Source organism: Mycobacterium sp. IDUB_5, assembly GCF_055419565.1.
The window spans coordinates 168911-225641 of sequence record NZ_JBVAXX010000004.1 but is presented as its reverse complement, the minus strand read 5'-3'; the positions used below and the strand labels follow the sequence as shown (position 1 = coordinate 225641).

Here is a 56731-nt window from a genome sequence, read left to right as displayed (position 1 = left end):
TCCTCGGTGACCGAACCGTTCGGGATGACACTGGACACCGGTCCGGCCGACGGGGAGATCCCGATCACCGGAATCCTCGGTGATCAGCAGGCGGCGATGGTCGGTCAGGTGTGCCTCTCCGAAGGCGAGGCCAAGAACACCTACGGCACAGGCAATTTCCTGCTGCTCAACACCGGCGAGAAGATCGTCCGCTCCGACAACGGCCTGCTGACCACGGTCTGCTACCAGTTCGGCGACGCGAAACCCGTGTACGCCCTGGAGGGTTCGATCGCGGTGACCGGCTCAGCGGTGCAGTGGCTGCGCGACCAGCTCGGCATCATCAGCGGCGCATCGCAGAGCGAGTCCCTGGCCCGTCAGGTCTCCGACAACGGCGGCGTCTACTTCGTGCCCGCGTTCTCGGGTCTCTTTGCACCGTATTGGCGTTCGGATGCGCGCGGCGCGATCGTTGGGCTCTCCCGCTACAACACCAACGCACACGTTGCCCGCGCGACGCTCGAGGCGATCTGCTATCAGAGCCGCGACGTCGTCGATGCGATGGAGGCCGACTCGGGCGTGCACCTCGAGGTGCTCAAGGTCGACGGCGGCATCACCGCCAACGACCTGTGCATGCAGATCCAGGCCGACGTGCTCGGCGTCGACGTGGTGAAGCCCGTGGTCGCCGAGACCACGGCGCTGGGCGCGGCCTACGCCGCGGGCCTCGGCGTCGGCTTCTGGGACGGCGCCGACGATCTGCGCGCGAATTGGCAAGAGGGCAAACGCTGGTCGCCGGACTGGTCCGACGAGCAGCGCGCCGATGGCTACGCGGGCTGGCAGAAAGCGGTGTCCCGCACGTTGGACTGGGTCGACGTGGATTAGGCCGTGACTGATCAGCCGTTGTTGTTGGTCAACACGACCTTACCGACGGTGCGGCCGGATTCCAGCAGTTCGTGACCATGCGCTGCGTCGCGCAGCGGCACCTCGGTGTCGACCACGACGCGGATGGCACCGGCCTCGAACAGCGGCCACACGTCTCGGCGTACACCGGCGACGATCGCCGCCTTCTGCTCGGCGGGCCGGCCGCGCAGCATGGTCGCGGTGACGCTGGCGCGCCGCACCATCAGCGCACCCAGGTCGAGCGGCGCCGGTTCCATTGCTCCGCCGATGACCACGAGGTGACCGTCCGGAGCGAGGCAGGTGATGTTGCGGTCCAGATAGTCAGCCCCGACGACGTCCAAGACTGCGTCGACACCCCGTCCGTCCGTGGCATCCAGGGTGACCGCAACGAAGTCTTCAGTGCGATAGTTGATGGCCGTCTGTGCGCCGAGGGCCTTTCCATGGCTGACCTTTTCGTCGCTACCGGCGGTGGTGATGACGTATGCGCCGATGGCGCGGGCCCACTGCACCGCGAATGTCCCGATGCCTCCGCCGGCGCCGTGGATGAGCACAGCGTCGCCCGCGCGAAGTCCGGCGACCATCGCCAGATTGGAGTAGACAGTGCACGCCACCTCGGGGACGGCGGCCGCTTCGACGAGGGACAGACCCGCCGGGATCGGAAGTAGCTGATCTGCGGCCACGACTACCTGCTCGGCGTATCCGCCACCGTCGAGCAGTGCACACGCCGGATCGCCGATCGACCACTCGCCGACGTCGGCCCCGACGGCGACGACAGTGCCCGCGCACTCGAGCCCGAGGACGTGAGAAGCACCGGCCGGCAGCGGATAACGGCCCCTGCGCTGGAGGAGGTCGGCGTTGTTGACGCCGGCCGCAGCAACGGCGATCACCACCTCGCGACCACCGGGGGCCGGCACGTCGACGGGGCGCCACTGCAGGCCGTCGGGCCCGCCGGGCGTGTCGAAAACGATGGCCGACGTCACGACGCTGCCTTGACCGTCGATCCGGAGCGCGACGCGGCCTGGCGGGCAATGCTTTCGGCATACAAGGGCGTCTCGACGGCGCAGTGGCGACCCGATGCCTCCTGGCGCGCCGCGGCCGCCTCCTCGAAGGTCTGACCGTGCTCGGCGATGAACGCGAGGAAATGTTCAGTGGGGTGGGATGTCACGGTGTTCGTGTACCGGCAGTGATTTTCGTCCAGGCGTTCCATTCGCAGCTCCCAGATGACCTGGGTGGTGGTCCAGCCCAGCGGAGTCAGCACATCGGACAGCGACACCATCTTGCAGTAGTGCGGTTCGGCGACGTCGAACCGGTACTGCTGCACGACAAGTCCGCTGCCGATCATCTCCACGTTGATCGACATCGGTGTGCCGTCGTCATCGACGGTGTAACCCGCGGCTTTGTGGTCCCCCGGCGCGCAGCGCTGGTACTCGTGGGTGGGTAGTGCTTGCAGCCACTGGGCGATATTCACATGGTCGAACTCGACCTCCACCTCGGCGGTCAGCTGCGCGTGGGACAGCACCAGATCCTGCCGGACATCAGTGTTCATCGCTCGTCTCCTCCAAGTGTTGACGAGACGATGCTCCCGCGCGACGGCGGTATCCGACCACGCCGCTACCCGCAGTCCTCAGGTAGTGCTGGCCCCCATGGACTAGTTGTCGCCGGCGGCGACCAGCGACCGCAGCATCACCGTCGGGTTCTCCCGCGCCACGTTCTCCAGCCGCCACTTCGTCGAGAAGACCGCCAGCAGCGCACCGTCACTGCGGGTCAACACCTCGACCGAGGCCAGCTTCTGCAGCACCTCGGCGCCGTCGGCGTCAGTGATACGAGCGACGGTGTAGGACAACGATTCCAGCGTGATCGGGGCGCCGAACTCTGCTGCCATCCGGTGGGTGGCCACCTCGAACTGCATGGGCCCGACCGCCGCCAGCACCGGCGCCTGCTCGCCGCGGCGATCAGAGCGCAGCACCTGCACCACGCCTTCCTGGTCCAGCTGCTCGATACCTTTGCGGAACTGCTTGTGCTTGCTCGGATCCTTGCCCCGCGCGACCGCGAAGTATTCGGGCGAGAAGCTCGGAATCGGCGGATAGACCACGGGCACTTCGGAATACAGCGTGTCACCCGGGCGCAGCGCCGCCGCGTTCGCCAGACCGATGACATCGCCGGGCCACGCGGTGTCCAACGTGGAGCGCTGCTGACCGAACACCGTCTGCGCGTACTTGGTAACGAACGGCTTGCCCGTCGCCGCATGGGTCAGCACGTCACCACGTTCGAACGTGCCCGAACACACTCGCGCATAAGCGATCCGGTCGCGGTGCGCGGAGTCCATGCCGGCTTGGACCTTGAACACGAACGCGCTGAACGGCGACGTCGCCTCGCGGCGATTGCCGTCGGCATCGAGCGCACCCGACGGTGGTGGGGCGAGCTCGGCGAGCACGTCGAGCAGCTGGTTCACCCCGAAGTTCAGCGCCGCCGAGGTGAAGAGCACCGGGCTCGACGTGCAGTCGCGGAACGTCTCCGGATCGAAATCGGCGTCGTCGGCGCTGAGCAACTCCGACTCCTCGACCGCGGTATCCCAGTCCACACCCGCGGCGTCGTGCGCCTTGTCGGCGTCGATGTGCTCCTCCGGCGCGGCGGTGGCGCCGCCGGCGGTGCGGGTGAAGCGGATGTAGGTGCCGGTACGGCGGTCCAGCACGCCTTTGAAATCGCCGGCGATGCCGACCGGCCACGTCAGCGGAGTCGGTTTGAGCCCGATGCGCGTCTGGATCTCATCGATCAGTTCCAGCGCATACCGGCCCGGGCGGTCCCACTTGTTGATCACGGTGATGATCGGGATGCGGCGGTGCCGGCAGACCTGAAACAGCTTGAGCGTCTGCGGCTCCAGGCCCTTGGCCGCGTCGATGAGCATGACCGCCGAGTCGACAGCGGTCAACACGCGGTAGGTGTCCTCGGAGAAGTCGGCGTGACCCGGGGTGTCGAGCAGGTTGATCACGCAGGTGTTGCCGGTCTTCGTCACGTACGGGAACTGCAGCGCCGTCGACGTGATCGAGATGCCGCGCGCCTTCTCCATCTCCATCCAGTCCGACACCGTCGAGCGGCGGCCCGCCTTGCCGTGGATGGCGCCGGCCTCCGTGATGGCCTTGGCGTGCAGCACCAACGCCTCGGTCAGCGTCGACTTGCCGGCGTCGGGATGACTGATGACGGCAAAGGTCCGCCTGCGCTGCGCCTCGGCCGACAACTGATCGGGCCGGGACCCGGCGGTACTGGTCGTCATGATGACGTCAATGGTATTGCCGCCGGCGGTGAAACCAAGAATCGCAGGCGAGGCGCTCCTTATGCGGCGGCGTCCAGAGCCTTCTTCGTCTCCGCGTCGAGCTCGATGTCGGCGACCGCGGTGTTGTCCTCCAGGTGCGCCACCGACGACGTCCCCGGGATCAGCAGCACGTTCGGGGCGACCGACAGCGTCCAGGCCAGCGCGATCTGTGCCGGTGTGCGTCCGAGCTTCTCCGCTTCGGCGCGCACGGCCGGGTGGCCGAGGACCGGGTTGTCGGCCGCGAACGCCGATCCGAGCGGGAAGAACGGCACGAACGAGATGCCGTGTTCGTTGCACAGCTCCAGAACCGACTGGGACCTGCGGTCGACGAGGTTGTAGGCGTTCTGCACCGTGACGATCTCGGTCTTGTCCAACGCGATGCGCAGGTGCTCCTCCGATGCGCTGCTCAACCCGATGCCCTCGATCAACCCCTCGTCACGGGCTGCGATCATCGCGTCGAGTTGGCGGGGAAACAGGTCGGCGTCGACCGGCCCGACGCTGTTCGGATCACCGGAGTGGATGCGCAGGTTGACCGCGGCGATGCGGTCCGTGCCCAGCGTCTCGAGGTTCTGTTCGATGTCGGCGCGCAGCTCGTCGGGCTGCTGGGCGGGGTTCCAGTTGCCCTGCTCGTCGCGGCGAGCGCCGACCTTGCTGACCAGGGCCAGGTCCTCGGGATAGGGGTGAAGCGCCTCGCGGATCAGCTCATTGGCGACATTCGGCCCGTAGAACTGGGCCGTGTCGATGTGGTTGATGCCCAGCTCGAGTGCCCTTCGCAGAACTGCGATGGCCTGGTCGTGGTCGCGGGGCGGACCCATCACGCCAGGCCCGGGCAGCTGCATCGCGCCGAATCCGACGCGTCCGACGACATGATCCCCGAGCTTGAACGTCTGCATGGTCTCTAGTGACGCAGAACCGGCGCGGTTTCTTCCGCTTTTGGGAAAGAAACCGCGCCGGATCGACTGCTCAGTCCTCGCCGAGGACCTGATAGATCTCGCGTCGCGCGGTGTTGACGATCTCGACGATGCGTTGCTGCTGCTCACTGGTGGCGGCGTGCGCGGACTGCGCGATCGCTCCCATCAGCTGGCCCACGGCGGTGCGCAGGCCCATGGCGGTCGGATCGGCGCCCGAGGTGATCTCGTCCCACGGCGGGGTCTCGACCTTCTCCGCGGCAGCGCGACCCTCGTCGGTCAGCTCGAACAGCTTCTTGCTGCCCTCGGATTCGGTGGCCACCAGCAGACCCTCATCGACGAGCAGCTGCAGCGTGGGATACACCGAGCCGGGGCTCGGCTTCCACAGCTGCTGGCTGCGGGCGTCGATCTCCTGGATCATCTCGTAGCCGTGCATCGGCCGCTCTGCCAGCAGGGCGAGAATCGCCGCGCGCACGTCACCGCGTCGGCCGCGACCGCCGCCGCGCCGTCCGCCGCCGCGCCCGCCGGCACCGAAGCCGAACGGACCGGGGCCGAATCCGGGTCCGAACCCGGGCACGCCGGGTCCGCCCGGCGCGAAGGGGCCGAATCCGAAGCCGGCCTGACCGCGGTGTTCACGCAGGTGGTCGCGGAATTCACGGCGTGCGTGACGCCGCTGTTCGTGCAGAGCGCGCCGGTCCTGGGGGCCGCGCAGGTCATGCGGGCCGTGGGGTCCTTGCGGGCCGTGTTGGCCGGGGAAGCCGAAACCGAAGCCGCGCTCAGGTGGGGTGAATGGGGTGTTCATGGTGATGTCCTCACGGTGTAGGGGGAAGGAGCTACTGTGTGCGCTCCGATGCATTGACGATATATCGAGAAGTATCGAGATGCAACGTTCAGTTTCGGCGCGGGCTGTCAGGCTGGTGTGATGACCGACACCGACGCCGAGCCCGCGTCCCTATCCGTCGACACGTTCCGCACCGGCAACTACGCGCCCGTGGCCGACGAACTCACCGCTTTCGACCTGCCCGTCGAGGGTGCGATTCCCACCGACCTGTCGGGCTGGTACTTGCGCAACGGCCCCAACCCCCGCGCCGACGGCGGGCACTGGTTCACCGGGGACGGGATGGTCCACGGCGTGCGCATCGAGGGCGGGAGGGCGGCGTGGTACCGCAACCGGTGGGTGCGCACCGACAGCTTCGACGAGCCGTTCGGTGTGTACAACCCCGACGGCAGTCGCAACCTGCGCTCCAGCGTCGCGAACACGCACATCGTCAACCACGCCGGCAGAACCCTGGCGCTCGTGGAATCCTCACTGCCGTACGAGATCAGCACCGAGCTGGAGACCGTCGGCGCCTACGACTTCGGCGGCAAGCTCGTCGACGCGATGACCGCTCACCCCAAGATCTGCCCGACCACCGGCGAACTGCACTTCTTCGGATACGGAAACCTGCTCGGCCCCAACGTCACCTATCACCGCGCCGACGCCTCCGGTGAGCTGGTGATCAACCGACCCGTCGACGTACCCGCGATGACGATGATGCACGACTTCGCGCTGACTGCGAATCATGTTGTCTTCATGGACCTTCCCGTGGTGTTCAATCTCCAGGCCGCGATGGGCGGCAGCATGCCGTTCCGCTGGGACGACGACTACGGGGCGCGGCTGGGGGTGCTGCGCCGCGCGGACCCGTTCGGTGAGGTGCGATGGTTCGACATCGACCCGTGCTACGTGTTCCACGTCGTCAACGCCCACGACACCGCGGAGGGGTTGTGCCTGCAGGCGGTGCGCTACCCCGAATTATGGCGCGAAGGAGGCGATTTCGGGCCCAAAGCCGTGATGTGGACATGGACGATCGACATGCAGCGAGGGACTGTCACCGAGGCGCAGCTCGACGACAGGGAGGTGGAGTTCCCGAGGATCGACGATCGCCTGGTGACGCTGCCTGCCCGCTACTCGGTGTCGGTAGCCGGCTCGAGCCTCCTCCGCCACGACCTCGTCTCCGGCGCCACGCAGGAACACCGCTTCGGCACGGCGGCCTCACCTGGCGTCCCCGGTGAAGCGGTCTTCGTGCCCGCCGACGGTTCCGCCGACGAGAGCAGCGGCTGGTACCTGGCCTATGTCTACGACCCTGCGCGCGACGGCAGCGATCTCGTGATCATCGACGCAGCCGACTTCACCGGCACGCCCGTTGCCAGAATCGTTCTCCCGCAACGGGTTCCCTATGGATTCCACGGCAACTGGATTCCGGGCTAGTCACGCTGTCGCGCTCCGGTGCGCGTGGGGGCTGATGCCGTACGCCCGCTTGAACGCCGTACTGAGCGCGAACGGACTGCCGTACCCCACCTGCCGGGCCACCGCCGCCACCGTGGCGCCGGAGCGCAGCAGATCGGCCGCCAGCGCGAGCCTCCACCCCGTCAGGAAGGCGATCGGCGGCTCACCGACCAGATCGGTGAACCGGCGGGCGAACGCGGCCCGAGAACAACCGACCGCCGCGGCCAGCAGCTCGACCGTCCACGGATGAGAAGGGTTGCGGTACATCAATTTCAGCGCGGGCCCGATCATGCCGTCGTGCTCGGCGCGCCACCACGGCGGCGCGGCGCCCTCGGAATCGAACCAGGTGCGGACCGCGGTGATCAGCAGTAGATCCAGCAGTCGGTCCAGATACGACTCCTGGCCGGGGCCGTCGCGCCCCGCCTCGTCGGACAGCAACGCGACCAGCGACGCGTCGGCCGGCATCACGGCCACCGCGGGTAGCGCGTCGAGTAGACGGGCGCCCACCGTGCTGTACCCCTCGTAGGCCCCGATCACCGATCGGCTGGCGCCGGTGCTGCTGTTGCCCCAGGTGCGCACGCCCAGCGACATCTCGAAACGCAGGTCGTCCCCGGACACCGTCGTGCAGCGCTGGCCGGGGTGGATGACGATCATCGGCGGAGTGCCGGCGTCGTCGGCGAAGACATAGGGCTCGGTGCCGCGCGTGAGCGCCAGCTGGCCGGCCGTCAGCTCGATCGGCTGCCCGTCGACGGGGACGATGACGGCTGTGCCGTGCGTCTGGCAGATGATCGTCAGCGGCGCCTCGTCGCACACGCGCATCGACCACGGCGGGTCCAGCCGCATCCGAAGGACGAACGCGCCCCGGGCGCGGATGCCGTCCAGTAAGCCGGCCAGAGCATCCATGGATCGCAGCGTAGACGCTCGATGATGTGTATGCGGGTTTGAGCTATGGATCGTCTCGACTTCGGTGCGTTGACTGGGGGTCATGACCAGCAGCGCCCTGACCGTCGTCTCCTCCGTCTCCGCGGTGGCCAGTGCCGCCGCCGGCGGCATGATGCTCGTCTTCTCGACGTTCGTGATGGCCGGCCTCGATCGCGCCGGCCCGCAGAACGCCATCGCGGCGATGCGCGGAATCAACGCCACGGCGCAGACCAACGGCGTGTTCCTGCTCGCGTACTTCGGCGCCGCGCTGCTGGCCGTCGCGATGGGCGTGATGGCGGTGGTGGCCTCGCCGCCCGGGCGGGGGTGGCTGGTGGCCGGTGCCGTGCTCGGGGTGGCGGGCGCGGTCGTCACCGTGGTGGCCAACGTGCCTCTGAACGACGGGCTCGACGCGGCCGCCGCCACTCCCGACGTGTGGCAGGCCTATCTCGCGAGCTGGACGTCGTGGAACCACGTGCGGACGGTCACGAGCCTGGCGGCCGCCGTTGCGACGATGGTCGGCGTGGTTCGTCAGTAGGTGGGCGGCTGCAAACGCTGCAGGGCCCGGCGGTGACGCTCGGCGAGCACCGCGGCGAGCACCTGGCCGGCCGGAGTGCCCGGTGGAGGCGGCGGAGTGATCTGCGCGACCACCTCGCCGGTGATGCGGCCGGCCATCTCGTCGCGCACCCGAGGCGCGAGCTGGTGTACTCGGGTGAGGTATTGCCGTGCCAGTTCGACGGTTTCGGGCCTCAGCGCGGACAGCTCGAGCGCAGACGCCCAGGGGGCGAGCTGCGGTGGCATCATCGGCGGCGGTGCCATCCGCGGCCCGCGCTCGGTGATCACGACAGTGCCGGCGAAGATGTCGCCGATACTCTTGCCCTGCGGTGAGACGAGACTGCAGATCACGGCGGGGCCGCCGGTCAGCATCCAGATCTCCAGCACGCCGGACAGAGCGCGAAAAAGGGCCTGCCGGAAGCGTTCTGGACTGCCATCGTCGGACACCACGCGCAGACCCATCGCCATCTTGCCGAGCGACCTACCCCGGGTGGCGGTTTCGAAGATCAGCGGATACCCGACCAGGGCGAGCACCGTGAACACGATCAGGACCGCGTCGGAGAGCGCAGAATCCCACTGCGAGAGCGTCAGCGCCCACAGCAGCACACCCAGGACGTAGGCGATCACCACGACGACGACGTCGATCACCGTCGACACGACGCGCACCGGCAACTGGGCGATCTGGATGTCGAGAACGACCGCGTCACCGGTCACCACCGGTTGCTGCGGGCTGGCCATGACGCCACGCTACTAAAGTCGGCGGGGTGGATGTCGACGCGTTCGTGCTGGCGCACCGGCCGGCGTGGGATCGCCTCGACCATCTGGTGAAGCGACGCAGGCGGCTCACCGGCGCCGAAGCCGACGAACTGGTGGAGCTCTACCAGCGGGTCTCCACGCACCTGTCGATGGTGCGGTCGTCGTCGGCCGACGCCGTCCTCGTCGGCAAGCTCTCCAGCCTGGTGGCACGGGCCCGGTCGGTCGTCACGGGCGCGCACGCCCCACTATGGCGGGAGTTCGTGCGGTTCTGGACGGTGTCGTTCCCCGTCGTCGCGTACCGAACGTGGCGGTGGTGGGCGGGCACCGCGGTCGCGTTCTTCATCGTGTCCGTGGCGTTGGCGGTGTGGGTGGCCGGCACTCCCGAGGTGCAGGCCACCATCGGCACGCCGAGTGAAATCGAGCAGCTGGTCAACACGGAGTTCGCGGCCTACTACAGCGAGCACCCCGCGGCATCCTTCGCGTTCAGCGTCTGGACCAACAATGCCTGGATCGCTGCGCAGTGCGTGGTGGCCGCGATCCTGCTCGGAATCCCGATCCCGTACATCCTGTTTCAGAACGCGCTCAACTTCGGCGTGCTCGCCGGGGTGATGTTCGGTGCCGGCCGCGGCGACATCTTCCTCGGGCTGATCACCCCGCACGGGCTGATCGAATTGACCGCGGTCTTCTTGGCGGCGGCCGCGGGTATGCGGCTGGGCTGGTCGGTGGTCTCGCCGGGGGATCGGCCGCGCGCGCAGGTGCTCGCCGAGCAGGGCCGGTCGATGATCTCGGTGGCTCTGGGGCTGGTCGCGGTGCTCGCGATCGCGGGGCTGATCGAGGCGTTCGTCACGCCGTCGGGGCTGCCGACGTTTGTGCGCATCGCGATCGGCGTGGCTGCCGAAGCCTGTTTCATCGGCTACGTGGTGTATTTCGGCCGTCGCGCCGTGCGCCGCGGCGAGACCGGGGACATCGACGACGCCCCCGATTACGTACCGACGGGCTGAGTTCTCCCGGCGAGAAGACGTGAACTCGCGCGTTTTGGGCGTGTTTCACGCGAGTTTGCGTCTCCTCGCGGGGGTGTTGCGATCCAGATGTGTGGCGATCCGGTCGACGAGCCTCTCGGGATACACGCGCACGTCGGCAGCCACGATCGGAATGACCGTCCACCCGAGCTGTTGGATCGCAGCGAAGCGTGCCTTGTCACGGAGCATCTCGAGCCGGCCCGAATGCCAGTCGACGCTCTCGTATTCCGCGACGACCCCGTGGTCAGGCCAGGCGAAATCGACGCGCCATCCCTCGATCTCGTACTGCAGTTCCGGGCGTGGCAGCCGCCCGTCGATCATGACCAGGCGGGCCTCGCTCTCCATCGGCGACTCGGCGCGGCGGTCGGCAAGCGGTGCCAGAGCACGAACCGCGACGATGCCGCGCCGCCCCTTCTGCTCGGCGATCGCATCCGCGATCTCCTCGGGCGTACACAATCCCGAATGCAAGGCCGCATCGAGCGTCGCGAGCGCCCGCGGTCGCGGCAGCATGCGAGCGACTTCCACCGCGGTCCACGCCGGCGCCGTCGCCAGCCGTCCGTCCACTCGCTTCAGCGGTGCGCCCAGGCGCTGGTGCACCATCAGCCCGAGGTTCGGCCGCAAACGAATGCCGGGGTCCAGTACATGCGTGGTCGTCGTACCCTCGGTGTCGAAGCCGTACAGCGCGGCCGCTGTCCCGAGGCATGCGACGGTCGGTTGGCCCAGGTGGCGGTCCAGCGCTGCGAGCCGACCCGTTCGATCGGGGGTCTCTCGGCTGTACATGCCGTGGCGCACGCGAATCAGCTCGCCGCGCGTCACCATACGGTCGAGCCGTGAGCGGGTGACGACGGTGAGAAGTGTTGCGGTGTTGACGAACCCCGCGTGACGCGCGAACAGATCCTCGAGCCCTGGGTGCATGGCGCCATCGTGGGGCCGATGTGGCGGGGGTGTGGCGCACCAATCGCGTCAGCTGGGGATGGAAGCGGCTGTGGGGATAAGGTTCTCCCCCGCGAGCAGACGCGAACTCGCGTGGACACGCCGCAAAACGCAGGAGATTGCGTCTGCTCGCCGGAAAAAGGTGAGCCCTTACAGGCGGCCGGTGGCCTTCATCGCCAGGTAGTGATCGGCCAGCGCCGGCGCCAGGTCCTCGGGCGGGGCGTCGACCACGTCGACGCCGCGGCTCCGCAACCGCGACGCGATGTCGCGCCGCTCGCCCCGGGCCCGCTCGGCCGCCGCGGCGTCGTATACCTCGACCGCATCCGCCCGGCCCGCCGCCAGCGCATCCACCCGCGGATCGGACACCGCGGCCAGCAGCACCTGATGCTTGGCCGTCAACTGCCCGAGCACCCCCATCAGCCCCTCGTCGATCGCGGTGGCGTTCAGGTCCGTCAACAGCACCACCAGCGCGCGGCGTCGCACCCGCCGCAGCACCGCTGCCACCATCGCCCGCGCATCGGACTCCACCAGCGCCGGCTCCAGCGGCGCCATCGCCTCGACCAGCTGGGCCAGCAGATCGCTGCGCGACGCGTTGAACGCCGCAGCCCGCGTGACCCGATCGTGCGCCAGGAAGTCGACGTGATCGCCCGCGCGCGCCGCCAGCGCCGCCAGCAGCAGCGCGGCATCCATCGACCAGTCCAGCCGCGGCCAGCCGACCGGCTCGGCCGCCGTGGGATCGACACCGACCCGCCCCGCCGACGTCCGCCCTGTGTCCAGCACGATCACCACCCGCCGGTCCCGCTCGGGCCGCCACGTGCGCACCACCACGTCGGCGCGCCGGGCAGTGGCCCGCCAGTCGATCGAGCGGATGTCGTCGCCGACCACGTACTCCCGCAGCGAGTCGAACTCACTGCCCTGACCGCGGATCAACGCCGGTGTCGCGCCGTCGAGTTCGCGGAGCCTAGCCAGCCGCGACGGCAGGTGCTTGCGCGAGAGGAACGGCGGCAGGATCCGGACCTCGCCGGCGACCCGGTGTGACCCCTGCCGGCCCGCCAATCCCAGCGGACCGACGGACCGGGCCGTCACCGGCCCGGCCACCTGGTCGCCACGGCGAACCGGATTCAATGTCGTGATGATCGACAAAGACTGTCCGACAGCAAGATCCACTGCCTGGATGCGTGGCGCGGCGGCTGCGCTCGGCGCCCAGGCGTCCCGCACGACGCCCCGGAAGCGGGACCGGCCGCGGTTGACGACGTGCAGACTGGTCTCGACCGGCTGGCCCAACCTGGCCGATCCGGCCCCGCCGCGGGTGAATTCCAACGCGCGCGGGCTGCCGGCCAGCACGACATCGACGAGCACACCGACGGCCAGCGCCGCGAGCAGGACAACGAAAGTCATTGCGGGAGCTGGTGACAACCCGACCGGCACCGCGCACACCGCGGCGATCAGCCCCGTGCGCCCGGTCAGGATCACCAGCGGGGCACCGGCACGGCAGCGAGAATGCCGTCGAGCACGCCGTCGGTGCTCGCGCCCTCCAACTCGGCTTCCGGGCGCAGCGCCACCCGGTGCCGCAGCGTCGGCCGGGCCATCGCCTTGACGTCGTCGGGGGTGACGTAGTTGCGGCCCGACAGCCACGCCCACGACCGTGCCGTGGCCATCAGTGCCGTGGCGCCACGAGGGGACACCCCGAGCTTCAGCGACGGGGAATGCCTTGTGGCGCCGACGATGTCGACGATGTAGCCGAGCACCTCGTCGGCGACCAGCACACGCCGGACGGCCTCGCGGCCGGCCGCCAGTTCGGCGGGCCCCGCCACCGGACGCACCGCCGACAGGTCGCGCGGATCGAACCCGCGAGCGTGCCGGTCGAGGATCGCGATCTCCTGATCGCGTGGTGGCAGCGGAATGTCGAGCTTGAGCAGGAACCGATCCAGCTGAGCCTCCGGCAGTTGGTAGGTGCCCTCGTACTCGATCGGATTCTGGGTGGCGGCGACGATGAACGGATCGGGTAGCGCCCGGGGATCACCGTCGACGCTGACCTGACGCTCCTCCATCGCTTCCAGCAGAGCGGCCTGCGTCTTGGGCGGGGTGCGGTTGATCTCGTCGGCCAGAAGCAGATTCGTGAACACCGGCCCGGCGCGGAACGTGAACTCGGCGGTGCGGGCGTCGTAGACCAGCGAACCGGTGACATCGCCGGGCATCAGATCCGGGGTGAATTGCACCCGCTTGAACTCCAGCTGCAGCGCCGCTGCCAAGGTTCGCACCAGCAGCGTCTTCGCGACACCCGGAACGCCCTCGAGCAGGACGTGGCCGCGGCAGAGCAGCGCGACGACGAGACCGCTGACCACCGCGTCCTGGCCGACGACGACCTTGCCGATCTCGGCGCGCAGAGCCATCAGCGCGGTGCGGGCCCCCTGCTCGGAGTCATCTGCTGTGCTGGGCTGTGTCACGACTGCGCGACCTGCCTTTCGATGTCGTCGAGTGCGCGGGCCAGGGCCACCAGCTCGGTGTCGCTCTCCGGCGGCGGCCCGTACAGGATATGGGCGACCCCCTGTGGGTCCTGACCGCAGCGCTGCGCTGCGGCCGCGACGACGGTCGCCGGGGCGGCATCGGGCCTCAGGCCCAGCCGGGGCATGAGACGCTGCCGGGCCGACGAGCGCAGCGCATCGGCGGCCCGATCGCGGGCCCGTCTGGACCGGTACAACCTCCCGCGGCCCTCCACCGTCTCCGAGGCGCGCACGACCACCGGCAACGGCTCGGCGACCAGCGGCCCCACCCGTCGGCCCCGCCAGAGCGCCACGACCGCGACGGCAACCACGAGCTGGGCGACCACCCACATCACCTGGTCCGGAATGAGGTCCATGATGCTGGCGTCGCCCGACGCGCCGGCGCCCTCACCGCGTTGAGGCGCGTACCAGATCACCGTGGGGCGGGCGCCGGTCAGATTCATCGCCAGTGCGGCGTTGCCCTCGTCGAGCAGAGCGGAATTGGTCAGGAAGCTGGAGTCACCCACCACGGTGACGGTCCGGCCGTCGTCCTCGTATCGGGCCAGCACCCCGCCGTAGCAGCGGGTCACCGCCGCGGAGCCGGCCGGCTCGAACGTGTCGGCTGCGCCGAACTGCACCGACCCCGCCCGCTCCGCTTCACGCAGGTCGCATCCTGGCGCCAGGCCACCGAATTCGGTGGCGTCACCGCTGCGCACCGCAGGTGCGAGGGCCTCGCGCGCCTTGCCGATCGGTGCGAGGAGCAACCGGTCGCCGGGCACCGCGGCGAGCCGGCGCAGCTGGTCGTCGTCGTAGAGCCAGAAGGTCTGCCCGGCCACCAGCAGGGTGTCCGGTCGGGCGGCGCGCTCGACGTCCGCCACGGAGTCGGCGACCACGACGTCGATTCCGTTGTCGCGCAACAGGGTGACCAGAGCGCGTGTGCCGTCGGGGGACGTCGACGCGGGTTCCAGCGGTCCGCCGGGGCGGGGAGCGGTGAGCCAGGTGCTCAGCGTCGCGATCGCGATGACGGCGGCCAGGGCGAGCAGGACCCACCGCCAGGTCTTCCACTGCTGCCCGAGCGTGGGGCCGATCGCGGTCGTCATCGCACTGGAGCCCAGGGGGGTTGCGCCGAGGACGCTGCCGCGGCGGAACCCGCTCGTGCTCGCCCGCCCAGTGCGTCATCGAGGGCACTCACCATCCGGTACCGCTCTTCGGTGCCGGCCACCCCGCCGTAGCTGACATCGTTGAACGCTGCTGCGGCAGAGTCGAAGTGAGACGCCAACTCGGGCATGGCGCGGCCTGCATCGTGGGCCAGCTCGGTCGCTGTGCGACCGACTGCCGCGCTGAGCACCTCGTCTTCTTCGAGTTGACGGGCCACGGCGCGCAGTCGGTGCTGGATCGCCGGGGTCCAGTCCGCCTGCGCCGCATGGCGCTGCGCGGCCGCGCGGTGCTCGGCGGCACTGAGGATGTGGCCCGCGAACAGCTCGTCGGCCGCACCGGTTCTGCTGCTGCGCATGGCTCGTCGTGCGATGCGCACCACGATCAGGACAGCCGCGATGGCGAGCAGCACCAGCACCGTGACGGTGACCCAGCCGCCCGGCAGCGACGCCGCATCGGCGGTGATGCGGTAGAGGAGACGGTCGAGCCAGGCGAGGAACTGGTCGGTCAGCGACGGACGCGGATAGATGGCCTTGGACAGTTCGTTCTGTGCCGCGTCCCGGGCTGCGTCGCGGTCGATGTCGATCGGCGCCACGTCACCGCCGGCCGCTCAGCCACAGGTCGTCGGTGGAGTGCGCCGTCGGTGTCTGAACGGCGCCGGTCTGCAGCACCAAATCGAACGCCTCGGCCCGGATGCGGCGATCGGTGTATTGCAGCACCACGATTCCCGCGTTGAACGGGCCGGTGATGATCTGGCCGACCGCACCGCCGACGGCGATGATGACCAGTGCGACCATCGCGGCCGACACGCTGCCCCCCGTGGTCAGAAGGACCTGCCCGCCGAAGCTGAACGGGATGGCAACGGCGCCGGCGACCAGTTGGGCGACGAGCATCGCGAGCAGCCGGATGCCCAGCACGCGCCAGAAGTCACCGCGGATCAGCTCGAACGAGCGGCGGACCGCCGAGACGATGTCGCGGCGCTCCAGCACTATCGCGGCCGGGGTGAAAGCCAGCATCGTCGCCCCGTAGAGCAGCGCGGCGATGAGTCCCAGTCCCAGTGGTACGGCGATCATGAAGGCCGCCCACCCGTTGCCGAACGCCGCGACCACGGCGACGATCGCGACGACGATGCCGATCAGTACGATCGCGGCGATCGCTTCCAGGATGGTGAAGCCGAGCAAGGCCCACAGGCGCGGTTTCAGCCGCTGCCACGCTTCACCGATAGTGATGCCGGCACCGAAGATCGCGCGCCCGATGACGACGGTCAGCAGGCCGCTGAGCAGGATCGTCGACAGGGCGGTGGCGATTCCCGCGGTGAGGCTGGACACAAGCGACGCGATGCCCGCGCCGGTCTCGAACATGGTGGCGCCGGTCGCGGCGCTGTCGATCGCCCGGTCCACGTCGCCGCTCAGTGCCAGCGGCCACAGCGACAGGATGAGGGCCAGCACCTGCGCGGCGACCACGACGATCGTCGTCAGCCCGAGGGTGGCCTTGGGGTTGGCCCTCATGTAGGCGAATGCTCCGTTGAACATGTCCGACAGAGACAGAGGGCGCAGGGGCACGATGCCCGGTCGCAGAACCGGCGGGGGGCCGTAGCCCGGCGGCCCGAAACCCGGGGGAGGCCCGAACCCGGGGGGTGGTCCGTAGCCAGGTGGGGGCCCGTGGCCAGGCGGGGGCCCGTAGCCGGGAGGTGGGCCGTAGCCGGGAGGTGGGCCGTAACCCGGGGGAGGCCCGTAACCGGGGGGAGGCCCGTAACCGGGGGGAGGTCCGTAGCCCGGGGGCGCGCCGGTGGGAGGGCCCCAGCCGGGGGCCGGTCCGTATCCACCGGCGTCGTAGGTCATGATCACCATCTTGTCGAGCGTGCCGACTCTTGTCGACGCGGCCCCCACCGGGCGGTCCGTTTCGGCACGGGCGTCCCGGGTACTCCCGCCGCATGACCCGATTCGGCTACACCCTGATGACCGAGCAGAGTGGACCCAAAGACCTTGTCCGCTATGCAGTTTCGGCAGAGCAGGCTGGTTTCGACTTCGAAGTCTCCAGTGACCACTACTTCCCCTGGCTGGCCTCGCAGGGGCATGCGCCGTACGCGTGGACCGTGCTAGGCGCGGTCGCACACGCGACCGAACGTGTCGAGTTGATGACGTACGTGACGTGCCCGACGATCCGCTATCACCCCGCCGTCGTCGCGCAGAAGGCGGCGACGCTGCAGATCCTTGCCGACGGCCGCTTCACCCTCGGCGTCGGCACGGGCGAAAACCTCAACGAGCACGTCGTGGGGCAGCGGTGGCCGACGGTCGCGCGTCGTCAGGAGATGCTGCGCGAGGCGATCCAGATCATCCGCGAACTGCACACCGGCGATCTCGTCGACTGGAAAGGCGAGTACTTCGAGGTCGACTCGGCCCGGATCTGGGATGTACCGGAGGTGCCGGTGCCGATCGCGGCGGCCGTCTCCGGGGACCGCTCAGTGGAAGCCTTTGCTCCGCTGGCCGACCATCTGATCGCGGTCGAACCCAACAAGGACCTCGTCGACGCCTGGCACGATGCCCGCCGGGCCACCGGACTGCCCGGCGATGTCCGTGTGATCGGACAGATCCCGATCAGCTGGGACCCTGACCGCGACGCCGCCGTCGAACGGGCCCACGACCAGTTCCGGTGGTTCGCCGGCGGCTGGGCGGTCAACGCCGACCTCCCGACCACGATGGGCTTCGACGGAGCCACCCAGTTCGTCCGCCCCGAGGACACCGCGGACTCGATCCCGTGCGGACCCGACCTGGACGCGATCGTCGACGCGGTCTCGGAGTACTGGAAGGCAGGGTTCACCGACATCGCGCTGGTCCAGGTCGGCGGTAACACCCAGGACGCGTTCCTGAGCGAGGCGGCGGGCCCGCTGCTCGAAAAACTGCGCAACGCGGCGGCGTGAGGAGGGTTCGATGACACGAGGCAGCGGAATCTACGACGGCGAGGACGGGTCGAGCGCCGACAAGGCCGCCGGCACTGAGAAAGGCACCGAGAAGGACCCGGACCGCGACACCCCGGACGTGGACAAGGACAGCGGCGAGCCGACCGCCTAGCGCGTCGCGACCGGATCACCGCGGCGCTTGGTCTCCAGCCGGTACCACGTCCACCAGAACAGCAACGCCGACGCGATCGACCCCGCGGCGGCCAACCACTGCGAGCTGAGGAACAGCCGCCACGACGTCGGTTCGTCCTCGACATGGGCCGCCACCGCGTGCAGCATCTGGACCCCGCCGAGGCCCAGGCATGCCGCGCCGACGACGCCGACGGCGACGACGAACACCGTGCGCAGGACGTAGCGCTGCGGACTGGGGGACACCACGGCGCGAATCCGACCGGTGCGTGACAGCAGCAGCGCGGCCAGGCACGCCACGATCAGCGCCACCGCATCGGCGGCCAACGTGTCCGACAGCCGGTGTGCCTTGATGATCACCGTGTACGCACCGATGCCCACCGCCCACGTCAACGTCAGGAACATGGCGACACCGCGGAAGCGGTAGGGCATGACGATCATCGTCGCGAACAACAGGCACATGGCCGCCGTGGTGTGTCCGCTGGGCAGCGTGTTCTCCAGGAACGACTCGTCGGCCGCGATCAGGTCGGGCCGGGACAGCACGTGGTACTTCAGGATCTGCGTGACGGCCTGGCCGCCGAGGATCACGCCCACCCCCGCGACCGCCAACCACACCTGGCGCCGCAGCAGGCCGATCGCCGCGACGAGCACCGTGGCGGCGATCTGAGAGCTGACCGTGATCGTGTGGAACGCCCGCAACGCAACCCGGTGCAGCTCGGGATCGACCTGATCGGCGCCGCGCAGCGCGGCGTCCTCGACGCGCTGACCCAGCGTGGTCTGGACGGCCAGGAGATAGACCGCGACGAAGAACAGCAGGGCCACGATCAGCACGGCCGCCCACTGTCGGCGCGTGCGCCGTAGGCGGTCATCCCCGACGTCGGCGATGCGTCGTCGCGCCCTGGTCACCGGCCATCCCCCCGTCGGCGCTCGAGAAAACAGGAAACGCCCAAACCGGCAATCGGTTTGGGCGTCGTCGCTGTCGGGGTGGCGGGATTCGAACCCACGACCTCTTCGTCCCGAACGAAGCACGCTACCAAGCTGCGCCACACCCCGTGTGAAGCCACGACAGCGTATCGCACGGCCCCGGTGTGAAGCCAAACGCATGACACGCCGCGGGATGGAATGGGTATGTCAGTGGCGTTGTGCACACTGACGAACAGCAACGACCGAAACGAGGCAGGTCATGACCGGACTGGGTGCATCGCTCTACCTGGGCTTCTTCGCGCTGGCAGCGCTCTGGCTGTTTCTGACCTCCGACGGGCCCCTGTCGCCGCTGTCACGGCGATCACAGGATCACGGCCAGCAGCCCGACCGTTCGAACTCGGCGAGCACCTCGGCCGGTTCTGACGGATCGAGCCCGTGGCTGGTCAGCCACTCCTCGCGAAAGTAGGTGTCGGCGTAGCGTTCGCCGCCGTCGCACAGGAGCGTCACGATCGAGCCGGACCGGCCGGCCTCTGCCATCTCACACAGCAGCTTGAAAGCGCCCCAGACATTCGTCCCGGTCGACGGACCCACCCGTCGGCCCAACACCCGGCTCACGTGGTGCGCAGCCGCGACCGACGCCGCGTCGGGCACCACCACCATGCGGTCGACCACCCCCGGCAGGAACGACGGCTCCACCCGCGGCCGGCCGATGCCCTCGATGCGTGAGGACTTTCCGGTGACCACGTGCGGGTCGTCGCGCACATACGACGGGTAGAACGCCGAGTTCTCCGGGTCGACCACGCACAACCGTGTCGGATGCCGGCGATAGCGCAGGTAGCGGCCGATCGTCGCGCTCGTGCCGCCCGTGCCTGCGCCCACCACGATCCATTCCGGGATCGGATGGGTCTCGCGCACCATCTGGTCGAAGATCGACTCGGCGATGTTGTTGTTGCCGCGCCAGTCGGTGGCCCGCTCGGCGTTGGTGAACTGGTCGAGGTAATGCCCGCCCGTCTCCTCGGCCAGCCGCTGCGCCTCCGCATACACCTGTGCTGACTCGGTGACGAAATGGCAACGGCCACCCTGGGATTCGATCAACGCGACCTTGGTAGCACTCGTCGATGCCGGCATCACGGCGATGAACGGCAGCCCGATCATCGACGCGAAATATGCCTCCGACACCGCCGTCGAGCCCGACGAGGCCTCGATCACCGTCGTGCTCTCGCAGATCCACCCGTTGCACAGCGCATAGAGGAACAGCGAGCGCGCCAAGCGATGCTTCAGGCTGCCGGTGATGTGGGTGCTCTCGTCCTTGAGGTACAGGGCGAGATCGCAATCGTGCCCCCACCGTGACGGCAGCGGATAGCGCAGCAGATGCGTGTCAGCGCTGCGGCGTGCGTCCGCCTCGATGAGCCGGACAGCATTGTCGACCCACGAACGGGACCGGTCCTGCACGGCGGACGAGGCCGAGTGGCTCACCGTGCCGATACGGTCGGATGCGATTGCCCGGCAACACTTCTCGCATCAGAGCCGCCCGTCGGTGCGGCCACCAGCGTCAGCAGCGTCGCCTCCGGGCGGCAGCAGAACCGCAGCGGGGCGAATGGCGACGTGCCGATACCCGCCGACACGTGCAGCTGGGTCCGCGCGCCCCACCGCGACGGGCCTTTGACCCGTGAGCGATCCAGTTCGCAGTTCGTGACGATCGCGCCGTAGAACGGCAGGCACAGCTGCCCGCCGTGGGTGTGCCCGGCCATCACCAGCTGATAACCGTCGGCAGCGAAACGGTCCAGCACCCGCGGCTCGGGGGAGTGCGTCAACCCTAGCGTGAGGTTCGCCGTCGGATCGGCTGCTCCTTCGATGGTGGCGTAGCGGTCCCGCGACAGGTGCGGGTCGTCCACGCCGGCCGCGGCGATCCGCAACCCCGCGACGTCGAGGTCGCGCCGGGTGTGGGTCAGGTCCAGCCAGCCCCGCTCGGTGAACGCTGCGCGCAGGTCCTGCCAGGGCAGCGGTTCGCCGTGGATGCGGTGCGTCGGCTTGGTCAGATAGTTGGCGGGGTTCTTCAGCCGCGGCGCGAAATAGTCGTTGCTGCCGAACACGAACACCCCGGGCACCGACAACAGGTCGCCGAGGGCCTGCACCACCGCTGGTACGGCCTTCGGGTGGGCCAGGTTGTCTCCGGTGTTGACCACCAGATCCGGCTGAAGGCTCGCCAGGTCACGCAGCCAGGCCTGCTTGCGGCGCTGTCCGGGGCGCATGTGAATGTCGCTGATGTGCAACACCTTCAGCGGTGACGAACCCGGCGACAGGACCGGCATCGTCGCCTCCCGCACCACGAACGCGTTGCGTTCGATCACCGAGGCGTAGGCGATGCCGGCCACGAGCGTGCCGGCTGACACGAGGGTGGTGTTCTTCGCGACGGTCTTCACCTTCGAACCAGGAGAACCAGGCATCGTTCAAGCGTACTGCCACCGGCTGTGCCGCGAGCGGCGCGCACCGATCAGGGCGGTGGTGGCGGCGCGGGCGGCGGCGGGCCGAGCACCGGCACCGTGATCGGTGGCAGACCCGGGATGTTGATCACGGTCTCGCCGACCGGAGGCGGCGGAGCGCCCGGAGGTAGCGCACCCGGCGGAGGCGGCGGCGGGGCCGGCGCGATGCCGTTGGAGATCTGGATCGTGATGATCGACCCGGGCACCGTCTGCCCACTCGGCGACGTCCCGACGACGGTGCCGTAAGACGACGCGCTGTTCACCGGGGTGGCCTGATCGGCGACCTGGAAACCGGCCTCACGCAGCCGTGCCCGCGCGGTGTCCTGGCTCATCCCCGCCACGCTTGGCACTCGCGATCCGGGCGCCCCGTCGACGTATCGGGGATCGGTCGGCGGCAGCGTGACGTCGGTGAACGGCGTGGTCAGGGGCTCCATCGCGGTGAACCAGGTGCGGGCCGGCTCGTTGCCGCCGAACAGGTTTCCGTCACCGCACTGACGGAGCGGGAACGAGCACAGTTCGCCGGGGGAGTTGGAATCGTCGTAGATGTAGTTCGCGGCCGCGAAATGGTTGGTGAAGCCGAGGAATCCCGACGAGCGGTGCGCCTCGGTGGTGCCTGTCTTGCCGGACATCGGCAGGTTCCAGCCGACCGAGCCCGCCGCGCCGGCTGCGGTACCCCCACCCTGGTCGTCCTTGCTCATCGCATTGGCCAACGTGTTGGCCAGGCCCTCGGGCACCGCCTGCTCGCATGTCTCCGTCGTCACCGAGACCTCTTCGCCGCGGCGATCCAGGACCTGCGCGATCGGGTTGGGTGGGCACCACGTGCCGCCGGAGGCGAGCGTGGCGGCGACGTTGGACAGTTCCAGCGCGTTCACCTCGACCGGGCCCAGCGTGAACGATCCGATGTTCTGCCGTTTGATGAAGTCGGCGAGGCTTTCGTTGCTCTCGGGATCGTAGTCGCGTGCTGTCCCGGGCAGTGCGTAGGAGCGCAGCCCCAGCCGTACCGCCATGTCGACCGTGCGCTGCACGCCGACCTGCGCGATGAGCTTGGCGAACGCCGTGTTCGGCGACGTCGCCAGCGCATCGGTGACGCTCATCTGGCCGCGGTAGTTGCCGGCGTTCTGCACACACCACGTCGCCGGGGGGCAGCCCTTGGCGCCGCCGGAGCCCAGCCCCTTGGCCTCGAACCGCGACGGCGCATCGAGCGTGGCGTTGATGCCCATCCCCATGTCCAGGGCCGCGGCGGTGGTGAAGATCTTGAAGATCGATCCCGCGCCGTCACCCACCAGGGAGAAGGGCTGCGGCTGCATCGTCTCGCCGGCGTCGAGGTTCAGCCCGTAGGTCCTGTTGCTGGCCATCGCCAGCACGGGGTGGGACTCCTTACCCGGCTGGATCACGCTCATCACGCTCGCGACCCCGTCCAGGTCGGGCGCTGCGATGCTGGTGATCGACGACTTCACGGTGTTCTGCACGTCCGGGTCCAGCGTCGTCTTGATCAGGTAGCCGCCCTTGGCCACCTGGTCCTTGCTGATCCCGGCCCGAGCCAGGTAGTCAAGCGCGTAGTCACAGAAGAACGCCCGGTCACCGGCGGCGATACAGCCGCGCGGCAATTCCTTCGGCGTGGGCAGGATGCCGAGCGGCTCCTGCTTGGCGGCGCGCAACGCGTCGGCCTGGTCGGGGATGTTCGCGATCATCGTGTCGAGCACCAGATTGCGCCGCGCCAACGCCCCGTCGGGGTTGGTGTACGGGTTCAGCGTGCTCGTCGACTGCACCATGCCGGCCAGTAGCGCGGCCTGCTGCCAGTTCAGCTCCGAGGCGTTGATGCCGAAGTAGGTCTGCGCCGCGTCCTGGATACCGAAGGCTCCGTTGCCGAAGGACACCAGATTGAGGTAGCGGGTCAGGATCTCCGGTTTGGTGAACGTCTTGTCCAGCGTCAGCGCCATCCGGATCTCGCGCAGCTTTCGCGCCGGGGTGGTCTCGATGGCGGCGCGCTTCTCGGCGTCGGTCTGGGCGATCACCAGCAGCTGGTAGTTCTTCACGTACTGCTGCTCGAGCGTCGAGCCGCCGCGGGTGTCGAGGTTGCCCGACAGGTAACCCGAGAGACCCGTCAGGGTGCCCTGCCAGTCCACGCCGTTGTGCTCGGCAAACCTCTTGTCCTCGATCGAGACGATCGCCAGCTTCATCGTGTTGGCGATCTGATCGCTCGGGACCTCGAAGCGCCGCTGACTGTAGAGCCAGGCGATGACGTTGCCCTTGGCATCGACCATCGTCGACACCTGGGGCACCTCACCCTCGACGAGCTGGGCCGAGCCGTTGGCCACCACATCGGAGGCGCGGTTGGACATCAGACCCACCCCGCCGACCACGGGGAACATCAATCCGGCGGCGACGACGCTGGCGAGAAGGACGCACCAGGCGAGCTTGATGACCGTGACCGCCCGCGGCGGCCGGGCCCTCTCGTCCTGCGGCATGGGTACAGACTAGCGACGCCCGCTCAGCGCTCAGCCGCCGAGCGCCCGCTCCTGACTCCTGGCAGCACCTGACAAACGCCGAGGTCGCGCACTGTACCGCCGTGACGGCACGGTTGTCCCAAAAAAGTGGTCACGAACGTATTGCGCAAAACGCCGGTGACCACCTAAATTGAGCGAGCAGTGCGATACAGGTCACACAAGACCCTCGCAGTGTGGCGTAGATCGCACTCAGGTGATCGACGTCGGGGAATCAGCCGTCTGCGTTGTCGGGGCGCGGCCAGAACTAAGGGGATCGCTGGTGTCAGTTACCAAGCCCGCCGCACGCAAGACCACGGTGAATCCAGCTACCGAGTCCATTCTGCACGGCGCAGAGGCAGAAGCCCGTATTGCGTGGGTTTCGCAGGCCCGGTGTCGCCAGACTGATCCCGACGAGCTGTTCGTCCGCGGCGCAGCCCAGCGCAAGGCCGCAGTCATCTGCCGGCACTGCCCCGTGATTGCCGAGTGCGGCGCCGATGCCCTCGACAACCGGGTGGAGTTCGGTGTGTGGGGCGGTATGACCGAGCGTCAGCGTCGCGCCCTGCTCAAGCAGCACCCTGACGTGGTGTCCTGGTCGGACTTCTTCGCCGCCCAGCGCAAACACCGCAGCGCGGGCTAAACGCCCCGCCCCGACAGAGGCGTCAGAATTTGCTTGTCGGACGAATGTGGCCTGTGGATCAGGCCGCGGTCGTCTGCCCGGTGATCTGATCGGCGATCGCTCGCAGCGCCTCGAGATCCGACACGTCGAACGGCAGGGACGGCACGCCGACGATCGCCACATGGGGGTTGGCGCCGGTGAACCGCGACAGCAACCGCACTTCGCGCTTGGCCGTCGACGCCCGGTCAGCGTGCACTCGCAGCGCCGCGGCCGTCAGCGATCCCGGATCGGTGCCATCCAGCGCATCGGCCGCCTTGCTCGCCGCGTCGCTGGTCAGATCGCACAGCGTCGGGTGGGTGCGGTTGAGGATCAGGCCCGCCAACGGCATGCGCTCCGAGGACAACCGATCGACGAAGAACGACGCCTCCCGCAGCGCATCCGGCTCGGCGGCCGAGACGACGACGAACTGGGTGCCGCGGCGCTTGAGGAGTTCGTAGGTGCGGTCGGCCTTCTCGCGGAACCCACCGAACGTGGCGTCCAGTGACTGGACGAAACCCGCTGCGTCGGAAAGCATCTGAGACCCCAGGATGGTCGACATCCCCTTCATGGCCAGTCCGACCGCGCCGGTGACCAGCCGGCCGATGCCCCGTCCAGGCGCTAGCAACAGGCGCCAGAGCCGGCTGTCCATGAAGCTGCCCAACCGCTTCGGCGCGTCGAGGAAGTCCAACGCATTGCGCGACGGTGGCGTGTCCACCACGATCAGATCCCACTTGTCTTCTGCCAGAAGCTGACCCAGCTTCTCCATGGCCATGTACTCCTGCGTGCCCGCCAGCGAGGTGGCCACGGTTTGGTAGAACTGGTTGTCCAGGATGGCGTCGGCGCGATCGGGTCCCGAGTACTGGACGACCATCTCGTCGAACGTGCGACGCATGTCCAGCATCATCGCGTAGAGCTCACCGGACACCTCGGGCGCCAGCGGAACGCGCTGAGGGACATTGCCCAGATCCTCGATGCCGAGCGCCTGGGCCAGCCGCTTCGCCGGGTCGATGGTCAGGACGACGACGGTGCGGCCGTATTCGGCGGCGCGCAGCGCCATCGCCGCGGCGGTGGTGGTCTTGCCGACACCGCCTGCGCCGCAGCACACGACCACGCGATTGGCCTTGTCGCGCAGGATCGATCCCATGTCCAGGGTCACCGGAGCGGTGCTCATCATCTGCCTCTCGTCACCGCACGCCCTGCTGGGCGAGCGCTTCGGCCAATTCGTACAGACTTCCCAGATCGACGCCGTCTGCCAGCGCCGGTAGATCCAGGCGTGGGACCTCGAGTTCGGTCAACTGCTCGGCGCTTTCGGCGCGCGCCGCGATACGCGTCGCGTGTTCGATCGTTTCAGTGAGAAGTCCCGCGAAGTCGTTGTCGGACAACGTGATTCCTGCGCTGGACAGGCCCGCGCGGATCGCGTCGGCGTCGACATCACCCTCGGCGGCCTTCGCCAGATCATCAGGCGGGAGATAGGCCGGGATGTTGCGGTTGATGATCACCGAGCCGATCGGCAGCTCCATCTCGCGGAGTTCGGCGATGGCCTCCAGGGTCTCCTGCACCGGCAGCGCTTCCAGCAGCGTCACGAGGTGGATCACAGTGAGGTCGGAGTGCAACAGCCGCACCACACCGTCGGCCTGCGAATGCACCGGACCGCCCTTGGCCAGGTCGGACACGGCCTTGGTGACGTCGAGGAAGCGGGCGATCCGGCCGGTCGGCGGCGAGTCGACGACCACCGCGTCGTAGTAGCCGTACTTGCCCTTGGCTTCCTTCCTGGTGCGTGTGACGACCTCTTTGATCTTCCCGGTCAGCAGGACGTCACGCAGGCCAGGGGCGATCGTCGTCGCGAACTCGACGGCTCCGATGCGGCGCATGGCGCGCCCCGCCAGCCCCAGGTTGTAGAACATGTCCAGGTATTCCAGGAATGCGGCCTCGGTGTCGACGGCCAGGGCGTTGACCTGACCGCCACCCTCGGCGGTCGCGATCTTGACCTCTTCGTAGGGCAACGGGGGCACATCGAAGAGCTGCGCAATACCTTGCCGCCCTTCCACTTCCACGAGTAGCACCTTGCGTCCGCCGGCGGCCAGGGCCAGGGCCAGCGCTGCGGCGATCGTCGACTTGCCGGTGCCGCCTTTGCCGCTGACGAAATGCAGGCGCGCCTCGGCCAGCCGTGCCGGCCACGAACCGTGCGGTGAGCCCTCTGGTGTGGTTGCCACCACTGCATGCTAGCCATAGCGATCTGCGCGCCGGATAAGCTCAGCCGTATGAGCGAACAAACGAGGTGGGCGGCGTGAGCGCAGCGAACAAATGGGAATACGCGACTGTTCCGTTGCTGACGCACGCGACCAAACAGATCCTCGACCAGTGGGGAGAGGACGGCTGGGAGCTTGTCTCGGTGCTGCCGGGTCCGACGGGCGAGCAGCACGTCGCGTACCTGAAGCGGCCCAAGTGACCCGACAAATCTGGTCGGAACGGCTGAACGAGCTGGGCATCGCCCTGCCCGAGGTCGTGGCCCCACTCGCGGCGTACGTGCCCGCGGTCCGTACGGGCAATCTCGTCTACACCGCCGGGCAGCTGCCCATTTCTGGAGGTGAGCTCGTCGAGACGGGCAAGGTGGGCGCCGAGGTGTCCGTCGAGGACGCCAAGCACCTGGCCCGCCGGTGCGCGCTGAACGCGCTCGCAGCCGTCGACGCCCTCGTGGGTATCGACGCGGTGGTGCGGGTGGTGAAGGTCGTCGGCTTCGTCGCGTCCGCACCGGGGTTCGGCGGCCAGCCCGTCGTCATCAACGGTGCGTCGGAGCTGTTCGGGGCGATCTTCGGCGACGCGGGTGCACACGCCCGATCCGCCGTCGGGGTATCCGAGCTTCCGCGCAATTCGCCGGTGGAAGTCGAAATCATCGTCGAGGTCGCCGGTTAGGCAGAGGTCGACTGAGTGGAGCACCCCGCGTACGGATTGCTGAGGCCGGTCACCGAGACCGCGTCGGTGCTGCTGTGCGACAACCCTGGGCGTATGACACTGGACGGCACCAACACATGGGTGCTGCGCGGGCGCGGCAGTGACGAGATGGTGGTCGTCGACCCCGGGCCGGACGACCGCGACGAGCACATCGAACGGCTCGCGGCGCTGGGCCCGATCCCTCTTGTGCTGATCAGCCATCGGCACGAGGACCACACCGGGGGGATCGACCGGCTCGTCGACCTGACCGGCGCGGTCGTGCGCTCGGTGGGCAGCGGATTCCAGCGGGGCCTCGGCGGTCCGCTGACCGACGGTGAGGTCATCGACGCAGCGGGCCTGCGGATCACGGTGCTGGCCACGCCGGGCCACACCGCCGATTCGCTGTCGTTCCTGCTCGACGATGCCGTGCTGACCGCTGACACCGTGCTCGGCCGGGGCACGACGGTGATCGACAAGGAAGACGGCGACCTCGGCGACTATCTGGAGTCGCTGCACCGGCTGCGTGGTCTCGGCCATCGCACGGTGTTGCCCGGACACGGGCCCGATCTCGAGGACCTGGCCGCGGTCGCCGACACGTATCTGGCGCACCGGCAGGAACGGCTGGACCAGATCCGCGGGGCGCTGCGTGAGCTCGGTGACGACGCCACCGCCCGCGCCGTGGTCGAACACGTCTACACCGACGTGGACGAGAAACTATGGGACGTGGCCGAGTGGAGCGTGCAGGCGCAGCTGAACTACCTGCGCCGATGACGTTTAGCGGGCTCGTCTCGCGAGGCGCTCGCTGTCGCTGATCAGCACGCTCTTGCCCTCGAGGCGAATCCATCCGCGGTGAGCGAAGTCGGCCAGCGCCTTGTTCACGGTCTCGCGAGAGGCGCCGACGAGCTGGGCGATCTCCTCCTGTGTCAGATCGTGGGTGACGCGCAGCGCGCCGCCTTCCTGCGTTCCGAACCGCTGGGCCAGCTGCAGCAGCTGCTTGGCGACGCGACCGGGGACGTCGGTGAAGATCAGGTCAGCCAGGTTGTTGTTGGTGCGGCGCAACCGGCGCGCCAGCACCCGCAGCAGCTGCTCGGCGATCTCCGGGCGATCGGCGATCCAGGCGCGCAGCGCCTCACGGTCCATCGACACCGCCCGCACCTCGGTGATCGTGGTCGCGCTCGACGTACGCGGTCCCGGGTCGAAAATCGACAGCTCACCGAACATGTCCGACGGTCCCATGATCGTCAGCAGGTTCTCGCGGCCGTCCGGCGAACGCCGGCCGATCTTCACCTTGCCGGTGATGATGATGTAGAGCCGGTCGCCGGGCTCACCCTCGGCGAACACCGTGTGCCCGCGGGGGAAGTCGACGGGCTGGAGCTGCTTGGTCAGCGCGGAAACAGCGCTGGGTTCGACCCCTTGGAAGATTCCGGCCCTGGCCAGGATCTCGTCCACGTTGCCCCTCTTGTCGAAGATGTTGGTGGTCAGACATGTGCGCGCCGACGTCGGATACGAAGGCCGACTCAGTCTAGAGCCATGTCCTGTCGTGACCAGCTCACGCTACACAGGATCGGCATGTCGGGTCTGCCGAAACCGGTTATTGACGGGCTAGGGGTACGACGCGGTCGTCGGCAAACCTGACGTGACCTTCGCCCGCATCGGTATCGGCGCCGTCGCCTCACGCTCCACGCGCCGCCGGTTCTGGTCGGTGATCGCGGTGTCCAATCCGTCACGCACCAGCGCGTCGACATCGCCGGCCTCGGCCTGATTCAAGAAGTCGGCGACATCGGCCGCCGAGATGGTCTGCTGGCGCAGACCAGCCTCCACCTTCTCCAGCCCGAAGGTCGCCAGCATCAACAACCCCGGGATCAGCGCGACGAGCAACCACGACACATGCGGAAGTAAACACGGCCAAGGTCTCGGACCGATCACGAAAAGCCCACGTTAACGACCGATCTGAACACGAGTTGGGTCGAACGTGTCGGACGTGCTCAGTACGCTGGCGAGGTGACCGTGACCAAACGGACCGCCAAATGGGACGCCGCCAAATGGGACAAAGAGACCCACCTGGGTCTCGTGCGGCGCGCCCGACGCATGAATCGCACGCTGGCCGAGGCGTTTCCGCACGTGTACTGCGAGCTGGACTTCACCAATCCCCTCGAGCTCACCGTGGCCACCATTCTGTCCGCGCAGAGCACCGACAAACGCGTCAACCTGACCACGCCCGCGCTGTTCGCCACGTACCGCACGGCGCAGGACTACGCCCAGGCAGACCGGGCGCAGCTCGAAGAATTGATCCGCCCCACCGGGTTCTTCCGAAACAAGGCGTCATCGCTGATCAGGCTGGGCCAGGAGCTGGTCGAACGCTTCGACGGCGAGGTGCCCGCCACTCTGGACGAGCTGGTGACGCTGCCCGGCGTGGGGCGCAAGACGGCCAACGTCATCCTCGGCAACGCGTTCGACGTCCCCGGCATCACCGTCGACACCCACTTCGGCAGGCTGGCCCGACGATGGCGCTGGACCGCCGAGGAGGATCCGGTCAAGGTCGAACACGCGGTCGGTGAGCTGATCGAGCGCCGTGAGTGGACGCTGCTCAGCCATCGGGTGATCTTCCACGGCCGGCGGGTGTGTCATGCCCGCAAGCCGGCCTGCGGGGTGTGCGTGCTCGCCAAGGACTGCCCCTCCTACGGCATCGGGCCCACCGATCCACTGGTGGCGGCCCCGCTGGTCAAGGGCCCGGAGACCGAGCACCTGCTGGCACTGGCCGGCCTGTAAGCGTGCCGATGAGCACGTCGGCACGGTGGAGCGTCGTGGCGCTGGTGGTCCTCATCGCGCTCGGGGTCGCGCTGTTCAGTGAATTGGCGGACGATCCGACCGGTCCCGCCACACCCGCGACGCCCGGTGTGGTGTCCCCGCGCGACAAGCGCGACGCCGACACCCCGGCCGCGCTGGCCGGGCCGCGGGCGCAGGCCGCGCTGGCGCCCTGCCCCGCCCCCGGCGCCGGAGCTGGTCCAGAGTCGCTTCGCGGCATCGTCGTCGAATGCGCCGGCGACCGAACGCCGGTCGACGTGGCACGCGCTGTCGCAAACCGGCCGACGGTGCTCAACCTCTGGGCCTACTGGTGCGGTCCGTGCGCCGACGAGCTACCGGCGATGGCGGAGTACCAACGCCGAGTCGGGCCGTCGGTCCTCGTGCTCACCGTGCACCAGGACGAGAACGAAACCGCCGGGTTGCTCCGCCTCGCCGAACTCGGGGTGCACCTGCCGACGCTGCAGGACGGACGACGCCAGATCGCCGCTGCGCTGCAGGTTCCCAACGTGATGCCGGCGACGGTGGTGCTCCGCGCGGACGGTAGCGTGGCGCAGATCCTGCCCCGGTCGTTTGCCACCGCCGACGAGATCGCCGACGCAGTGGATCCGACGATAGGAGTGAGGTGAGCTGGGAGATCAGGGACGGCGAGCTGACTCCCGCCGCCGCACCGCCCTGGCTGGCCCCCCTCGTCACTGACCCGGCCGCGGTCAAGGACGCCTACCGCCAGCGGGTGCCCGCCGAGGTCCTCGCCGCGCTGACCGCAGCCAACGCCACCGCAGCGGTCACCGGCGCCCGCCGCGACGCCGCGGTGCTCGTCCTGTTCTCCGGCCCCGACGACGGTGTGCCGGGCGAACTCCCGGCCGACGCGGACCTGCTGGTCACCATGCGGGCCTCCACGCTGCGCCACCACGCCGGCCAGGCCGCGTTCCCCGGGGGCGCAGCCGACCCGGGCGACCGCAGCCCCGTGCACACCGCGCTGCGTGAGGCCACCGAGGAGACAGGTCTTCAGGCCTCCCGGCTGCGGGCCCTGGCCACCCTGGACACGATGTTCATCCCGCCGTCGGGATTCCAGGTCGTGCCGGTGCTCGCATACTCCGCCGACCCCGGGCCCGTCACGGTCGTGGACAGGTCCGAAACCGCCGTGGTGGCACGGGTTCCGGTGCGCGCCTTCGTCAACCCGGCCAACCGGCTCATGGTGTACCGCAAGGAGAACACCCGCCGCTCGGCCGGTCCGGCGTTCCTGCTCAACCAGATGCTGGTGTGGGGATTCACCGGGCACGTCATCGCCGCGATGCTCGATGTCGCGGGCTGGGCGCAACCGTGGGACACCGACTCCGTCCATGAACTCGGCGATGCAATGGCGCGCGTCGAGGGCGCGGGCAGCTACGGTGATCTCCAACGATGACATCGTCACAGTGGCTGGACATAGCCGTACTCGCCGTAGCGCTGATCGCCGCCATCTCGGGCTGGCGATCCGGCGCGCCCGGTTCTGTGCTCGCCCTTGTCGGTGTGGTGCTCGGCGCTGTCGCCGGCGTGCTGCTCGCCCCACACGTGGTCAACCACATCGACGGGCCGCGTACCAAGCTGTTCGCCACGCTGTTCCTGATCCTGGCGCTCGTGGTGGTCGGCGAGATCGCCGGCGTGGTCCTCGGCCGTGCGGTGCGCGGCGCGATCCGCAATCCGACACTGCGCGTGGTGGACTCGGTGATCGGCGTGGCGGTGCAGCTGGTCCTCGTACTGACCGCGGCCTGGCTGCTGGGGACCGCGCTGGTCTCCTCGCCGCAGCCCAATCTGGCCGCCGCGGTGCAGGGATCGAGGGTGATCGCCGAGGTCGACTCGATCGCGCCGAGCTGGTTGCGCTCCGTGCCCGGCCGGCTGTCCGGATTGTGGGACACCTCCGGGCTGCACGATGTCCTCAAGGACTTCGGCCCCACCCCGGTCGCCAACGTCGACGCGCCGGACGCCTCGCTGGCCAGTTCCGCGGTCGTGGGGACGACGCGGTCCAGCGTGGTCAAGGTGCGCGGTGTCGCGCCCAGCTGCCAGAAGGTGCTCGAGGGCAGCGGTTTCGTCGTCGCCCCCAACCGGGTGATGTCGAATGCGCACGTCGTCGCCGGGTCGGAGACCGTCACCGTCGAGGTCGACGGAAAGACCTACGACGCCAAGGTCGTCAGCTACGACCCCAACGCCGACATCTCGATCCTCGACGTCCCCGACCTTCCGTCGGCGCCGCTTCAGTTCGTCGACTCCGAGGCACCCGCAGGCACCGACGGCATCGTGATGGGTTATCCCGGCGGTGGCGACTTCACCGCGACGCCGGCGCGCGTGCGCGAGGTGATCGAACTCAACGGTCCCGACATCTACCGCAGTACCACCGTGACGCGCGAGGTCTACACGATCCGCGGCACCGTGAAGCAGGGCAATTCGGGCGGTCCGATGATCAACCGGTCGGGCAAGGTGCTGGGCGTGGTGTTCGGCGCGGCCGTCGACGACGTCGACACCGGATTCGTGCTGACCGCCCAGGAAGTCTCCCGTCAGATGGCCAAGGTCGGCAACGTCGCGCCGGTGCCGACGGGCGCCTGCATCAGCGGCTGATCAGCCGTACACCTGGCGAAGAAACCGTTCGAGCTGCGCGTTGACCGCCTCCGGCGCCTCTTCGTGAGCGAAATGTCCTGCGCCGTCAACAGATACGTAGCGGCCGTGCGGCGCGTAGTTCTGTGTGCGGATCACCGGGTCGGCGAGCACGTAGGGGTCGGTGTCGCCGCGCAGATGCAGGACGGGCACCGCGATCGGACGCTTCATCGACCGCATGAACCGCCGACCCTCGCTGCGCAGCTGGCTGCGCACCGCCCAGCGCTGGTACTCCAGCGCCGAATGTGCGGCCGACGGGATCTGGATCGCCCGCCTCAGCAGCGGCATGGTCTCGGCGAAGTCGTCGCTCGCCTGCCACGGCGCGCTGGACCGGGCGCGCACGATGCGCTCGAGTTCGGCCCCGTCGTGGCGGGTCAGGATGCGTTCCGGCCACATCGGCACCTGGTAGCGCAACATCGACGGCAGCAGCGCCCGCCCCTGATCGCGGCGGCGCATCGTCGAGGCGCGCAGCGCTGCCGGGTGCGGTGAGCTGACCACCGCGATCGCGTGCACCACACGCGGATGCAGGACCGCCGTGGCCCAGCAGACCAGTCCGCCGTCGGCATGACCCACCAGCGTGGCGGTGCTGTGTCCCAGCGCCCGCACCAGGCCCGCCGTGTCACCGGCCAGCGTCCAGCCGTCATACCCGCGCGGCGGCTTGTCGCTGGCGCCGTACCCGCGCAGATCGATCGCCACCACCCGCGCCCCCGACAGCCCCCGCAGCTGGTGACGCCAGGACCACCAGAAGGAGCCGAAACCGTGCAGCAGGATCACCAGCGGACGGTCGGTCAGTGGACGGGACTGGTCGTCGGCACCCGCCTCCCGCTCAGCCTCGACGACGTGAAAACGGATGCCGTTGGCATGCACGTCGAGATGACGCCACGGTCCGCCGACGCGAACGACCGACGGATCGGGTACGGCCATTACCAGCCGGACGGATCCGTCGCCGCCGGCTGCTTGCCGTTCGTCGTACCCCCTGCCGCTGGGCCTGTCATGACGGCCTTCTTGTCAGCACCCCCGCCGAACGCCTCGGGGAACTCCTTGACCGATTCGATGGTCTTGCGGGGACCGCGAATTCGCCGCACCTTCAGGAATCCGAGCAGCGCCAACGCCGCGGTGACCACGACCATGATCCCGAACACGATCAGGAACGCAGCCCATCGCCACAGCCACTGATCGAGCAGCTCGGCGAGGAAGAAGAAGAAAAAGAACGTGGAGTAGAACAACACGACCAGCGCCAGGATGAAGAAGACGCTGCCGGTCAGGCCCTTCTTGACGTCGCGGGTGATCTCGGCCTTGGCGAGTTCGACCTCCGCGCGCACCAGAGTCGAGACCTGGGCGGTCGCGTCCTTGACCAGGTCGCCGATCGACGGGTCCGGCTTCGGCGCGTGCGGGTCCACCAGCGGTATGGATGTCACCGTCGCCGGCGCGCCGTTACTGCGATCGCTCACAAGAGCTTCCTTCCCCGCATGAGATCTGGTCGCGGCTTATGTTGCCACGTGGCGTGAAACGAAACGATCCGGCAGTGACGTTAGACTGCCTTGATTCCTTGGTGATTCTTTCTGGCGGGTCGGGCCGAAGCCATTGAGGCGTCGATTGGAGTGAGGTGTGAAGTCGAACGGCCGGCCGGCTGTCTTCTCTGCGATCTGCGCGATTCTCGGGGCTCTCATGCTGGTGAGCGCTGGTGTCGCCCATGCTGCGGCCCCCGTCACTCTCGGCGGCGGGTCCGGTCTGGTCGTCAACGGCGACACCCTGTGCACGCTGACGGCGATCGGCACCGACCGCAGCGGCAACCTCATCGGCTTCACCTCCGCACACTGCGGCGGGCCGGGTGCCGTCGTCGCCAGTGAGGCCGAGCAGGATGCCGGCATCGTCGGCACCATGGTGGCCGGCAACGACGTCCTGGACTACGCGGTGATCAAGTTCGACCCGGCCAAGGTGCGCCCGGTCGACGAGGTCAACGGGTTCCGGATCGACGGCATCGGCCCCGACCCGGTGTTCGGTCAGGTGGCGTGCAAGCTGGGCCGCACCACCGGCTACTCGTGCGGCGTGACGTGGGGCCCCGGCGAGCAGCCCGGCACCATCGTCAATCAGGTCTGCGGGCAGCCGGGCGACTCCGGTGCCCCCGTCACCGTCGACAACAAGCTCGTCGGCATGATCCACGGCGCGTTCTCCGAAGACTTGCCGACATGCGTGGTCAAGTTCATCCCGCTGCACACGCCGGCGGTCACGATGTCGATCAACACTCAGCTGGCCGACATCGCGGCCAAGAACAGGCCAGGGACGGGCTTCGTCCCGGTGCCCTGACCTGACGCTCCTCAGCGGACGGCCCGGCGCAGCCGGATCGCGGCGCTGACGACCAGCGCGATGACCGCGCCGACGGGCGCTACTTGCTGGCCCGGATCGCCTCGAACACGCTCGGGTCCACGAGCGTCGACGTGTCACCCAGTTCGCGGCCCTCGGCGACATCGCGGAGCAGCCGGCGCATGATCTTGCCGCTGCGTGTCTTGGGCAGCTCGGGGACGACGTGGATCTCCCGCGGCTTGGCGATCGGGGAGATCTCCCGCGCGACCTCGGCTCGCAGCTCGTCGACCATGGAGCCCTCGCCGCCGTGGGCGCTGGACTTGAGGATGACGAACGCGCAGATCGCCTGGCCGGTGTGCTCGTCGGAGGCGCCGACGACGGCGGCCTCGGCCACCCCGGAGTGCCCGACGAGTGCGGACTCCACTTCGGCGGTGGAGATGCGGTGTCCGGAGATGTTCATGACGTCGTCGATGCGGCCCAACACCCAGATCTCGCCGTCCTTGCCGTAGCGGGCGCCGTCACCGGCGAAGTACCAGCCCTGCTCGGCGAAGCGGGACCAGTAGGTCTCCTTGAACCGCTCCGGGTCACCCCAGATGCCGCGCAGCATCGACGGCCACGGCTGATCGAGCACCAGGTAGCCGCTGGTCTGCTCGCCGTGGTCGGTGCCGGGCGCGAGCTCGTTGCCGTCGTCGTCGACGATCTTGGCCGAGATGCCGGGCAGTGCCCGCATCGCCGAACCGGGCTTGCAGTCGGTGACGCCCGGCAGCGGGGAGATCATGATCGCGCCGGTCTCGGTCTGCCACCAGGTGTCCACGATCGGGGTCGCGTCGTCGCCGAAGACCTTGCGGTACCAGCGCCACGCCTCCGGGTTGATGGGCTCGCCCACCGAGCCCAGCAGCCGCAGACTCGACAGATCGTGGTCGGCGGCGATCTGGCGTCCCCACTTCATGAAGGTACGGACCAGCGTCGGAGCGGTGTAATAGATGGTGACGCCGTACTTTTCGATGGTCTCGAAGTGGCGATGCTCGGTCGGGGAAGCAGGCGTGCCCTCGTAGACCACCTGCGTGACGCCGTTGGAGAGCGGCCCGTACACGATGTAGGTGTGCCCGGTCACCCAGCCGATGTCAGCGGTGCACCAGTAGACGTCGGTCTCGGGCTTGATGTCGAAGACGTTGAAGTGCGTGTACGACGCCTGGGTCAGGTAGCCGCCCGAGGTGTGCATGATGCCCTTGGGCTTGCCGGTGGTGCCGGAGGTGTAGAGCAGGAACAGCGGATGCTCGGAGTCGAACGCTTCCGGGGTGTGATCGGTCGAGGCCTTCGGTACGACCTCGTCCCACCACAGGTCGCGACCGTCGGTCCACGGCGTGTCGATCCCGGTGCGGCGCACCACGAGCACGTGCTCGACCGGGCTGTCGTCACCCAGGCCGGCGATCGCCTCGTCGACCCCCTCCTTGAGCGACACCGCCTGGCCACGCCGGTACTGACCGTCGGTGGTGATGACGAGCTTGGCCGCCGCGTCGTCGATGCGGGCCTTCAAAGCGCTGGCCGAGAAGCCGGCGAACACCACCGAGTGCATCGCGCCCAGACGCGCACACGCGAGCATCGCGATGATGGCCTCGGGCACCATCGGCATGTAGATCGCCACCCGGTCACCGGCGACGAGGCCGAGATCGGTCAGCGCGTTGGCTGCCTGGGAGACTTCGTCTTTGAGTTCGGCGTAGGTGATGGAGCGGGAGTGCCCGACGGGTTCGCCCTCCCAGTGGATCGCGACCCGGTCGCCGTTGCCTGCCTCGACATGGCGGTCGACGCAGTTGTAGGCGACGTTGAGCTTGCCGCCGACGAACCACTTCGCGAACGGGGCCTCCGACCAGTCCAGCACCTCGTCGAACGGCGTCTGCCAGGACAGCCGCTCGGCCTGCGTCGCCCAGAATCCCAGCCGGTCGGCAGCGGCCTCCTCATAGAGCGCCTCGGTCGCGTTGGCCTGGGCGCTGAACTCGGGGGCAGGCGGATACGAAGCCTGAACGTCAGCATGCGTCTCGGTCATGACTGTGAGGGTAGTCACCCAACGTTGCATCGACGTTGGCAACTCACAAGCGCCGCTGCGGGCGGTGTGCGGCGGGCGACGAACGTCGCAACCGGCGCGCCGATCGGTCCGTCGACCATGGATTAGTGTGCGGGCGTGACCGATCCGCTTGCCCCGCTGACCACTCTGCCCGGCGTCGCCGAGGCGGGGGAGGAGGCGCGCGAGGCTTTGGGCCGGGCTCACCGGCATCGAACGAATCTGCGCGGCTGGCCCGGCACCGCTGCCGAGGCAGCGCTGCGGGCGGCCCGCGCATCATCGGTGCTCGACGGAGGTCCGCTGCAGTTCGCGGGCGATTCGGCGGGCGGGTCGATGGGTGACAAGGACCCCGTGCTCGCGGGTGCGCTGCGGGTGGCCGAGGCACTCGAGGGCGGTCAGGGCCCGCTGATTGGCGTCTGGCGGCGTGCCCCGCTGCAGGCCATCGCACGGCTGCACTCGTTGGCCGCGGCGGATCTCGTCGACGCCGATGCGCTGGGCCGGCCGCGCAGCGAACCCGACATCGGGCGCCGCCTGGAGCTGCTCGCCGACCTCGCGACCGGCGGGACGCGGGTGCCCGCGACCGTTCTGGCCGCGGTCGCCCACGGGGAGCTGCTGACGCTGGCGCCGTTCGGCAGCGCGGACGGGGTGGTGGCGCGCGGGGTGTCACGGTTGATCACCATCGCCAGTGGCCTGGACCCGCACGGCCTCGGGGTGCCGGAGATGCACTGGATGCGCCGGTCCGGCGACTACACCGCCGCCGCACGGGGTTTCGCGTCGGGCACGCCGTCCGGATTGGCTGCGTGGCTGGTGCTGAGCAACGAGGCGCTGCATGCTGGCGCGCGCGAGGCACTGTCGATCGCCTCGTCAGCCTCGTCCTGATTTTCCCAGCAAAGCAAAAGCGGGCGACGTTCCGAAGTAATTCGAAAAGTACTTCGGCGCGCCGCCCGCCAGCACGAGCCTCCGGTTACCATGCGTGCGTTGTGGGTTGCGTGGGTGGCCTCGGCGCTGCGCGATCCGCCACGGCTGCGACCCCACCCAAAGGGTCGTCGGTGCCGTCCGATCTTCGCACTTACGCAGGCCCGCAACACTTTTGCCTGTTCCGCGGCATGTGCGCCGCGTGGGTTCCGGGACTCGTGCTGGGGAGCCGAGGTCGGGAGATCGAGCCTTCTCTTCCGGCTCGACCTTGGCCTCGCCCGGCTTCCGTGTTTCCTTTGTACTACGTGACCGCGGTCACATCAAGGGTCAAAAGCATCGGTTTCCCGATTCGTTACGCGGACTGTTCAGCTACGTCGTCGAATGGGCAAGGCCGGTAGAAGGTCAGAAGGCGAACCGGCGCAACAGGGTGTAGGTGAGGGCGCCCGCGGCGAGCGCGGTGACACCGACGGCCGCCGTGGTCGCGACCGCCGCACCCGACGGTGCGGGCAGTCGGTCCCGCAGGGAGACGGGCTTGGAGAACGACCGGACCGGCCAGTCGCGGGCGGAGGCCTCCTTGCGCAGCGCGCGATCCGGGTTGACGACGGTCGGATGTCCGACCGTCGTGAGCATCGGCACGTCGGTGATGGAGTCGGAGTAGGCGTAGCAGTGCTCGAGCGCGTATCCCTCGCGGGCGGCCAATGCTCGGATCGCCTCCGCCTTCCCCTCGCCGTAGCAGTAGAACGCGATGTCGCCGGTGTACTTGCCGTCTTCGACGACCATCCGCGTGGCCATCGCGTGGGTCGCGCCGAGGGCCCGCGCGATCGGCGCGACGATCTCTTCGCCCGACGCGGAGACGACGACCACGTCACGTCCGCACAGCTTGTGGTCGGAGATCAACTCCGCAGCTTCGGCGAAGACCAGGGGGTCGACGATGTCGTGCAGCGCTTCGCCGACCACCGATTTGACCTGCTCGACGTCCCAGCCCGCGCACATCGTCGTGATGTGCGCCCGCATCCGATCCATCTGATCGTGGTCGGCGCCCGACATCGTGAACAGGAATTGCGCATACGCGGATTTGAGAACCGTCCGCCGATTCATTAGCCCTTGGCTGAAGAACGGTTTGCTGAAAGCCAATGTGCTGGATTTCGCTATGACGGTTTTGTCGAGATCGAAGAACGCCGCGGTCCGCACGGGGCGCTCACCCGACGGCGTCCCGTCGGGTGCCTGGGCACCCGCCGCAGGGTCGGAGAGGGTCACCGCGTCAGCATAAGGCGCGGTCGCGTGACAGATTGCGGCAGATCGTACAAATTGGCAGTTCACGACACGTGGCTTCGTCTGCAACCTTTTCAAGATCTGCGCCGACTTCTCTGCGGTGCGGTCTTGCGCCAGCCCGCTCGGGCGTGTGTATAGTGGGCATCACTCGGCTTATGCCGGGTGTGCATCAGCCCGACCCCCCGGGGCTGATACACGACGACCTCCGCCTCCTCCCCCCCTGGCGGGGGTCGTCCCTTTTCTGGGCCATTTCGCAATGCGGACAGGTCACTCTCTTCCCAGAAGTTGCGGAACGCCATTTTCGGGGGAGTGCAAGCCCTTGATCGGTCGGCCTGTGGACAGGCTCGCGATCATCCACAGATCTTCGTGACGCCCTGGCTGCGTGGCGTCGACGCCACGCAGGCTGGGACACATGACCGGTGCCGCCGTCCTGATCGTCGTATCCAACCCCGTCCTGCGTGGCCTCGTCGACCGTGTGGTCGCCGCCGCTGCCGTGCACGCCGTCCGCAGGGCCGACGCCTCGGATCGGCGGGTGTGGGCCGGTGCCGCGGCCATCCTGCTCGACGAAGCGGCGGCGCGTTCGTGCGCGGACCGCGCGCTACCGCGGCGCGCGGGGGTGGTGTTGATCAGCGGTTCTGCCCCGGACCCTGCGCAGTGGGAGGCCGCCGTTGCGGTGGGCGCCCAGCACGTTCTGGCGTTACCCGCCCAGGAAGCCGACGTGATGGCAGTGCTGACCGAGGCCGCCGACGAGGCCCGCAACGGTGGTCCGCGAGGCGCTGTGGTGGCGGTGATGGCGGGACGCGGCGGGGGTGGCGCGTCGGTGTTCTCGGTGGCGCTGGCCCGGGCCGCGGGTGAGGCATTGCTGATCGACGCCGACCCGTGGGGCGGCGGTCTCGACCTGGTGCTGGGCAGCGAAACCGAGCCGGGTTTGCGGTGGCCGGACCTCACGCTGGCCGGTGGGCGGCTCACCTATCCGGCACTGCGCGCTGCCCTACCCAGCAGCCAGGGTGTCGCGATCCTGGCGGGCAGTCGGGTGCTGGCCGGCGAACAACCCGCCGGGGAGATCGATGCCAGGGCGCTGGGCGCCGTGGTCGACGCCGGTAGCCGAGCGGCCGTGACCGTCGTGATCGATGTCGCCCGCCGCCCCATCGCGGCCATCGAGACGTCTTTGGCGGCAGCAGATCTGGTGGTGTTGGTCACACCTGCCGACGTACGGTCGTGTGCCGCCTCGGCGGCGACGGCCCAGTGGGCGTCTGCCTGTAACCCCAACACCGGTCTGCTCGTGCGCGGGCCGTCTCCGGGCGGCCTACGGCCGATCGACGTGGCGCGCATCGTCGGGCTGCCCGTGTTGGCGACGATGCGTCCTCAGCCGGGGTTGGATCAGCACCTCGAACGCGGTGGGGTTCGGCTGCGAGGAAAATCGCCACTGGCATCGGCCGCCCGCACGGTGTTGGCCGTGCTGCAGACGAAGCCGCACGCCGGCTCACTCGATGCCGTCGCCGCATGAACGCGCCGCTGCTCGACCGTGTCCGCGAGCGTCTCGCCGCAGACGGTGGACCGCTGCGGCCCAGCGTCGTCGCCGCCGCCATCCGCGCTGAGTCCGGAGGCGTGCTCGGGGACACCGAGGTGCTGTCCAGCCTGCGCGAACTGCAGACCGAACTCGTCGGTGCGGGCATCCTCGAGCCGCTGCTGACAGCACCCGGCACCACCGATGTGCTCGTCACGGCCCCCGACGCGGTATGGGTGGACGACGGCACGGGTTTGCGACGTACCGACGTGCGATTCGCTGACGACGCCGCCGTCCGCCGCCTCGCGCAGCGGCTCGCGCTGAGCGCGGGCAGGCGCCTCGACGATGCCCAACCGTGGGTCGACGGCCATCTCGCTGACCTGGGAAGTGTGGCGGGAAAGCCGTTGAGTGTGCGGCTGCATGCCTTGCTCCCACCGGTCGCCGCGGGCGGCACCTGTCTGTCGCTTCGCGTGCTGCGTCCTGCCACCCAGGATCTCGACGCGTTGGTTGCTTCCGGCGCCATCGCCCCCGAAGCAACCGCGTTGGTGCGCGACATCATCGCCGCACGGCTCGCGTTCGTGGTGAGCGGGGGCACCGGCAGTGGAAAGACGACGTTGTTGGCGGCGCTGCTCGGGGCCGTGCCCGCTGACGAGCGAATCCTGTGCGTCGAAGACGCCGCGGAGCTGGCACCGCGCCATCCGCACCTGGTGTCGCTCGTGGCCCGCGCTGCCAACGTCGAGGGCATCGGTGAAGTCACCGTTCGTGACCTGGTCCGACAGGCGTTGCGGATGCGGCCGGACCGCATCGTCGTCGGCGAGGTGCGCGGCGCCGAGGTGGTCGACCTGCTCACCGCCCTGAACACCGGTCACGACGGCGGTGCAGGCACGGTGCACGCCAACAACCCCGGCGAGATTGCCGCCCGATTCGAGGCACTCGCCGCGCTGGGCGGGCTCGACCGCGCAGCCCTGCACAGCCAGTTGGGTGCGGCGATCCAGGTGGTCCTGCACGTGTCACGTTCTCGGGCGGGTCGGCGCCGACTCTCCGAGATCGGGGTGCTCCAACGCGACGGCGACGGCCGGGTCTGCGTGGTGCCGAGCTGGGATGCCGACACGGGATTCCGGGAGGGCGCCGACGCGCTGCGGGGGCTCATCGATCGCGGGTGCCGGACATGACCGTGGCGGCGGTCGCGTTGGCGTTGGCTCTGCTCGCGCTGCCGCCCGTGACGCGGGCACCCCTGCGGCCGGTGTCGGCGCGACGACGCCGCAAGCCTCCGGCGATCGTCATAGCGCTGCTGGCCTGTGCCGTACTCAGCTGCGTCCTCCCGATCTCCGTGGTGCTGGCGAGCACGACGATGCTGACAGTGCTGGTCGTACGGCACCGGTGGCGTAGGCAGCGCCTCGTCGGCGCCGACGAGGCGAGCGCGCTGCACGGGGCCCTGGACGTCCTGGTGTCCGAACTGCGCGTCGGCGCGCACCCGGTCGCTGCGATGGACTCCGTCGCCCGCGAGATCGACGGGCGGGTGGGCGAGTCGTTCGCTGCGGTCGCGGCCCGTGCGCTCCTGGGCGCCGACGTCGTGGCGGGGCTGCGGGCGGAGTCGCGTCGCTCCCTGGTGCCGGGCCACTGGGAACGGCTCGCGCTGTGCTGGCAGCTCGCCGCGCGGCACGGTCTGGCGATCGCCTCGCTGATGCAGGCCGCGCAGCGTGATCTCGCCGAACGTGAACGGTTCCGGTCCCGGGTCGATGCCGGGATGGCGGGGGCGCGCACCACGGGCAATCTGCTGGCGGGGCTGCCGGCAGTGGGCGTGCTGCTCGGGTGCGCCATCGGTGCGGATCCGGTGGGTTTTCTCACCTCCGGCGGCACCGGTGGCTGGCTGCTGTGTGTCGGCGCCGCGCTCGTCGGGGCGGGTCTGCTCTGGTCGGACCGGATCACGGCGTCGGTGCTGACATGACGTGGGCCGCGGTGTCCCTGGCGCTGGCGGTGCTCGTGCTTCCGCGGGCCTGCGCCGCGCGCAGGACGACGGCGTGCCAGGGGCCGCCGTCGGCGAGGTCGGCACCGACACCTGACGGACCGTTGGCGGTGGCGGCCGCACTGGACGCGTTCGGGGCGTGCCTGCGAGCGGGCATGGCGGTGTCGAGCGCCGCCGCGGCGGTCGCCGATGCCGCGCCGCCCGCGTTGGCGGCAGTGCTGCGGCGCGGCGCAGACCTGCTGGCGTTGGGCGCCGATGCCGGCCGGGCCTGGGCGGAGCCGGAAGGCACCGCGGACGTCCATGTACGCGCCTACCTGCGTATGGCGCGACGTTCGGCGGCGTCGGGAGCAGCGCTGGCCCACGGGGTCGAAGACCTCGCCACCTCTCTGCGCGCCGAAGCGGCGGACGCCGCCGGGGCGAGAGCCGAGCGCGCCGCCGTGCTCATCGCAGGCCCGTTGGGGCTGTGCTATCTGCCGGCGTTCATCTGCCTGGGCATCGTGCCGGTCATCGCGGGGCTGGCCGGAGATGTTCTGCGATCAGGAGTGTTGTGACAACCACCGAGGAGGATCTGCATGCTCAACCACCGATTTGCCGCTCTGCGCGCACGGCTGCTCGTGCTGGCGACGGCCGACGACGGAATGTCGACCGTCGAATACGCGATCGGCACCATCGCCGCCGCGGCGTTCGGGGCGATCCTGTACACCGTGGTGACGGGGGACTCGATCGTCAGCGCGCTGACGAACATCATCACTCGTGCGCTGAACACCAACATCTAGATGCCGGTTTCGCCACCGTCGAGGCGGCATTCGCCCTTCTCACGCTCGTGGCGGTGGTGGTGGTCTGCCTGGCTGGGCTCACCGCGATCACGATGCAGGTGCGGTGCGTGGACGCCGCGAGGGAGGCCGCCCGGTTGGCGGCGCGCGGCGACGACGCCGTCGCCACCGCGACTGCCCGCACCATCGCGCCCACGGGTGCCGGAATCGAGGTGCGGCGCGATGGCGGGTTCGTGGTCGCGACGGTCACGTCGCGTGCGGCATTTCTGCCGGGCGTCGCGATCACCGGACGCGCCGTCTCGGCGCTGGAGCCTGGTACGTGACGACAGGGGTGCGGCGACGATCCTCGCGGCGTTCCTGATCGCGGCGGTATCGGCGGTCATGACAGGCGGTGCGCTGCTCGGCTCCGTCGTGGTGGCCCGTCATCGAGCGGCTGCGGTGGCGGACCTCGCGGCGCTGGGAGCAGCCGCGGCGCTGCCCGGAGGCCGCGAGGTGGCCTGCGCGACGGCTGACTCCCTCGCGCGGGCGATGGCCTCTACGCTGACCGGGTGCGACGTCGACGGTCTGGATGTACTGGTGACCGCCGAGGTGGCGCCCGGGTTCGGCGCTGCACTAGTGGGCCCGGCGACAGCTGCCGCGCGGGCGGGCCCGCTCGACGAGCCGGGGTTTACGGCGCCGTAAGGCGGGATACGCACCCCTCATGACCGGCCGCGAAATGCTCGCCGGCCGCTACGAGGTGCGCGGCCTGCTCGGCCGTGGCGGCATGGCCGAGGTCCGCGACGGTTGGGACACCAGGCTGTGCCGACCGGTTGCCATCAAAGTGCTGCATCCGCACATGGCCCACGACCCTGACCTGCGCCGCCGCTTCGAGGTCGAGGCCAGGGCAGCAGCAGCGCTCGGGGACCCCAACGTTGTCGCCGTGCACGACTTCGGTGAGCAGGACGGGTCGCCGTTCATCGTGATGGAGCGGCTACCCGGCCGCACGCTCCACGACATGATGGATGCGGGTCCCATGGCCCCGCACCAGGTCCGCTCCGTTCTCGACGACGTCCTCGCGGGCCTGAGTGCGGCCCACGCCGCCGGAGTGCTGCACCGCGACGTCAAACCGGGAAACATCCTCGTCTCCTCGTCCGGGGACCGGCTGAAGGTCGCCGACTTCGGCATCGCCAAGACCGGCGGCAGCGCCGACACCAAGACCGGTCAGATCATCGGGACCATGTGCTACATGAGCCCGGAGCGGGTCACGGGCGCCCCGGCCTCGGTTGCCGACGACCTCTACGCCGTCGCTGTGATCGGCTACGAGGCGCTGGTCGGTCATCGCGCCTTCCCCCACGACAACCCCGTCGCTCTGGCCCGCGCGATCCTGGACGCGCCGCCGCCCCCGCTGGGCAGCGTCCGCCCCGACGTCGACCCTGCGCTGGTTACCGTCATCACCCGCGGGATGGCGCGCGATCCCGCGCACCGCTTCGCCAATGCCGAACACATGCGAGCTGCGCTGGCCGGCGACCCCGCCGCGCTGGCGTCCCCACTCCCCATGGCAACTGCGCCGCGGTCCGCCACCCGGGTGATGGCCAACCCGCTGCCACCGACTGCGGGGTATCCGCCGCCCCCGCCGGTGCGCATGCCGCAACGGCGTCGGAACCCGCGCCGCTATCTGCTCGCCGGAGCCGCCATCGCCGCGGCATTCGTCATCTCGGCGCTCGCGCTGGCGCTGGATCCGTTCGGCTCGTCGCCGTCCCCGGCGTCGGTGAGCACGAGCACCAGCTTGACCCCGCCTCCCACGACGCCGAGCAGCGTGACTCCGGTGACGTCGGCACCCCCACCGGTGGTGGCACCCCCACCTGCTCCTGAGCCGCCTCGCGGTGGCCCGGGACCCGGTCGTGGACACGGCAACGGCAACGGCAAGAAAGACAAGCCCTAGCCGCCCGAGAGGGTCAGCGCTCTTCGAGGTGCGCCTCGGCCAGTTCCTCGTCGGTCGGAAGGCGCAACTCCGCGAGCCCCGCAATCACCCCGTCGTGCAGTTCGATGCGGTGCACCGTCACGTGTACCGGCGTCCACCCACCGTCGCGAGCGATCACCCGCAGCACGCCCGACACGGACCCTCCGCCGAAACCCGCGGCCATCTCGGCGACCGTGGGCCGGTCGTGCGGATGTACGGTCTGCTGGCTCGACATCCCGGCCCGCCAGTCGAAGAACGGCGCCGGATCGTCGAGCCACTTGACGAGCATCCAGTGCGCGGGATCGACGAGCGCGCGGTGTACACCTGGCCGGGCCAGGCTGGCCAGGATGCGTTCGGCCAATGACGCTTCGCTGTCGCCTTTGCCCTCGTGCACGCTGCGCCAGTTCATCGCCCGGCACACCAGCAGCGGCTTGTCGTCGTCGTCGACCTCCTCGACCGAACGCGCGACGAACCCGACGGTGATCTGCTCGCCGCGGTGGTCGGTGACGTCCCACGTGGTGCAGATCGTCACCCCGGCCCGCGGCTTGATCAGCATGCTGATCACCTCCGCTTCGTGCGGGTTGAGATCCCGGCGCGGCAAGTCGTCGGCGAAGGCTCGGCTGTGCGTCCGCTGCGTCGTCGGATCCCAACCGCCGATCTTCAAGGACTCAGGCGTGTCGGTGGCGGTCCCGTTGGTGAGGTCCCACAGCATGCAACCCACCTCGGGGCGGGGCGGCGGATCTTCGTCGGCCGCGCCGATCCACATCTGCACCCCGTGAATGCGGCCGTCGGACATCGCGACCACCTCGGTGCGAATCACGCAGTCGTTCTTCGGTGTGATGCTGCTCAGCCCGGCGTTACCCCGTACGGTCTCGCTGATGGCGGTCTGGATCGCCATCAGGTGAGGGTTGCGCCGCAGCAGAGACGAGATCGGGATCAGATTCTTGGTGTGGGCCCCCTGAGCGACCACGGTCGGTTCGCTCCCCAGCGTCTCCACGAGCATCCAGTCGTGGCTCATGACGCGATCCTACCGAGACCGCGGCTGCGGAAACCGTATCTTGACCCCCCTTTGCTATGTCGATATGGCCCGTGACGAGCGCTTTCGCCTTGCCTCGGTGCACCTCGCCGGGTAGGTTTTCCACCATTGAGGCGGGTACGGATTCCGTCGCCGGAGTCCGCGGCGATCGTCGAGGGGTCGGTCGCTACCGCCGGTCAGCTAGGCAGCGCTGCCGACCGCGTCGAGCACGAGGCGCAGCACCCTGACCGCGCCGTCCTTGTCGAGCGGGTCGTTGCCGTTGCCGCATTTCGGTGATTGCACGCACGACGGACAACCCGCCGGGCATTCGCACGCCTCGATGGCCGATGCCGTCGCGGCCCACCAGCGCGTGATCGCGCCGAATCCCCGGGCCGCGAATCCGGCACCTCCCGGATAGCCGTCGTAGACGAAGATCGTCGGCAGCCCGTCCACGGGGCCGACCGCGGTCGACACGCCGCCGATGTCGCCACGGTCGCAGCTGGCGATCAGCGGCAGCAGCCCGATGGCGGCATGTTCGGCGGCGTGCAGGGAACCCGGGGTGCGCAACGGATCGATTCCGCTGTCGGACAACGCTTCCGGGGTGATGGTGCACATCACCGCCATGGTCTCCAGTGTGCGCGTGGGCATGTCGAGTTCGCAGAAGTCGATCACCTCGCCGTCGAGGCGGCGCCGCAGATATCCCGTGACGGTGTTGCTCACGCACACCGGAACCAGCCCGATGGTGACCTCACCGTGCGTCGAACGCTCGCCGGGCCCGCTGACGGTGATGTCGGTGAGTTCCCTTGCGAAGGTGGTGTATCCGGGATCTTCGGCGTGGACGAACGCGATGCCGTCCTCGAAGTCCAGCGAGTCCACCAGGTAGGTCTCGCCCTGGTGCAGGTAGACGGCACCGGGGTGCACCGAGGCGGCGGCCTGCCCGGCGCCGGCGCTGCCCAGCATGCGACCGGTGCCCGCCTCGAGGATCGCGACCTGACCGCCGATCGATCCCCGGATGTCCACGGCCGGATGGGGATCGAGGCCGGGGGTGGGGAAGTACCCGCTGGGTCGGCGGCGCAGCAGCCCGTTGTCGACGAGGGCGCCCGCCACCGCCTCGGCATCCCACGTGCGCACCTCGGCGTCGGTCAACGGCAGCTCGGTCGCCGCGCAGAGCAGCTGCGGTCCGAGGACATAGGGATTGGCCGGATCGATCACGACGCGCTCGATCGGCTTGTCCAGCAACGCGGCCGGATGGTGCACCAGGTAGGTGTCGAGCGGGTCGTCACGTGCGATGAGCACCACCAGTGCGCCCTGGCCGCGCCGGCCTGCGCGGCCGGCCTGCTGCCAGAACGACGCGACGGTGCCCGGAAAGCCCGCCAGCACAACGGCATCCAAGCCGGCGATGTCGACGCCGAGCTCGAGCGCGTTCGTCGTCGCCATGCCGCGCAGCGCTCCATCGGCCAGCGCCCGCTCCAGAGTTCGGCGATCCTCGGCGAGATATCCCGCCCGGTAGGACGCCACCTGCTCGGCCAGCTGCGGCGCCGTCTCGGCCAGTCGCGTCCTGGCGCCCAGGGCCGTCAGCTCCGCGCCGCGGCGGGAGCGCACGAACGTCAAAGTCCGTGCCCCCTCGGTGATCAGGTCCGCCATCACCCGGGACGCCTCTGCCCCCGCCGAGCGACGCACCGGGGCCCCGTTCTCTCCGACGAGGTCGGCGAGCAGCGCCGGCTCCCACAGCGCGATCGTGCGCGCGCCCTGTGGTGAGCCGTCTTCGGTGACCTCGATCACCGTCTGACCGATCAGCTCGGCGGCGGTGATCGCGGGTTCGGCGGTCGTGGCGCTGGCGAAGATCACCGTCGGCATCTGCCCGTCGGGGGAGTAGCGCGCGCACAGTCGGAGCAGCCGCCGCAACACCATGGCCACGTTCGACCCGAAAATGCCTCGGTAGTAATGACATTCGTCGACCACCACGAACTTCAGGTGGCGCAGGAAGATGGCCCAGCGGGCGTGGTTGCGCAACATCGACAGGTGGATCATGTCGGGGTTGGAGAATATCCACCGGGAGCGCTCGCGCGCGAACCGGCGGACATCGGCGGAGGTGTCTCCGTCGTAGGCCGTCGGGGCGACGTCATCGAGCCCGGCGGCTGCGGTCAGCGATGCGACGGCACGCAACTGGTCGTGTCCGAGGGCCTTGGTGGGCGACAGATACAGGGCGCGGGATCGCGGATTGTCCGACAGCGCCGTCAATATGGGGAGTTGATAGGCCAACGACTTGCCCGACGCGGTGCCCGTGCTGAGCACGACGTGACGGCCCGCCCGGGCATGTTCGGCGGCGATGAGCTGATGCGACCACGGGGCGGTCACGCCGCGATCGACGAACGCCCGCACCACATCTGAGGGTGCCCACGACGGCCAGGACCGGGTGTGTGCGGGTCGTGACGGCAGGTCGGCGACGTGACGCAGCGGATGTTCCTCCGGCGCGGTGCCGTCGACCGCGCAAGCGAGCAGCGCGCGGCCGAATCCAAGCGCTGGATCGGGCACCTCGGAGCCTCCCACCCGTCCCCTACGTCGTGTCGTACGTGAATTGTGGACTACATGATGCTGTGAAGCGCTCGTCGGACTGTCGCAGCAGCGCTGTTCATGATTGACTAACGGCGGTCGCAGCTTCTGTGTTCGTGTATACGCACTCGCAGGAACAACGTTGCGGTCGCGGTTCCTGCGAGGGTTGTAGGTCGGGTCGAGTTCCGAGCACTCCACGAAGGTATGGCGGTCGGAACGGGCCCGGTCTGCCGAAAGACGGCGGGCCGCACCCGGTGAAACACAGAGAAGGAAATTACGAAAGATGCCACAGGGAACTGTGAAGTGGTTCAACGCGGAGAAGGGCTTCGGCTTCATCGCCCCCGAGGACGGCTCCGCTGACGTTTTTGTCCACTACACGGAGATCCAGGGTTCCGGCTTCCGCACCCTGGAAGAGAACCAGAAGGTCGAGTTCGAGGTCGGTCAGAGCCCCAAGGGGCCGCAGGCCACCGGCGTTCGCGCCGTCTGAGTCACCTTAAAGACCTGGCACCCCCGCGTCACCGCTCGTCGGCGGCGCGGGGGTGTTTCGTTTTTCCGGTGTTTCGTGCAGCCGCGGCGCCGCGTTCACGCCCGCATCCGCTGCGATGGTGCGGTGCTGGCCTACTGTCATCGGTGTGAGCCAGCTGTCCTTCTTCTCGGCTGAGTCGGTGCCGCCGGCCGTCGCCGATCTGACGGGGATGCTGGCCGGGCCGGGGCAGGCCGTCCTAGTCGCCCATGGGCAGGCGCAGGCTGCGCGCCTGTCGGTGGTCGTGGACCGGCCGTGGCGCGCCGAGGCGCTGGCCGAGATGATCGCCGACGCCGGTCTCGCACCGGAGATCGCCCGTACCGACGAGAGCACGCCCCTGGTGCGCACTGCCGTGGACGCCCGGTTGACGCCGATCGCGCTGGAGTGGACGCGCGGCGCGGTCAAGACGGTGCCGCCGCAGTGGCTGCCCGGGCCGCGTGAACTGCGGGCGTGGACGTTGGCCGCGGGCAGTCCGGAGGCCGACGATCGCTATCTCCTCGGGCTCGATCCGCACGCGCCGGACACCCATTCCGTGCTCGCGTCGGCCATGATGCGGGTCGGAATTGCACCGACGCTGATCGGGACGAGGGGCGCGCGTCCGGCGCTGCGGATCAGTGGCCGACGGCGGCTGTCGCGCCTGGTAGAGAACGTGGGGGAACCTCCGGAGGACGCCGAAGCGTTGGCGTCATGGCCGCGTACCTAGCGGCTGGCGGACGGCCTTTCGGCGGGGAGCCGGTTTGCGTCGGCTCGCGCGGAGTGCGAAATTGATCGTTGCCGGGGCGGGGTGGCGCAAAGATGTGCGAGTCCGCCGACAGTGCAGAGAAGAAGTAGTAGTAGGAGTCGAGACAGTGAATCGGATAGGTGGCTGACGGAGACCGCGATCGCGGTGCCAACAGCAGGGTGCGGCGGCTCGTCATAGTCGAGTCGCCTACCAAGGCGCGCAAAATCGCCGGCTATCTCGGGTCCAATTACATCGTCGAATCATCGCGCGGTCACATCCGTGACCTGCCGCGTAACGCCGCGGACGTCCCTGCCAAGTACAAGTCGGAGCCGTGGGCCCGTCTCGGCGTCAACGTCGACGAGAACTTCGAGCCGCTCTACATCATCAGCCCGGAGAAGAAGAGCACGGTCGCCGAGCTGAAGGACCTCCTCAAAGGCGTCGACGAGCTCTATCTGGCCACAGACGGCGACCGCGAGGGCGAGGCGATCGCCTGGCACCTGCTCGAGACCCTCAAACCGCGCATCCCCGTCAAGCGCATGGTGTTCCACGAGATCACCGAGCCCGCGATCCGTGCCGCCGCCGACGACCCGCGCGATCTGGACACCTCGCTGGTCGACGCGCAGGAGACCCGCCGCATCCTCGACCGCCTCTACGGCTACGAGGTCAGCCCCGTGCTGTGGAAGAAGGTCGCCCCCAAACTGTCGGCGGGCCGGGTGCAGTCGGTCGCGACCCGCATCATCGTCCAGCGTGAACGTGAGCGGATGGCGTTCCGCAGCGCCGGCTACTGGGACGTCACGGCCGAGCTGGACGCCAGCGTCTCCGACGCGCAGGCCACGCCGCCGACCTTCACCGCCAAGCTCAACACGGTCGACGGACGCCGCGTGGCGGCCGGTCGCGACTTCGACTCCCTCGGTGGGTTGAAGAAGCCCGACGAGGTGCTCGTCCTCGACGAATCGGCCGCGAATGCGCTGGCAGCAGGCTTGCAGGGTGCGCAACTGCAGGTTGCTTCGGTCGAGCAGAAGCCTTACACCCGGCGGCCCTATCCGCCGTTCATGACCTCGACGTTGCAGCAGGAGGCCGGCCGCAAGCTGCGGTTCTCGTCGGAACGCACGATGAGCATCGCCCAGCGGCTGTACGAGAACGGCTACATCACCTACATGCGTACCGACTCGACCACGCTGTCGCAGTCGGCCATCAACGCGGCCCGCACGCAGGCCCAGCAGCTCTACGGCGAGGAGTACGTGCACCCCTCGCCGCGCCAGTACACCCGCAAGGTCAAGAACGCCCAGGAGGCGCACGAGGCCATCCGGCCCGCCGGCGACGTCTTCCAGACCCCCGGGCAGTTGCACGCCGCGCTGGACACCGACGAGTTCCGGCTCTACGAGCTGATCTGGCAGCGCACCGTGGCCTCGCAGATGGCCGATGCGCGTGGCACCACGCTGAGTTTGCGCATCGGGGGGACCGCGCGGACCGGCGAGCAGGTGGTGTTCAACGCCAGCGGCCGCACGATCACGTTCGCCGGCTTCCTGAAGGCCTACGTCGAGAGCCTCGACGAGCAGGCCGGCGGTGAGGCCGACGACGCCGAGAGCCGGCTGCCGAACCTGACGCAGGGCCAGCGCGTCGATGCCAAGGATCTGACCGCCGACGGGCACACCACCAGCCCGCCCGCCCGCTACACCGAGGCGTCGCTGATCAAGGCTCTCGAAGACCTGGGCATCGGTCGGCCGTCGACCTACAGCTCGATCATCAAGACCATCCAGGACCGCGGTTACGTCCACAAGAAGGGCAGCGCGCTGGTCCCGTCGTGGGTGGCGTTCGCCGTCATCGGGCTGCTGGAGCAGCACTTCGCGCGGCTGGTCGACTACGACTTCACCGCGGCGATGGAGGACGAGCTCGACGAGATCGCGGCGGGTAACGAGCGACGGACCAACTGGCTCAGCAACTTCTACTTCGGTGGCGAGCACGGGGTGGACGGTTCGATCGCGCGTGCCGGCGGCCTGAAGAAGCTGGTGGGCGGCAATCTCGAGGAGATCGATGCTCGAGAAGTCAACTCCATCAAGCTGTTCGACGATGCGGAGGGTCGTGCGGTCAATGTCCGCGTCGGCCGCAACGGCCCGTATCTGGAGCGCATGGTCGCCGATCCGGACAATCCCGGTGAGCTCAAGCCGCAGCGCGCCAACCTCAACGACGAGCTGACGCCGGATGAGCTGACTCTGGAGCTGGCCGAAAAGCTCTTCGCCACACCGCAAGAGGGGCGTTCGCTGGGTATCGACCCGGTGTCGGGCCACGAGATCGTGGCCAAGGACGGGCGCTACGGGCCGTACGTCACCGAGGTACTGCCCGAACCTGGTTCGGGTGATCCCGACGATGGCACAGCCGGTAGCGGCGCCAAGAAGGGCAAGAAGCCGACGGGTCCCAAGCCGCGCACCGGCTCGCTGTTGCGGTCGATGGATCTGGAGACGGTGACGCTCGAGGACGCGTTGAAGCTGCTGTCGCTGCCGCGTGTGGTGGGCGTCGATCCGGCCACCGGCGAGGAGATCACGGCGCAGAACGGTCGCTACGGTCCATACCTGAAGCGCGGCACCGACTCTCGATCGCTGGCCACCGAAGAGCAGATGTTCGACATCACGCTCGAGGAGGCGTTGAAGATCTACGCCGAGCCCAAGCGGCGAGGACGTCAGGGTGCGGCGACCCCGCCGCTGCGTGAGCTCGGGGCTGACGCTGCGACCGGTAAGCCGATGGTGATCAAGGACGGCCGGTTCGGTCCCTACGTGACCGACGGTGAGACCAACGCCAGCCTGCGCAAGGGTGACGACGTCGCGTCGATCACCGACGAGCGGGCGTCCGAACTGCTGGCAGACCGCCGTGCCCGGGGACCGGTGAAGAAGAAGGCACCGGCGAAGAAGGCCGCCAAGAAGTCAGCCCAAACGACGGCGAAGAAGACGGCGGCCAAGAAGGCCGCCGCAAAGAAAGCCTGAGCTAGCGCGAGGTCTTCGACACGTCTCCGGGGACCTCGACCGAGGGCGGGCTGACCAGTCCCACCGGCCGGGCCAGCTGCGTGGGGGCGGTGCGGCCACGCAGATTCACCGTCTCGCCGACGTCCCAGCGCAGGGCTTCGGCGTCGAGGGCCTCGCTGACCGCGATCGCCGAGGCCAGCACGTGACCTTTTTCCAGCTTCGCCAGCTCGGTGAGCCGTGCCGCCTCGTTGACGGGGTCGCCGATCACGGTGTATTCGAAGCGGGCCTGCGCGCCGATGTGGCCGGCGATGGCCCGTCCGGCGGACACTCCGATGCCGAACTCCGTTTCGCCCAGCACGTCGATCAGCTCGTCGTGCAGTTCGCGGGAGGCGGCCAGCGCGGCGCCGGACGCATCGGGGTGTTCGATGGGGACGCCGAAGATGGCGAGGGCGGCGTCACCCTGGAACTTGTTGACGAACCCGCCATGCCGGTTGACGGTGTCGACGACGACGCGGAAGAAGTCGTTGAGGAGGCTGACGACATCGGCGGCTGGGATGGTGGCCGCCAGGTTCGTCGAGCCGACCAGGTCGACGAACAGCACCGCGACGTCGCGTTCCTGACCGCCCAGCTCGGTGCCGCGCTCGAGCGCTCGGCGGGCCACGTCCTCACCGACGTAGCGGCCGAACAGATCCCGTAGCCGCTGCCGTTCGGCCAGGTCGCGCACCATGTCGTTGAACCCGGCCTGGAGCAGGCCCAGCTCACTGGCGTCGTAGATCTGCATGTGGGCGTTGTAGTTGCCGCGCTGCACCTCGCCGAGTGCCCAGCGCAGCTGCCGCAGTGGGTCGGCGATGGACATGGCCACGAGCACCGTGCTGGACAGTCCGATGACCAGCGCGACGATCGCGAGCAGCAGGATCGTCGTGATCACCCGGTCGGCAGGTGCGGTGAGGATCTCGAATTTGCTCGCCACCAGGGCGAGCAGGATGGCCACCAGGGGCACCCCGGTGGACAGCACCCATGTCAGCACTTGGCGCAGGATGACGCCGGGTGCGTGGAAGCCCTCGGGTACTCCGCCGCGCAGCGCGGCCACTGCGACGGGCCGCAGCACCCGCTCGGACTGCAGGTAGCCGATGATCGCGGTGGCGGTGGCGCCCAGTCCGGTCGCGACGGCGACGACGGGGGCGGACTTACTGGCGACCGGCCAGCTGGCGATGATGAACACCACCGATCCGAGTAGCCAGTTCGTCGCGCTGATCACCGACCGGTAGAAGGGCATCCGCAGCGCCCGCATGCGGGCGACCTCGGTGTCGGCGGGGTCCCGGTCGCCGAGCAGCATGTCGCGGCGCTGCCAGCGCATCACCGGGATGAGCATGCGCAGCGTCAGGTACGACGCCACGGTGAACGAGACGAACAGGTAGCCCAGGAAGATCGACAGGTTGTACGTGGGGAGATCCTGTAGCTGGATGCGGTCCTCGGGGGGGAGCCCGAACCGCAGGAAGCCGAGCACCAGCAGGGCGCCGATGATGTCGGCTTGCAACATGCCGAGGGTGAACACCGGCCACGGGGTGCGCGCGACCCAGCGGACGAATGCACGGATTCGCCCCACCTCGATCGCTTCTGCAGCCACGGGTTCACCGTATCGGGCGGAGCTGACGGGCACGGGGCCTCTGGGACGGACGTGTCGGTTCGCAGCATTACTGTTATCGGCGATGGCGGGTGTTTTTTCGCGTCTGGTGGGCCAAGACGCTGTCGAGGCGGAGCTGACCGCCGCAGCCCGGGCTGCGCGCGGTGATTCCGCTCACATCTCCTCTTCTACAAGGGGTGCCGGCAATGTGGGCACGATGACCCATGCGTGGTTGATCACCGGTCCGCCGGGGTCCGGCCGGTCGGTGGCTGCGTTGTGTTTCGCAGCGGCGCTGCAATGCACGTCAGACGGTGACCCCGGGTGCGGGGAGTGCCGTGCCTGCAGCACGACGATGGCGGGCACCCATGCCGATGTGCGCAGGATCATCCCGGAGGGGCTGTCGATCGGCGTGGACGCGATGCGCACGATCGTGCAGATCGCGTCGCGACGACCGGGTACCGGCCGCTGGCAGATCGTCGTCATCGAGGATGCCGACCGGCTGACCGAGGGGGCCGCCAACGCCCTGCTCAAGGTCGTGGAGGAACCACCGCCGTCGACGGTGTTCCTGCTGTGCGCGCCGTCGGTGGACCCTGAGGACATCGCGATCACGCTGCGCTCGCGGTGCCGGCACATCGCCCTGGTCACCCCGGGGGTCGACGCGATCGCTTCGGTTCTGGTCGAGCGGGACGGACTGCCGGAGGCCGAGGCGGCCTGGGCGGCGTCGGTGAGCGGCGGGCATGTCGGCCGGGCCCGGCGACTGGCGACCGACGAGCAGGCCCGGGAGCGGCGCCGGCGGGCGTTGGGCCTGGCGCGTGAAGCGGCGACGCCCTCGCGGGCGTATGCCGCGGCCGAGGAGTTGGTGCTCACCGCGGAGGCGGAGGCCAAGGCTCTGACCGGGGACCGCAACGAGGCCGAGGCGGACGAGCTGCGGACCGCACTGGGTGCCGGCGGCACCGGAAAGGGCACGGCCGGCACGATGCGCGGGGCGGCCGGCGCCCTCAAGGATCTGGAGAAACGGCAGAAGTCCCGCCAGACCCGTGCCTCTCGCGATGCTCTGGACCGGGCGCTGATCGACCTCGCCACGTATTTCAGGGACGCGCTGCTGGTGGCCTCAGGCGCCCCGGAGATCGCGGCCAACCACCCCGACATGGCGGACAAGGTGGCCGCGATGGCCGCGCACGCGTCGCCGGCCGCGCTGCTGCGCTGCATCGAGGCGGTGCTCGAGTGCCGCGAGGCGTTGGCGATCAACGTCAAGCCGAAGTTCGCGGTCGACGCGATGGTCGGCACGGTGGGGCAGGCGCTGCGGAAGTAGGTCCGGGGAGTGTGGCCGGCGGGCAGGAGCGCAGCGACCCGGGGAGTGTGGCCGGCGGGCAGGAGCGCAGCGACCCGGGGAGTGTGGCCGGCGGGCAGGAGCGCAGCGACCCGGG

At 69.1% G+C, this 56731-nt stretch carries 55 protein-coding genes, 1 tRNA gene and 1 pseudogene (1 of these 57 only partly in view); 28 read left to right on the top strand and 29 right to left on the bottom strand.

What is annotated here, in order from left to right:
- Positions 1-855 carry the 3' portion of a glycerol kinase GlpK gene (gene glpK / locus ACZY1G_RS14155; RefSeq protein ID WP_463812489.1) on the top strand. The gene continues 663 nt to the left of window position 1, outside the view, so 855 of the gene's 1518 nt are visible here — the last part of the coding sequence; its start codon lies beyond the left edge, outside the window; it ends in the stop codon at positions 853-855.
- Positions 856-866: 11 nt separating this feature from the next.
- Here the strand turns inward: glpK and ACZY1G_RS14150 are convergent, their stop codons facing one another.
- The 5 genes from ACZY1G_RS14150 to ACZY1G_RS14130 form a co-directional block, all read right to left on the bottom strand.
- The gene (locus ACZY1G_RS14150; protein WP_463822733.1) at positions 867-1853 is read right to left on the bottom strand and encodes an NAD(P)H-quinone oxidoreductase; all 987 of its coding nucleotides are present in this window, start codon (positions 1851-1853) and stop codon (positions 867-869) included.
- A complete protein-coding gene (locus ACZY1G_RS14145) occupies positions 1850-2419 on the bottom strand; it encodes a hypothetical protein (protein ID WP_463812487.1) in 570 nt (189 codons plus the stop codon). The genes ACZY1G_RS14150 and ACZY1G_RS14145 overlap by 4 nt, the downstream gene beginning before the upstream one ends.
- A 102-nt stretch (positions 2420-2521) precedes the next feature.
- Positions 2522-4144, bottom strand: coding sequence for a peptide chain release factor 3 (locus ACZY1G_RS14140; protein ID WP_463822732.1), 1623 nt, complete (start codon positions 4142-4144; stop codon positions 2522-2524).
- Positions 4145-4203: 59 nt separating this feature from the next.
- Complete coding sequence (locus ACZY1G_RS14135; protein ID WP_463812485.1) at positions 4204-5076, bottom strand: oxidoreductase; 873 nt, start codon at positions 5074-5076, stop codon at positions 4204-4206.
- 70 nt (positions 5077-5146) lie between these two features.
- Entirely contained in the window at positions 5147-5893 is a 747-nt protein-coding gene (locus tag ACZY1G_RS14130; RefSeq protein WP_463822731.1) for a PadR family transcriptional regulator, read from the bottom strand.
- A gap of 120 nt (positions 5894-6013) precedes the next feature.
- On the opposite strand from ACZY1G_RS14130, the gene ACZY1G_RS14125 reads away from it, so the two are divergent.
- Positions 6014-7339, top strand: coding sequence for a carotenoid oxygenase family protein (locus tag ACZY1G_RS14125; RefSeq protein ID WP_463822730.1), 1326 nt, complete (start codon positions 6014-6016; stop codon positions 7337-7339).
- On the opposite strand, the gene ACZY1G_RS14120 is transcribed toward ACZY1G_RS14125, so the two are convergent.
- Positions 7340-8260, bottom strand: a complete 921-nt coding sequence (locus tag ACZY1G_RS14120) for an AraC family transcriptional regulator (RefSeq protein ID WP_463822729.1) — start codon at positions 8258-8260, stop codon at positions 7340-7342.
- Between the two features lie 82 nt (positions 8261-8342).
- Here ACZY1G_RS14120 and ACZY1G_RS14115 point away from each other — a divergent pair, with 82 nt between their 5' ends.
- Entirely contained in the window at positions 8343-8813 is a 471-nt protein-coding gene (locus ACZY1G_RS14115) for an anthrone oxygenase family protein (protein WP_463812481.1), read from the top strand.
- On the opposite strand, the gene ACZY1G_RS14110 is transcribed toward ACZY1G_RS14115, so the two are convergent.
- Positions 8807-9568 (bottom strand): RDD family protein, encoded by a 762-nt coding sequence (locus ACZY1G_RS14110; RefSeq protein WP_463822728.1) that lies wholly within the window; start codon positions 9566-9568, stop codon positions 8807-8809. The two genes, ACZY1G_RS14115 and ACZY1G_RS14110, sit on opposite strands and share 7 nt — an antisense overlap.
- A gap of 26 nt (positions 9569-9594) precedes the next feature.
- Between ACZY1G_RS14110 and ACZY1G_RS14105 the strand changes: the two genes are divergently transcribed.
- The gene (locus ACZY1G_RS14105; protein WP_463812478.1) at positions 9595-10587 is read left to right on the top strand and encodes a stage II sporulation protein M; all 993 of its coding nucleotides are present in this window, start codon (positions 9595-9597) and stop codon (positions 10585-10587) included.
- 45 nt (positions 10588-10632) lie between these two features.
- Here the strand turns inward: ACZY1G_RS14105 and ACZY1G_RS14100 are convergent, their stop codons facing one another.
- The 6 genes from ACZY1G_RS14100 to ACZY1G_RS14075 form a co-directional block, all read right to left on the bottom strand.
- Positions 10633-11520: a hypothetical protein gene (locus tag ACZY1G_RS14100; protein ID WP_463822727.1), complete on the bottom strand. Its 888-nt coding sequence runs from the start codon at positions 11518-11520 to the stop codon at positions 10633-10635.
- A 168-nt stretch (positions 11521-11688) separates the two neighbouring features.
- Positions 11689-13011: a DUF58 domain-containing protein gene (locus tag ACZY1G_RS14095; protein WP_463812476.1), complete on the bottom strand. Its 1323-nt coding sequence runs from the start codon at positions 13009-13011 to the stop codon at positions 11689-11691.
- The gene (locus tag ACZY1G_RS14090) at positions 13008-13931 is read right to left on the bottom strand and encodes an AAA family ATPase (RefSeq protein WP_463814747.1); all 924 of its coding nucleotides are present in this window, start codon (positions 13929-13931) and stop codon (positions 13008-13010) included. The genes ACZY1G_RS14095 and ACZY1G_RS14090 overlap by 4 nt, the downstream gene beginning before the upstream one ends.
- A 50-nt stretch (positions 13932-13981) precedes the next feature.
- Positions 13982-15121, bottom strand: a complete 1140-nt coding sequence (locus ACZY1G_RS14085; RefSeq protein WP_463822726.1) for a DUF4350 domain-containing protein — start codon at positions 15119-15121, stop codon at positions 13982-13984.
- On the bottom strand, positions 15118-15771 hold the full coding sequence (locus tag ACZY1G_RS14080; RefSeq protein ID WP_463822725.1) for a DUF4129 domain-containing protein: 654 nt from the start codon (positions 15769-15771) through the stop codon (positions 15118-15120). Before ACZY1G_RS14080 ends, ACZY1G_RS14085 begins: the two co-directional genes overlap by 4 nt.
- 1 nt (position 15772) lies before the next feature.
- Positions 15773-17017: a DUF7847 domain-containing protein gene (locus ACZY1G_RS14075; protein ID WP_463823001.1), complete on the bottom strand. Its 1245-nt coding sequence runs from the start codon at positions 17015-17017 to the stop codon at positions 15773-15775.
- A gap of 92 nt (positions 17018-17109) precedes the next feature.
- Here ACZY1G_RS14075 and ACZY1G_RS14070 point away from each other — a divergent pair, with 92 nt between their 5' ends.
- Positions 17110-18096, top strand: a complete 987-nt coding sequence (locus ACZY1G_RS14070; RefSeq protein ID WP_463822724.1) for an LLM class F420-dependent oxidoreductase — start codon at positions 17110-17112, stop codon at positions 18094-18096.
- A 10-nt stretch (positions 18097-18106) separates the two neighbouring features.
- The gene (locus ACZY1G_RS14065) at positions 18107-18247 is read left to right on the top strand and encodes a hypothetical protein (RefSeq protein ID WP_463822723.1); all 141 of its coding nucleotides are present in this window, start codon (positions 18107-18109) and stop codon (positions 18245-18247) included.
- Here the strand turns inward: ACZY1G_RS14065 and ACZY1G_RS14060 are convergent.
- From ACZY1G_RS14060 to ponA2, 5 genes are all read right to left on the bottom strand, one after another.
- Positions 18244-19170 carry a phosphatase PAP2 family protein gene (locus ACZY1G_RS14060; RefSeq protein ID WP_463812471.1) on the bottom strand — a complete coding sequence of 309 codons (927 nt, stop codon included), beginning with the start codon at positions 19168-19170 and terminating at the stop codon, positions 18244-18246. The genes ACZY1G_RS14065 and ACZY1G_RS14060 overlap by 4 nt on opposite strands.
- A 73-nt stretch (positions 19171-19243) precedes the next feature.
- Positions 19244-19317, bottom strand: a tRNA-Pro gene (locus ACZY1G_RS14055).
- Positions 19318-19557: 240 nt separating this feature from the next.
- Positions 19558-20664 carry an L-cysteine desulfhydrase Cds1 gene (cds1, locus tag ACZY1G_RS14050; protein WP_463812470.1) on the bottom strand — a complete coding sequence of 369 codons (1107 nt, stop codon included), beginning with the start codon at positions 20662-20664 and terminating at the stop codon, positions 19558-19560.
- Positions 20661-21635, bottom strand: a complete 975-nt coding sequence (locus tag ACZY1G_RS14045; RefSeq protein ID WP_463822722.1) for a metallophosphoesterase — start codon at positions 21633-21635, stop codon at positions 20661-20663. Before ACZY1G_RS14045 ends, cds1 begins: the two co-directional genes overlap by 4 nt.
- 47 nt (positions 21636-21682) lie before the next feature.
- Complete coding sequence (gene ponA2, locus ACZY1G_RS14040) at positions 21683-24139, bottom strand: transglycosylase/D,D-transpeptidase PonA2 (RefSeq protein WP_463812468.1); 2457 nt, start codon at positions 24137-24139, stop codon at positions 21683-21685.
- A 298-nt stretch (positions 24140-24437) separates the two neighbouring features.
- On the opposite strand from ponA2, the gene ACZY1G_RS14035 reads away from it, so the two are divergent.
- On the top strand, positions 24438-24794 hold the full coding sequence (locus ACZY1G_RS14035; RefSeq protein WP_463812467.1) for a WhiB family transcriptional regulator: 357 nt from the start codon (positions 24438-24440) through the stop codon (positions 24792-24794).
- Between the two features lie 58 nt (positions 24795-24852).
- Here ACZY1G_RS14035 and bagB read toward each other — a convergent pair whose 3' ends face one another.
- Together bagB and bagA are read right to left on the bottom strand one after the other, a co-directional pair.
- A complete protein-coding gene (gene bagB / locus ACZY1G_RS14030; protein WP_463814745.1) occupies positions 24853-25983 on the bottom strand; it encodes an ATPase BagB in 1131 nt (376 codons plus the stop codon).
- A gap of 13 nt (positions 25984-25996) precedes the next feature.
- Complete coding sequence (gene bagA, locus ACZY1G_RS14025) at positions 25997-27028, bottom strand: ATPase BagA (RefSeq protein ID WP_463812466.1); 1032 nt, start codon at positions 27026-27028, stop codon at positions 25997-25999.
- A 71-nt stretch (positions 27029-27099) separates the two neighbouring features.
- Here bagA and ACZY1G_RS14020 point away from each other — a divergent pair, with 71 nt between their 5' ends.
- Genes ACZY1G_RS14020 through ACZY1G_RS14010 form a run of 3 tightly spaced genes read left to right on the top strand, consistent with a single transcriptional unit; the run spans position 27100 to position 28514 of the window.
- A complete protein-coding gene (locus tag ACZY1G_RS14020) occupies positions 27100-27261 on the top strand; it encodes a DUF4177 domain-containing protein (protein ID WP_463812465.1) in 162 nt (53 codons plus the stop codon).
- Between the two features lie 8 nt (positions 27262-27269).
- Positions 27270-27725 carry a RidA family protein gene (locus ACZY1G_RS14015; protein WP_463814744.1) on the top strand — a complete coding sequence of 152 codons (456 nt, stop codon included), beginning with the start codon at positions 27270-27272 and terminating at the stop codon, positions 27723-27725.
- Positions 27726-27740: 15 nt separating this feature from the next.
- On the top strand, positions 27741-28514 hold the full coding sequence (locus ACZY1G_RS14010; RefSeq protein ID WP_463812464.1) for an MBL fold metallo-hydrolase: 774 nt from the start codon (positions 27741-27743) through the stop codon (positions 28512-28514).
- A 3-nt stretch (positions 28515-28517) separates the two neighbouring features.
- Here the strand turns inward: ACZY1G_RS14010 and crp are convergent, their stop codons facing one another.
- Together crp and ACZY1G_RS14000 are read right to left on the bottom strand one after the other, a co-directional pair.
- On the bottom strand, positions 28518-29192 hold the full coding sequence (crp, locus tag ACZY1G_RS14005; RefSeq protein WP_046365140.1) for a cAMP-activated global transcriptional regulator CRP: 675 nt from the start codon (positions 29190-29192) through the stop codon (positions 28518-28520).
- 153 nt (positions 29193-29345) lie between these two features.
- On the bottom strand, positions 29346-29630 hold the full coding sequence (locus ACZY1G_RS14000) for a hypothetical protein (RefSeq protein WP_463812463.1): 285 nt from the start codon (positions 29628-29630) through the stop codon (positions 29346-29348).
- Positions 29631-29831: 201 nt separating this feature from the next.
- Here ACZY1G_RS14000 and nth point away from each other — a divergent pair, with 201 nt between their 5' ends.
- From nth to marP, 4 genes are read left to right on the top strand one after another with little or no spacing between them, the layout of a single operon-like run.
- A complete protein-coding gene (nth, locus tag ACZY1G_RS13995) occupies positions 29832-30512 on the top strand; it encodes an endonuclease III (protein ID WP_172835745.1) in 681 nt (226 codons plus the stop codon).
- A gap of 8 nt (positions 30513-30520) precedes the next feature.
- The gene (locus ACZY1G_RS13990) at positions 30521-31174 is read left to right on the top strand and encodes a TlpA disulfide reductase family protein (protein ID WP_463822721.1); all 654 of its coding nucleotides are present in this window, start codon (positions 30521-30523) and stop codon (positions 31172-31174) included.
- On the top strand, positions 31171-31953 hold the full coding sequence (locus ACZY1G_RS13985; RefSeq protein WP_463822720.1) for an NUDIX hydrolase: 783 nt from the start codon (positions 31171-31173) through the stop codon (positions 31951-31953). Before ACZY1G_RS13990 ends, ACZY1G_RS13985 begins: the two co-directional genes overlap by 4 nt.
- Complete coding sequence (marP, locus tag ACZY1G_RS13980; protein WP_463812460.1) at positions 31950-33140, top strand: acid resistance serine protease MarP; 1191 nt, start codon at positions 31950-31952, stop codon at positions 33138-33140. Before ACZY1G_RS13985 ends, marP begins: the two co-directional genes overlap by 4 nt.
- Here the strand turns inward: marP and ACZY1G_RS13975 are convergent, their stop codons facing one another.
- Positions 33141-34100 (bottom strand): alpha/beta fold hydrolase, encoded by a 960-nt coding sequence (locus ACZY1G_RS13975; RefSeq protein ID WP_463812459.1) that lies wholly within the window; start codon positions 34098-34100, stop codon positions 33141-33143.
- Positions 34100-34627, bottom strand: coding sequence for a phage holin family protein (locus tag ACZY1G_RS13970; RefSeq protein WP_463812458.1), 528 nt, complete (start codon positions 34625-34627; stop codon positions 34100-34102). The genes ACZY1G_RS13975 and ACZY1G_RS13970 overlap by 1 nt, the downstream gene beginning before the upstream one ends.
- 217 nt (positions 34628-34844) lie before the next feature.
- Here ACZY1G_RS13970 and ACZY1G_RS13965 point away from each other — a divergent pair, with 217 nt between their 5' ends.
- The gene (locus ACZY1G_RS13965; protein WP_463812457.1) at positions 34845-35483 is read left to right on the top strand and encodes a S1 family peptidase; all 639 of its coding nucleotides are present in this window, start codon (positions 34845-34847) and stop codon (positions 35481-35483) included.
- A 79-nt stretch (positions 35484-35562) separates the two neighbouring features.
- Here the strand turns inward: ACZY1G_RS13965 and acs are convergent, their stop codons facing one another.
- A complete protein-coding gene (gene acs, locus ACZY1G_RS13960) occupies positions 35563-37524 on the bottom strand; it encodes an acetate--CoA ligase (protein WP_463812456.1) in 1962 nt (653 codons plus the stop codon).
- 135 nt (positions 37525-37659) lie between these two features.
- On the opposite strand from acs, the gene ACZY1G_RS13955 reads away from it, so the two are divergent.
- A complete protein-coding gene (locus tag ACZY1G_RS13955) occupies positions 37660-38418 on the top strand; it encodes an oxidoreductase (protein ID WP_463812455.1) in 759 nt (252 codons plus the stop codon).
- Between the two features lie 438 nt (positions 38419-38856).
- Here the strand turns inward: ACZY1G_RS13955 and ACZY1G_RS13950 are convergent, their stop codons facing one another.
- Positions 38857-39711, bottom strand: a complete 855-nt coding sequence (locus tag ACZY1G_RS13950) for an HAD-IB family hydrolase (RefSeq protein ID WP_463812454.1) — start codon at positions 39709-39711, stop codon at positions 38857-38859.
- A 427-nt stretch (positions 39712-40138) separates the two neighbouring features.
- On the opposite strand from ACZY1G_RS13950, the gene ssd reads away from it, so the two are divergent.
- The 8 genes and pseudogenes from ssd (at position 40139) to ACZY1G_RS13910 (ending at position 45893) form a co-directional block, all read left to right on the top strand.
- The gene (gene ssd / locus ACZY1G_RS13945; RefSeq protein WP_463822719.1) at positions 40139-41233 is read left to right on the top strand and encodes a septum site-determining protein Ssd; all 1095 of its coding nucleotides are present in this window, start codon (positions 40139-40141) and stop codon (positions 41231-41233) included.
- Complete coding sequence (locus ACZY1G_RS13940; RefSeq protein ID WP_463822718.1) at positions 41230-42405, top strand: TadA family conjugal transfer-associated ATPase; 1176 nt, start codon at positions 41230-41232, stop codon at positions 42403-42405. Before ssd ends, ACZY1G_RS13940 begins: the two co-directional genes overlap by 4 nt.
- Positions 42402-43181 (top strand): type II secretion system F family protein, encoded by a 780-nt coding sequence (locus ACZY1G_RS13935; RefSeq protein WP_463812451.1) that lies wholly within the window; start codon positions 42402-42404, stop codon positions 43179-43181. The genes ACZY1G_RS13940 and ACZY1G_RS13935 overlap by 4 nt, the downstream gene beginning before the upstream one ends.
- Positions 43178-43750: a type II secretion system F family protein gene (locus ACZY1G_RS13930; protein WP_463812450.1), complete on the top strand. Its 573-nt coding sequence runs from the start codon at positions 43178-43180 to the stop codon at positions 43748-43750. Before ACZY1G_RS13935 ends, ACZY1G_RS13930 begins: the two co-directional genes overlap by 4 nt.
- A gap of 87 nt (positions 43751-43837) precedes the next feature.
- Positions 43838-43975 carry a DUF4244 domain-containing protein gene (locus ACZY1G_RS13925; RefSeq protein ID WP_463814742.1) on the top strand — a complete coding sequence of 46 codons (138 nt, stop codon included), beginning with the start codon at positions 43838-43840 and terminating at the stop codon, positions 43973-43975.
- 17 nt (positions 43976-43992) lie between these two features.
- Positions 43993-44295, top strand: a pseudogene (locus ACZY1G_RS13920) (TadE family type IV pilus minor pilin); the annotation flags it as partial.
- Entirely contained in the window at positions 44195-44653 is a 459-nt protein-coding gene (locus ACZY1G_RS13915) for an Rv3654c family TadE-like protein (protein ID WP_463822717.1), read from the top strand. The pseudogene ACZY1G_RS13920 and the gene ACZY1G_RS13915, both read left to right, overlap by 101 nt.
- Before the next feature lie 19 nt (positions 44654-44672).
- Positions 44673-45893 carry a serine/threonine-protein kinase gene (locus tag ACZY1G_RS13910; RefSeq protein ID WP_463812447.1) on the top strand — a complete coding sequence of 407 codons (1221 nt, stop codon included), beginning with the start codon at positions 44673-44675 and terminating at the stop codon, positions 45891-45893.
- 13 nt (positions 45894-45906) lie between these two features.
- On the opposite strand, the gene ACZY1G_RS13905 is transcribed toward ACZY1G_RS13910, so the two are convergent.
- Positions 45907-46929: a PAS domain-containing protein gene (locus ACZY1G_RS13905; protein WP_463822716.1), complete on the bottom strand. Its 1023-nt coding sequence runs from the start codon at positions 46927-46929 to the stop codon at positions 45907-45909.
- A gap of 198 nt (positions 46930-47127) precedes the next feature.
- Positions 47128-49461, bottom strand: a complete 2334-nt coding sequence (locus ACZY1G_RS13900; protein WP_463812445.1) for a DEAD/DEAH box helicase — start codon at positions 49459-49461, stop codon at positions 47128-47130.
- Between the two features lie 301 nt (positions 49462-49762).
- Here ACZY1G_RS13900 and ACZY1G_RS13895 point away from each other — a divergent pair, with 301 nt between their 5' ends.
- The 3 genes from ACZY1G_RS13895 (at position 49763) to topA (ending at position 53701) form a co-directional block, all read left to right on the top strand.
- Positions 49763-49966, top strand: a complete 204-nt coding sequence (locus tag ACZY1G_RS13895; RefSeq protein WP_006243848.1) for a cold-shock protein — start codon at positions 49763-49765, stop codon at positions 49964-49966.
- Positions 49967-50111: 145 nt separating this feature from the next.
- Entirely contained in the window at positions 50112-50705 is a 594-nt protein-coding gene (locus ACZY1G_RS13890; RefSeq protein WP_463822715.1) for a hypothetical protein, read from the top strand.
- 158 nt (positions 50706-50863) lie between these two features.
- The gene (gene topA, locus ACZY1G_RS13885) at positions 50864-53701 is read left to right on the top strand and encodes a type I DNA topoisomerase (RefSeq protein WP_463812442.1); all 2838 of its coding nucleotides are present in this window, start codon (positions 50864-50866) and stop codon (positions 53699-53701) included.
- Position 53702: 1 nt separating this feature from the next.
- On the opposite strand, the gene ACZY1G_RS13880 is transcribed toward topA, so the two are convergent.
- A complete protein-coding gene (locus ACZY1G_RS13880; protein ID WP_463812441.1) occupies positions 53703-55340 on the bottom strand; it encodes an adenylate/guanylate cyclase domain-containing protein in 1638 nt (545 codons plus the stop codon).
- Positions 55341-55389: 49 nt separating this feature from the next.
- On the opposite strand from ACZY1G_RS13880, the gene ACZY1G_RS13875 reads away from it, so the two are divergent.
- The gene (locus tag ACZY1G_RS13875) at positions 55390-56616 is read left to right on the top strand and encodes a DNA polymerase III subunit delta' (RefSeq protein WP_463812440.1); all 1227 of its coding nucleotides are present in this window, start codon (positions 55390-55392) and stop codon (positions 56614-56616) included.
- Positions 56617-56731 lie beyond the last annotated feature (115 nt).

Coding starts and splice junctions, on each gene's coding strand:
- bagB (WP_463814745.1), bottom strand. CDS start 25,983: ATGAGCACCGCTCCGGTGACCCTGGACATGGGATCGATCCTGCGCGAC.
- ACZY1G_RS13965 (WP_463812457.1), top strand. CDS start 34,845: ATGCTGGTGAGCGCTGGTGTCGCCCATGCTGCGGCCCCCGTCACTCTC.
- ACZY1G_RS13895 (WP_006243848.1), top strand. CDS start 49,763: ATGCCACAGGGAACTGTGAAGTGGTTCAACGCGGAGAAGGGCTTCGGC.
- marP (WP_463812460.1), top strand. CDS start 31,950: ATGACATCGTCACAGTGGCTGGACATAGCCGTACTCGCCGTAGCGCTG.
- ACZY1G_RS13975 (WP_463812459.1), bottom strand. CDS start 34,100: ATGGCCGTACCCGATCCGTCGGTCGTTCGCGTCGGCGGACCGTGGCGT.
- ACZY1G_RS14120 (WP_463822729.1), bottom strand. CDS start 8,260: ATGGATGCTCTGGCCGGCTTACTGGACGGCATCCGCGCCCGGGGCGCG.
- ssd (WP_463822719.1), top strand. CDS start 40,139: ATGACCGGTGCCGCCGTCCTGATCGTCGTATCCAACCCCGTCCTGCGT.
- ACZY1G_RS13935 (WP_463812451.1), top strand. CDS start 42,402: ATGACCGTGGCGGCGGTCGCGTTGGCGTTGGCTCTGCTCGCGCTGCCG.
- ACZY1G_RS14115 (WP_463812481.1), top strand. CDS start 8,343: ATGACCAGCAGCGCCCTGACCGTCGTCTCCTCCGTCTCCGCGGTGGCC.
- ACZY1G_RS13910 (WP_463812447.1), top strand. CDS start 44,673: ATGACCGGCCGCGAAATGCTCGCCGGCCGCTACGAGGTGCGCGGCCTG.
- ACZY1G_RS14140 (WP_463822732.1), bottom strand. CDS start 4,144: ATGACGACCAGTACCGCCGGGTCCCGGCCCGATCAGTTGTCGGCCGAG.
- nth (WP_172835745.1), top strand. CDS start 29,832: ATGAATCGCACGCTGGCCGAGGCGTTTCCGCACGTGTACTGCGAGCTG.
- ACZY1G_RS14090 (WP_463814747.1), bottom strand. CDS start 13,931: ATGGCTCTGCGCGCCGAGATCGGCAAGGTCGTCGTCGGCCAGGACGCG.
- ACZY1G_RS13915 (WP_463822717.1), top strand. CDS start 44,195: ATGGCGGGTTCGTGGTCGCGACGGTCACGTCGCGTGCGGCATTTCTGC.
- ACZY1G_RS13990 (WP_463822721.1), top strand. CDS start 30,521: ATGAGCACGTCGGCACGGTGGAGCGTCGTGGCGCTGGTGGTCCTCATC.
- ponA2 (WP_463812468.1), bottom strand. CDS start 24,139: ATGCCGCAGGACGAGAGGGCCCGGCCGCCGCGGGCGGTCACGGTCATC.
- ACZY1G_RS14045 (WP_463822722.1), bottom strand. CDS start 21,635: ATGCCTGGTTCTCCTGGTTCGAAGGTGAAGACCGTCGCGAAGAACACC.
- ACZY1G_RS13930 (WP_463812450.1), top strand. CDS start 43,178: ATGACGTGGGCCGCGGTGTCCCTGGCGCTGGCGGTGCTCGTGCTTCCG.
- ACZY1G_RS14085 (WP_463822726.1), bottom strand. CDS start 15,121: ATGACGACCGCGATCGGCCCCACGCTCGGGCAGCAGTGGAAGACCTGG.
- ACZY1G_RS14145 (WP_463812487.1), bottom strand. CDS start 2,419: ATGAACACTGATGTCCGGCAGGATCTGGTGCTGTCCCACGCGCAGCTG.
- ACZY1G_RS14065 (WP_463822723.1), top strand. CDS start 18,107: ATGACACGAGGCAGCGGAATCTACGACGGCGAGGACGGGTCGAGCGCC.
- ACZY1G_RS14130 (WP_463822731.1), bottom strand. CDS start 5,893: ATGAACACCCCATTCACCCCACCTGAGCGCGGCTTCGGTTTCGGCTTC.
- ACZY1G_RS13905 (WP_463822716.1), bottom strand. CDS start 46,929: ATGAGCCACGACTGGATGCTCGTGGAGACGCTGGGGAGCGAACCGACC.
- ACZY1G_RS14070 (WP_463822724.1), top strand. CDS start 17,110: ATGACCCGATTCGGCTACACCCTGATGACCGAGCAGAGTGGACCCAAA.
- ACZY1G_RS14075 (WP_463823001.1), bottom strand. CDS start 17,017: ATGACCTACGACGCCGGTGGATACGGACCGGCCCCCGGCTGGGGCCCT.
- ACZY1G_RS14100 (WP_463822727.1), bottom strand. CDS start 11,520: ATGCACCCAGGGCTCGAGGATCTGTTCGCGCGTCACGCGGGGTTCGTC.
- ACZY1G_RS14125 (WP_463822730.1), top strand. CDS start 6,014: ATGACCGACACCGACGCCGAGCCCGCGTCCCTATCCGTCGACACGTTC.
- ACZY1G_RS14135 (WP_463812485.1), bottom strand. CDS start 5,076: ATGCAGACGTTCAAGCTCGGGGATCATGTCGTCGGACGCGTCGGATTC.
- ACZY1G_RS13875 (WP_463812440.1), top strand. CDS start 55,390: ATGGCGGGTGTTTTTTCGCGTCTGGTGGGCCAAGACGCTGTCGAGGCG.
- acs (WP_463812456.1), bottom strand. CDS start 37,524: ATGACCGAGACGCATGCTGACGTTCAGGCTTCGTATCCGCCTGCCCCC.
- ACZY1G_RS14110 (WP_463822728.1), bottom strand. CDS start 9,568: ATGGCCAGCCCGCAGCAACCGGTGGTGACCGGTGACGCGGTCGTTCTC.
- ACZY1G_RS13940 (WP_463822718.1), top strand. CDS start 41,230: ATGAACGCGCCGCTGCTCGACCGTGTCCGCGAGCGTCTCGCCGCAGAC.
- ACZY1G_RS13925 (WP_463814742.1), top strand. CDS start 43,838: ATGTCGACCGTCGAATACGCGATCGGCACCATCGCCGCCGCGGCGTTC.